The sequence below is a fragment of the Mycobacterium sp. 852002-51163_SCH5372311 genome, from assembly GCF_001667115.1.
Taxonomy (GTDB): domain Bacteria; phylum Actinomycetota; class Actinomycetes; order Mycobacteriales; family Mycobacteriaceae; genus Mycobacterium.
On record NZ_LZIJ01000027.1, the window covers coordinates 1 to 57671 of the forward strand.

A 57671-nucleotide genomic window follows, 5' to 3' on the forward strand; every position below is an offset into this window, starting at 1 on the left:
CCATTAGGGGGCACGCGGTCGGCGCATCGCCTGCCCTTGAGCGTGAGCTGACGGCGTTGCGCGTGAAGCCAGGGCGTTGCGCGTGAACTGACGGCGTTGCGCGTGAAGTGACGGCGGGAATCGGCGCGGATCTCCGCCCTGGCTTCACACCCAACGCCCTGGCTTCACACCCAACGCCCTGGCTTCACACCCAACGGTGAGACAACGGATGTCGCCGCGGGGACGGAACCGCCAATTCCGCAACAGCCCGAGTTCGTACCGAAACTGGGGATTTTGCGTCTTCTCGGCGAACTACATCACGCCGCTGACGAAGTCACCGGCTCGCGCGGCTTCCAGGACACTGCGCATCGCGTCGGCGCTTTGCCGCCAGGAGAATTCGGCGCTGCGCGTCTGCGCCTTGGTGCCGAGCTGGTCTCGCAACACCGGGTCGGACAGCAGTTGTTCGAGCCGGTCCACCAGCTGGGTGCGATCGTCCACCAACACCCCGGTCACGCCGTCGACGATCGAGTCGGACAATCCGCCCGAGGAGCGGTAGCCGATGGTGGGCACGCGGTGCTGGCCCGCCTCGACCACCGCGAGAGCCCAGCCCTCCTTGCGCGAGGGCAGCACGTGCACCCATGCGCTTTGCAGCACATGGTGTTTGGTCACATCGTCGACGTGGCCGTGGAATGTCACCGCGTCGCCGATGCCGAGCCGCTGGACGTGGTCGACGAGTCGCTGCCGCCACCAGCCGTCGCCGACGATGTCGAGATGCAGACCCGAAATGCGCGGCCGCAGCTCCGCGACGGCTTCCAGCGCGTCCTCGATCTGCTTGTGCGGCACCAGTCGCGAGAGCACGACCACCCGGGGCGCTGCGGCACGCGGTCCGGACAAGGTTCGCGCCGGTGCCTCGTCAAGGCCGTTGCGTACCACCGCGATCCGCTCGTTGCCCACCCCCAGCGCGACCAGATCGCGCGCCGATGGCAGCGACACCGTCAGGTATTGGTTGTGCCGGTGCAGCCACGGCGACAGCGTCGACTCGACGTACCAGCCGACCCTGGCGATCACCGGGCCGGCTACCGGCCATTGCTCGCGGTGACAGTGGTGCACCAGCACCACCACCCGTCGGCCGTACACCAGCCCGGCAAGGAAGGGCAAGCCGTTCTGGGTATCGACGACCAGATCGGGCCGCACTCGTCGCAGTGGCCCGAGCCGGAATCGGGCGGCCACCATCGCCACCAGCGCCCAGATGTACACCGAGTACCGCCCACCGGCCCGGCTGATGCGCACCCCGTCAACGACTTCACGTCGCGGCGCGCCCGGATAGCGCGCGGTGCGCAAGGTGACCTCGATGCCGGAGGCGGCCAGTTGAGCACCGATGCGCTGTAGGTAGGTCTCGCTGCCGCCGCCCTGTGGATGACCGGTATCGCGCCAGCACAGCAGCAGTACCGAGCGCAGGTCAGACATAAGTCGTCAGCCTAACCGGTAACGGCCGTAGGGTGTGGCGAGTGGCGGCGACCGACATTTTCGCGCGGCGGGCGACGCTGGCCCGCTCGTTGCGACTGCTGTCCGAATTCCGCTATGAACAGCCGGACCCGGCGCGCTTCTACGGCGCACTGGCCGCCGACACCGCGACCATGGTCGGGGATCTCTGGCAGGCCACCCACGGTGAGTCGCCCGTTGGCCGCACGCTGCTCGACGTCGGCGGCGGCCCGGGCTACTTCGGGAGCGCCTTCGCCGACGCCGGCATCCGATACATCGGTGTCGAACCGGACCCGAACGAGATGCATGCGAGCGGACCGGCCAGACCCCGCGGCTCAGGCATGTTCGTCCGGGCATCGGGCGTGGCGCTGCCCTTCGCCGACAGCTCGGTGGACATCTGCTTGTCGTCCAACGTCGCCGAGCACGTGCCGCGGCCCTGGCAGCTGGGCGACGAGATGCTGCGGGTCACCCGGCCGGGCGGGCTGGCGGTGCTGTCGTACACGGTCTGGCTGGGACCCTTCGGTGGGCACGAAATGGGCCTGAGCCACTACCTCGGTGGATACCGCGCCGCCGCCCGCTATGCGCGCAAGCACGGTTATCCAGCAAAGAACAACTACGGGTCGTCGTTATTCGCGGTGTCGGTGGCCGACGGCTTGAACTGGGCCGCCGCCACCGGCGCGGCGATCGCTGCATTTCCGCGCTACCACCCGCGATGGGCATGGTGGCTGACCGCGGTGCCGGTGCTGCGGGAGTTCCTGGTCAGCAATCTCGTGCTGGTGCTCCAGCCGCGATAATGGAACATGTTCTAATTTCGCTTTGCCTTGGGTAGGGTGGCGCCATGACCGCCGGCGACGATGCCGCGCGGAGCAACGAGGAGGAGCCGCGTATATGACCGACAGCCAAACGACGGAATACGACAAACTTTTCATCGGCGGCAAGTGGGCGGAGCCGTCGACGTCCGAGGTCATCGAGGTGCACTGCCCGGCGACCGGCGAGTACGTCGGCAAGGTGCCGCTGGCAGCGGCGGCCGACGTGGACGCCGCGGTTGCCGCGGCCCGCGCCGCCTTCGACACCGGCCCCTGGCCCTCGACGCCGCCGAAGGAACGCGCGGCCGTCATCGCGAATGCCGTCAAGTTGCTGGAGGAGCGCAAGCCGCTGTTCGCCAAGCTGCTCGCCGACGAGACGGGTCAGCCGCCGACCACCATCGAGACGATGCACTGGATGGGTTCGATCGGCGCGATGAACTTCTTCGCCGGGCCCGCGGTCGACCAGGTGAAGTGGCGGGAGATCCGCAACGGCGCCTACGGGCAGACCATCGTCCATCGTGAGCCGATCGGTGTGGTCGGCGCGATCATCGCATGGAACGTGCCGCTGTTCTTGGCGGTCAACAAGCTGGGTCCGGCGTTGCTGGCCGGCTGCACGGTGGTGCTCAAGCCGGCCGCCGAAACACCGCTGACCGCAAATGCTTTGGCTGAGGTGTTCGCCGAAGCGGGCCTGCCCGAGGGCGTGCTGTCCGTGGTGCCCGGCGGGATCGAGACCGGACAGGCACTGACATCGAACCGCGACGTCGACCTGTTCACCTTCACCGGCAGTTCGGGCGTCGGCAAGGAGATCGGCCGCCGTGCCGCCGAAATGCTGAAGCCGTGCACGCTGGAGCTCGGCGGGAAATCGGCCGCGATCGTGCTCGACGACGTCGACCTGGCCGCGGCGGTCCCGATGCTCGTGTTCTCCGGGATCATGAACACCGGTCAGGCCTGCGTCGGCCAGACCCGCATCCTGGCGCCCCGTTCGCGTTACGACGAGATCGTCGATGCGGTAAGCAATTTCGTGCAGGCGCTGCCGGTCGGGCCGCCGTCCGACGCGGCCGCCCAGATCGGTTCGCTGATCTCGGAGAAGCAACGCGCCCGGGTCGAGGGATACATAGCCAAGGGCATCGAGGAGGGCGCCCGGCTGGTGTGCGGCGGCGGCCGTCCCGAGGGGCTGGACAACGGCTTCTTCGTGCAGCCCACCGTCTTCGCCGACGTCGACAACAAGATGACGATCGCCCAGGAGGAGATCTTCGGGCCGGTGCTGAGCATCATCCCGTATGACACCGAGGACGACGCGATCAAGATCGCCAACGATTCGGTGTACGGGCTGGCCGGCAGCGTGTGGACCGCCGATGTGCCGCGCGGCATCGAGATCTCGGAGAAGATTCGCACCGGGACCTACGCCATCAACTGGTATGCGTTCGATCCCTGCTGTCCCTTCGGCGGCTACAAGAATTCCGGCATCGGCCGCGAGAACGGCCCGGAGGGCGTCGAGCACTTCACCCAGCAGAAGAGCGTGCTGATGCCGATGGGTTACACGCTGGACAGCTAGCGACCCTGGAAACGGGCCTGCCGTCGTTCGACGAACGACTGCACGCCCTCGGCGGCGTCCTGACTGCCGAACAGCTCGCTAATGGCCGGGACCAGCCGCTCGATCGCGGCAGCCTCGCCCTGGTCGCGTGCCGTGTGCGCCGACGCCAGCGTGGCCCGAACGCCCAGCGGCGCCGCGCGGTCGGCGATGGTATGCGCTATTTCGCGGGCCCGGGCCAGCGCTGCGGACGCATCGTCGGCCACCTCCTGCACCAGGCCGATGCGGTGTGCCTCGGCGGCGTCGAACTCGTCGCCGGTGAGCAGCCAGCGCATGGCGTTGCCCCAGCCGGCGTCGCGGGGCAGGCGGATCGTCGCGCCGCCGAACGGGTAGATGCCGCGCTGCACTTCGAGTTGCGTGAACCGGGTGCCGGCGGCGGCGACGCGGATATCGGCGGCCAACAGCAGCTCGATGCCCAGCGTCATGCACCAACCGTGCGCGACCGCCACCAGCGGCGTGGTCCACGGCCCGTCCAGTCGCCACGGGTCGCGGCCGTCTTCCGGAACCGGCCGCTCACCAGCCGCGATGGCCGGTGCGACGTCGACGAGATCCAGACCGGCGGTGAAGTGGTCACCGTGCGCGAACAGCACACCGGCGCGCACCGAGTCGTCGGATTCGAGCAACGCGTACGCGCGGGCCAGGTCGGCCAACATCGCCCGGTTGAACGAATTGCGTTTGTGCGCACGGTTGAGTCCGATCAGCAGGACATGCCCGTCCCGCTCGAGGGTCACGGTTTCCAAGGTCATCGGGTCAGTCAAACGCAGCCATAGCCAATATGCAATACCTCATACCGCGGACCGGAATCCGCGGGTGGCCCGGATCTCACGCGCTCGGCCTCGATCCGGTTCTCCGCAGTACACGCACCGTTAATCTGGAATGGACTTGCTTACTAGATGGTTGTCTCATATGCTATCTAGCATAATTATGGGTCGGCGAGAAACTCCGGCGCATAAGAGCAGCACCCGCCGGGAGTAGCTAATGTGGATTCTTGAACTCAACGTCGCCGGCTATCAATTCACGCGCGAGATGCCTGACCTGCGGCGGCGGCCGTCCTGGTTCAACCGCCGCAATGCGCACTGGCCGGCCCTGCGACACTCTCACGCTGCATGAGGCCGCCGAAGAGTGCTGCATCGGCAAGGCGATGCGACACCCGCACGAAGATGCTGATCAGCGCCGCCGAGGTGATGCGGGAACGCGGCGCGGCCGGCGTCACGATCGACGAGGTGCTCGCCCGCAGCGGCGCGCCTCGCGGCTCGGTGTACTACCACTTTCCCGAGGGCCGCATCCAGATCCTTGCCGAAGCGCTGCGGTACTCCGGTGACTCCATCACCGCCACCATCGACGAGGCCGTCGACCGGGGCGCCAAGGTCCTGCTGCGCGAGTACGTCAAGTACTGGGAGCGCCTGCTGATCGACGGCGACTTCAACGCCGGCTGCCCCGTGGTCGCCGCGGCGATCGGCTGCGGCGCCGACGACGAACCGGAGCTGTCCGCCGAGGCGGGCGTCATCCTGGGCCGTTGGTGTACCGCGATGACGCGCGCGTTCGTCGCCGAAGGCTTTAGCGAGGCGGATGCCGCGTCGCTTGCGGTGATGTCGATCTCCGCGATGGAGGGCGCAATAGTGTTGTGCCGCTCGACGCGCAGCGTGATCCCGCTGCGCCAGGTTAGCGAACAGCTCGAATTCCTGATCAAGGCAAGGGAATTCGTCTCACGGCAGGTTCCTGCCGGGACGGCCGCCGGCTAGGCGGGCGATCAGTCGCTGGCCGGCAGCGGCTTGACCTCTTTGAGTTGCAGCGCGGTCTGGCCGACGCTCAGGCTTCCGGCGCCGGGCTTGGTCACCAGCACCTCGGCTCCGGTTTCGTCGACGTAACGCTTCCCCATGATGGTGCCGTCGGCGAAGGCAGGGTCGAGTTCGCCCTTCCGCTCGCCGCCGATCTCGACCATCGGGGCTCCGCCGCAGCGCAGGTCGTCAAGGCTGTCGGCGCTTCTGACCACGATCACCTGCGTGTCGCAGACCTGGCTGGCCAAACGGGTTCCGTTCTTGATCATGCGGTTAGTCCTTCTAGCTCTTCGATGATCTCCCGGCGAAGTACCTTGCCGGTAGCGGTAGTTGGCAGCTCGTGGCGAAACACTACCCGGTCCGGGGTGCGCGATCCGCGCAAGCTCTCGCGGACGTACTCGCGCAGTTCGTCGGCGTCGGGCTCGACACCGTCGGCCGGAACCACCACCGCGACGATCGCCTGTCCCCACTGCGGATCCTCGACACCGACCACGGCGACATCGCGCACCTGCGGGTGCTCGACCAGAACTTCCTCGAGCTCCGCGGGCGCGATGTTCTCGCCGCCGCGGATGATGGTGTCGTCGCTGCGTCCGCCGATGAAAAGGTAGCCGTCGGCATCGAGGACGGCGATGTCTCTCGTTGGGAACCAACCGTTTTCGTCCAGCACCGAACCGATCCCGGTGTAGCGGCCCGACACCTGCTCACCGCGCACGAACAGCTCGCCGCTCTGGCCCGGGCCGAGGATGGTCCCGTCCTCGCCGCGGATTTGCAGCTCGATCCCGGGCACCGGCTGCCCCACCGATCCGAGGCGCTTGGCGACGGCGGAATCCCCCGACGACACCGCGGCCAGGGCGGCGCGGTGGTCGTCGGGGGTGAGCACGGCGATCGTCGAGCTCGTCTCGGTAAGGCCATACGCGTTGACAAAGCCCACGTTTGGCAACAGCTCCAGCGCCCGGCGGACCAGTGGCAGGCCCACCTTCGAGCCGCCGTAGGCCAGGTTGCGCAGCGAGGGCAGTTCATGCCGGCCACTCTCCAGCACGCTCACGATGCGGTCCAGCATGGTGGGCACCACAGTCGCGGTGGTCACGTGCTCGGCGTTGATCAGCGAGACCCATTCCTGCGCATCGAAATTGGGCAGATACACCATCTTTCGGCCGGCGTACAGGTTCGACAGCGCGGCGCCGACGCCGGCGATGTGGTACGGCGGCACGCAGATCAGCGCGGCGTCTGTGGGATCGGCCGACTCGAATTCGACTGTGCCGGTGACATAGCTGGTCAGATTGTTGTGCGAGAGCTCGACGGCCTTGGGTTGCGATGTGGTGCCCGAAGTGAACAGCACAATGGCCACGGCATCGGGGTCGGGGAATTCGGCGACCGGATCGACGCTGCGCGCAGCGGTCAAGAATTCGTCGGAGAGCATCACCCGCCGCGCCGCGCCGCCGAGCATTTCGCGATAACGGCTGTCGACAATCACCAGCGGCTCGGGCAACCGCCGGACCAGGCTCTGGATGCCCTCGGCGGACAGCCGGTAATTGATCGGGGTGAAGGCCAGACCGGCCCGCGCCGCGGCGAATATCAGTACCGGCAACATCGCACCGCCGATGCCGACGTAGGCGACGTGGCGAGCATTGGAACCCGCGATGACACCCGCGCCGCCGTCGGCGAGGTCGCTGAGCTGCTGCGTAGTCAACCGCAAGTCGCCATCGACGACAGCCGTGCGATCGGGGTTGCTCGACGTCGCCATCTCGAGCAGCAACGAAACGCTCATCCTCGATCTTTCTCGGATTCCAGCCTTTACAAATCTAGGCCGTAGTGTAACCCATGATACCGAGGGCCGTTACCGCCGCCGGTCACCGCCAGGGCGACATTCGGGGAATCCAGCGGGGCACGTTGCGCCGGTACTCGACGTATCCGGCTCCGTAGCGCTGCACGAGATGCGGCTCTTCCCAGAACCGGATCACTGTCGCGAGTACGGCGAAAAAGATCGCGAACCAGGCGAGCAGCCAGCCCGACGCGGTGAGCGCCGCCTCCCCCAGCAGGACGCAGAGCACTCCGGTGATCATCGGGTTCCGGACGTGCCGGTATGGGCCGCGAACGACCAGGTGGACCGGCTCTCCGAGCACCGGGCCCACCCCGAGCGTGCCTTTGCCGATCCGGTCGAACAGGACGATTGTCCAGACCATCAGAGCCAGCCCGGCGGCGATCAACAGGGCGCCGACCGTCGCCAGCGCGATCGACGTGGGCGAGCCCAGGTCCGGTAGCCGCACGCCGTCTGGGATCACGATGAGCGCGGGAATGACGAGCGTCATGGTGACTGGAGCTACCAGGATCGAGAGCAGGTGCCGCCACCAAAGTCGTCGTTCATGCGTGTTGGTAACCATTTTCTTCAACCTCCGTTCAAGAATGGAATGTACTCCTGCGTGATGGCAATGGTCAACGGTCGTTGAAGTATGCTTTGGTGCATGTCAGAGGGGCGGCGCAGCGGCCGCTGGCGCACCGGTCAGCAGAGCAGGCAGCGGATCATCGACGCGGCGCGCGAACGCTTCATGCACGACGGGTACGAGCGGGCCACCATCCGCGCCATCGCCGGCGACGCCGGGGTGGACGTCGCGATGGTCTACTACTTCTTCGGCAGCAAGGAAGGGCTGTTCACCGCGTCGGCGCTGACCGGACCCGAGCACCCGCTGCATCATCTGGCCACGCTGCTCGACGACGGCACCGAGGACATCGGCCCGCGGCTGGTGCGCCGCTTCCTCGAGCACTGGGACGAAGGTGCCGCATATGAGCCACTGCTGACGCTATGGCGCTCGGCAGCCATCCACCCACAGGCGCGAAAGGTGTTGCACGACAGCCTCGCCGGCCCGATGGCCGAGCGGGTGGCCACGGAGTTCGGCGTGACGGATGCCGAGCTGCGGGTCGAGCTGGTGGCCAGTCATCTGGCCGGGCTGGCGTTCGCGCGCTACCAGCTGAAGATCGAGCCGATGGCGTCGACCAGCATCGAGGATCTGGTCACCTGGCTGGGCCCGACCGTACAGCGGTACCTGACGGGTTGATCGGGCGGCTTATTGCTCGAAGCGGCTTAGACTTCTGCGAGGCGACTCATCTTCTTCGACCAGCCCGGTACAAGAGCCCCGGATCCTGTCACGCCGGAGGCAATGCCGACCTTGGAGCAATGGGCCGACAGTATCACCGCCGTGTTGGACGATCTCGGGAGCAGTGAAGCGGTCCTCGTCGCGTTCGACGGGGCGTTCGCGCAAGCGGCGCTGTTCGCGGCGACACATCCATCGCGCACCGCAGCGCTTGTCTCCTTGAGGGCTACGTGGATCCGGGGGAGCAGCCAGAACGTATGCGCCCCATGCAGATCCGGGGACGATCCGGCTCAAATGCGTCGACAAACCGGCGACCACCAGCACGGCGGTGGCGAGCACGCTCCAGTGCACACCGACCATCACGCCGGCTACCCGGCCCAGCTTCTACCGTCGGGATCATCGTTACTCCTTTGCTTCTCGTCCCATGTCACAATCGTGGCCCTCTGCATGACCATCGAAGGGCTCCTCTTTCCCTCCGCTGCCGCGTGATTGGAGCGTGGTATCGGTCCTCGCCGCTGTCTGCGCTGAGTCCGAGTAGCTGGTTGGGTGTGCAAACATTGCCGACGGTCGCCGCTCGTGTCATCGCAGTGTTCGCGTCGTCGAAGCTCGTGTATGGGGGCACTACCAGAAGAGCAAGTCTTCCGAACTGCTTACCGAAGACTGTGATGACGCTTGGCGCGTCTTGGCTGGCGTCGAGGATCACCTCGCCGCCTTCGTGTTTCAGGCTCGACGGCGTCGGTGACCAATCGTCTTGGTGATAGCGCACCCGATCAACCGGTCCAAACCGCAACGACAAGGCGCCAAGGAGTGATGGAAGTTCGGCGGCCAGCCTCGCTGACCATGGCCACCAGGCTCCTTGGACGAAGCCACACGTCCGGTGTGCGGATTTCAATCGCAGCCGTAAGGATGCGATTGTCGATCGCTGTACTCGTGGGACACTAACGTGCTCAGCGGTTGTTAACATGCTTGTTTCTGCCTTCCTGGCGTTGAGCCGAGTTCGCACACGGTTCATTACCCCCTCGGGGTAAGAACCCCGCTTACAATTCCATTCTGGTGTGAATCCCGGTGGCTGCGTTCGCCGTAACGCGACTACCCGACCACGAGCCGTTGTAGTCACACGACAGCGTTTATGTCCGCAAGGTAAGTGACATCGGCAGTGCGGCGACTATGGCGGGTGAGTCCCCCCGCGGCTTGGGCGTATACAGCGCGCCGCCCTCCCCTTCCCAACGGTTGATCTGCTTATCCGGGACGTTCGACGGGACATGTTGCGTCAGTATCGACTTCAGTCGATCGGTGAGCTTGTCCATGCCAAGGACTTTGCGCGACCATGCCTGGCTATCGGGTCTGAGTTGCTGTCGGGCCTCCTCCAGCGAAGCCGCGACGGGGAACCCGTGGTCACCATCGTCGGTATGTAGCAGCCGATCCACAGCACGGCTAGCCACCAACGCCCACCGTACGCCCTCACGTTGACAGGTCTCGGCGATCTTGACTAGCCCTCGAAAGCCGTCGCTGCCAAAGAAGTCCACACCGCGAAGGTCAACGATTAGCGGTCGGTGACGAGTGGCCAAGTCATCGATCCGGTCACTTAGCCGCTCGGCGTTGTAGGCGTCGACCGCGCCCCGCACCTCGACGATGGTGATCTCCGGCTGGAAATGGGTGTGCAGCGACATGCCGGCGTGATCGACTGGCACCGAACCATTGGGTGCAAGCTGTCGCGTGTAGGTGTCGGTGCCGCGGCAGTTGTTAATCGTTGACATCATGGGCGAAATCTTTCTAATTGTTTTGTTCTGTGGCTGTCCGGGTTTCTGCGGGTCGCCGTTACTGCACTGCGGCTGTGTGAACGCCGTAGGGCACGGCTTTCAGGAGTGTGACGGTGAGGGCGACGCCGCTGGGCAGGGTGTAGGTGCGCCGCTCACCGGGGCGGGCGCCTTCGATGGCGGCGCCTAGCGGGGATTGGTTGGAGTAGACCTCAATATCGCCGTATTCGGCGCCGCGCACACCCAGGAGGAAGGTCTCGATGTCGCCGGTGTCGTCGTAACGGATCGTCAAAACCATGCCCGGTTCGGCGACCCCGTCGTCGGGCGGATCCTCGCCGGCGACGGCATTGACCAACAGATTATGAATCTGTTGGATCCTTGCCTGCCACGCGCGGTGGACAGCGGTGGCGTTGTCGTCGGAGTTGCCATCAGCGGTTGCACTGGTATGCAACACCCGAAGGGTGGCCAGTTCCCTTTGTAAGCGCTCGTAGGCTTGCGGCGAGACCCACACGCGCTGTGTGCTGGTCATCACTATTCCTTTCATGAACGTGGTAAGTGAGCTGACGTCGCGAGTTCCGGCATGACGCGATGTTGTCGGCGCGGTTCGTTTCGGGACGCTGTCTGTTGGTAATGCTCTGCGGTCCTGGCGATTACAGTCGGGCCGCGACACCATGCTGCGACCTGGGGCTTTTCGCCACATGCATCGCGTAGGGGACGGCCTCGAGCAGCGTCACCAGCCGTCCGCTCTCGTTGGGAAGTGAGTAGATACGCTGCTCGCCAGGACGTGCGCCGGCAATCGCGTGGCCCAGCGGTGACAGCGTCGAGTAGACCGGGACGTCGGCGCCCACGCCGAAACGCCTTCCGAGCAAGAAGGTTTCAGTCTGACCGGAGTCGTCGTAGCGGATGGTGAGAACCATGCCCGGTTCGGCGATGCGGCGGACAGCGGGACTCTCACCGACGACAGCATTGGTCAGCAGATCCTGAATCTCGCGGATGCGTGCTCGTCGCGCTGGATACCCTGCGGTGAGATTCGCGTCGTAATCCATGAAGTCGTCGGGAACTTCAATACTGCGCCGCGAGCGCAGCGCGGCAAGCTCACTGTGCAGCCGCGTGTAGTCCTGTCGCGACATCCAGATGCGTTCGGTGGTAGTCATTTTGAGTATGTCCTTTCGTTTGTCGAGTGAGAGTCGTCAGGGGCAGGCCAACGCAGGCAGCCGCTGACGACTCGGGGACACGTTGTGGGCCAATGTTCGCCGCGGTGCATGCCCGCGGGGATCGGGAGTGCCGGTGGCCGATCTTGCGCAGCGGATCGAACTTGGCTGGGAGGCTATTTTCCGGTGGTGATCTGTTCGGCCGATAGCCGACCGGAGTACTTGCCAGGTGCGCCAACCCTTCTAAATCCATTGTGGCATTCGCGGGCGCCACGGCGTTTGCCGAAAACCGACAACGGCGCTGTGGAGCATTGTCGCGCCCCGACAACGCGCTGTTGCCGCGAAGCCACGACGGCGTGACCGGCGAGAGCGCGCTTCATATCTGTCGGAAACCCAATCCCAGGGGCAATTCGGTTGGGAGAGTAGATATGAGTGGGCGGCGCTGTCTTATCGCTCGACAAGGCGGTTGAAGCTCTGTTGCCATTGGTCGTAGCGGAGTCGGTCAAGGGTGATACGTGCACGCGCGAATAAGCCCAAGGCCAAGACGGTTATGGCCCACCAGGTCGCTATTCCGAAGGTCACTGCCGCGTCGCGGGCGGTGTTTACCGGTGCGGGTACCGAGACACCTTCGTCATCTACCCAAATCTGAATGTCGTCACCAATCTTGGCTGTCAGCGGCGCAGTGACGTCGCCGGTGCGCTCGGCCCCGGCGGCAAACCATCGGGCAGGAATCGTCACTGTTGGGCTTTCAACGTCCCGACGAGGGTGACTATCCCCAGTGACTGTCGCGGTCACCGGGTGGCGAGTTTGGACCTGCTCGGCATAGATGCGGGTTCGAGAATCATAGACAGCGGTGCCCACGGCGGCACCGATAGGCACAGCAATCAGGAGCACCGCAACGCATAACACGAAAACCAGTGCCTCCACCCGGTCTGTGGCGCGTACCAGCGGGTTACGACCAAACAGCCGCACGAACAGCTTCCTCGGCAAGGACGCGGTGGAGGTCGTCTCCATCACGGTGTCATCATCTGGCCGACGGTCGGCGGTCCGTTGATGCTCGGAGTCTGAGGTGGACATCGCACGTTTCCCTCGGGAGCGTTGGTGTGTATTTGAGCTATTGCAAGATCGGCCGGAAACCGGCCGTAACGGAAACCTGGCCCTGACTCGGCAATCTCCATGATGGTCTGAGCGGCCGCCACAAGCTTTACCGCAGCCAGACAACCACGCTGCCGCGCTTTGTCGAGCTACGACAGCGCCCCTGGTAAATCGGCGTCGGTGGCTGCGAGTTCTATCATCATCGCCAGCCGTTTCTTGGCGTCGTCCAGGGGCAGGTTGGTTATCTCGGCCATCTTGCGCAGGCTGGTAACGCACGGTGTTCTCGTGCACCCCCAACCGCTCACCGGCGCGCGCCGGGTCGCCCTGCTCCTCCAGCCGGGCCCGCAGCGTGGCCACATAGTCCGTCGCGTTGTCGCGGTCGTGGCGGCGCAACTCGGCCACCGGTCCGCGGTCAGGAGTCCGGCCGGACCACGCCGCCCTACGCAATCGCTGCAGCAGTGGATGCATCAGCGCCCTTGCGCACACCGAACAGTTCGGCGCCAGGATCTGCGCCTGCGTCCGATCCGTGATCCTTCGAACATGCGTTCGAGTATGCCACAGGCCCCCGACACGATGCGGGATCGGACGGTTTGGAAGGAACCTTCCGGCCTACGTCCCTGTCCAGCGCGGCGGACGCTTCTCGGCGAACGCGATCGCGCCCTCCTTGGCGTCGTTGGACATGAAGATCGGGGCCAGGATCTTGATCTGCTCCGCGAACCTGGTCTCCGGGCTCCAGCCGCGGGATTCGACGATGATCCGCTTGGTGGCCGCCACCGCCAGCGGCCCGTTTGCGGTGATCTTTTCCGCCAGCGCGATCGCCGCGTCCAGCGCCGACCCGGGCTCGGCCAGGACGTTGACCAAGCCCAGCTCGTGGGCGCGCTCGGCAGACAGATTGTCACCGGTCAGCGCCAATTCCATGGCAATGGCGTAGGGGATCCGCTCCGGCAGCCGCAGCAGTCCCCCACCGCCGGCCACCAGGCCACGCTTCACCTCCGGAATGCCGAACGCGGAGTCCTTGGCCGCCACGATGAGGTCGGTGGCCAGCGCCAGCTCGGTCCCGCCGGCCAGCGCGTACCCCTCCACCGCCGCGATCAGCGGCTTGGCGGGTGGACGTTCTGTGAAGCCCATGCCGCGGCCCTCGACGACGACGTTCTCGCCGCGGGCGAACGCCTTGAGATCCATACCCGCGCAGAACGAGCCGCCCGCACCGGTCAGGATTCCCACCGAAAGGCCGTTGTCGCCGTCGAGGCGGTCCATCGCGTCGGCCAAGGCGCGGCTCACCGCCGCGTTGACCGCGTTCTTGGCTTTGGGCCGGTTGATGGTGATGATCAGGATCCGGTCCCGCTGCTCGACCAGGACCTCGGAATCAGTGTTCGCTTCGTCGCTCACAGTGCAGATGGTAACGGTCTGCTTGCGTGACGAACCGGCCGGTCAATGTAAACCGGCATCAAGCTTGAGCCATGGCGGCCTCGACGACCGTCAGTTCTTCGGAAAGCCCAGCAGCCCTGCGTATTTCGACAAAGTCTGCGACCATGGCATCGGTCACCTCATGCGGGTCCTTGACGGTGCAACCGTCAGACAGCACCGAGATGTTGAGCTGGTCGACGTAACTCCACACTGTGATATTCAGGCCGCTGCCGGCGGTCAACGGGCCCACCGAATAGATCTCGGTGACCAGCGCACCGCCCACTCTCCCGCGTTCACGGGGACCGGGGACGTTCGAGATATTCAGGTTCAGCACCTTGTTCTGCCCATCGCGGCTCGACATCCACCGGAACATGGCTTCCGTCGTCACCGGAGGCCAATAGGCCGCCCAGCGGCTGATCAGCTCCGGCCCCAACAACTGATGGCTTTCCTTGGCGAACACCGCGTTCTCGTGGGCGTAACGCACTCGTTCCAGCGGGTCGTCGCAATCGGTCGGCAACGCCACCATCATTCCGCTGAACCGGTTTCCGGAGATCCGCTCAGGCGAGAAGTCGTAGGCCACCGGGACCGACGCCAGCAGCGGTTCGGCCTTGCCGTCGTACCGCAACAGCAGGGTGCGCAGCGCGCCGCTCGACATGGCCAGCACCATGTCGTTGATGGTCGCGCCGAGCTTCTTGCCGGTCGCCTTGACATCGGCGAAAGCCAGTGTGGCGGTAGCGAATCGGCGTTCCGGGGTGAGCATGTGGTTCATGAAGGTCGGCGGCGGGGTGAATGGCCGGGTCAGCTCCGGCGAAAACTTGCGCGAGCTGCGCCGCACTCGGCCAACGCCTTCCGCGGTGTAGCGGATCGTGGCGGGGAGGCGCCCGATGTGCCGCAGATGGTCCACGAACGCCGAAGTCATCAACTCCCGCTTACTGGGCGCTGGATCGGGCGTGTACGAGCCACTCTGAGGTGTGGGCATCAGGTCCATGCCGTGCGCCATCAGGTTCGCCGACGCCACGCCGTCGGCAAGCGCGTGGTGGATCTTAACCACCACGGCGATCCGGTGGTTGGCCAGACCCTCCACGAAGTACATCTCCCACAACGGGTAGGCACGGTCCAGCGGCGTGCTGGCGATCTGTCCGATCGCCTCGTCGAGTTCCCGACGGCCACCGGGCGCGGCCAGCCGCCAGGGCCGGATGTGGTATTCGAAATCGACTTCGCAGTTCTCCCGCCACATCGGGTGGTGGAACTTCAGCGGCACGTCGACCAGCTGATAGCCCAACGGCACCAGCTTGTCCATCCGGCTGGCGATGACCTGACGGAACGCGTCGATGCCGAAGCCGCGATGGTCCTCGTCGAGTTCGATCACGGCCACTTTGATGGTGTGCATGTGCACATTGGGCGTCTCGCTGTACAGCAGTACCGCGTCCCACCCGCTGAGCCGTTTCACCGCAGGCCCCTACTCATACGGCGACCTTACAATCGGCTGGCGCTCAGATAACCCGTTTCGCGAACTGCGTGCGGTTGCGATACACCTGATTGAGGAACAGAGCCGTCGTGTGTGCCATCGCACCCGCACGGGAACCGTCGAGCAGGTCGAAGCCGTGACCGGCCCCCGGCAGCTCGACATAGCTGACCAGCGAGCTGGAAACCGAACGCAGCCGGTCGACGAAGCTGCGGGCCTGCTCCACCGGGATCACGGTGTCCTTGCTTCCGTGAATCACCAAGAACGGCGGTGCATTTCGGTGCACGCGGGCGATCGGCGACGCGGCGCGGAACACTTCCGGGTGTCGGGCGATCGACCGCCTCACCACCACCCGCTCCAGGAAGTCGACGAACCTGACGCGCTCCGGTGTGGAGCGGTCTTCCCAGTCGTAGCGGCCGTAGATGCCCACCACCGCGTCCACTGAGCTGTCCGCACCTTCGGGCAGCGCGGCCTGGAAAGCGGGGTCGTTACCGGTGAGCCCGGCCAGCGCAGACAGGTGGCCTCCGGCCGAACAACCTGCCACCGCAATGAAATTGCGGTCACCGCCGAACTTGTCGACGTTGGCGCGTGCCCACGCGATCGCGGTCTTGACGTCTGCGATGTGGCGCGGCCAGCGGTGGTGCGGCGAGACGCGGTAGTCGATCGCCAGGCAGACCCAACCCTGCTCCGCCAGTCGCGATATCAATGCGGACCCCTGCAGGGTGCGGCTGCCGTGTACCCAGGCACCGCCCGGGACGAAGATCAGCACCGGTGCGGGTTCGGTGGGCAGATCCTGGCGGCGCCAGACGTCGAGCATCTGGGCCGGGCTGTCGCCGTAGTGGACGCCGCGACGGTAGAGGTGCCGACGCTGCCGTAGCGCCTCCCAGATCGGCGGCGTGCGTTCCGCAGTGGGCCATTCGGCGTCCAGGTCCGCCGACGAGACGACACCACGCAACGCCGTGACGGAGACCTCGTGGGTGCTTTCGCGGTCGCGGCGGCGGTCTTCCTTGACGTCCTTGACGCCCGGAGTCAGCCAGCCACGCGCCGCCGCAGCCGCGAATTCGGGCGCGTGCCGGGCTCCCCAGACGCTGATTGCGGTGATTGTGCCAAGCGGTTCAAGGCGCTTGCCCACGACCGGCAGCGAAGCCCCCGCAACGCTTAGGGCCAGCATATAGTCGGCAGGCCGGGCCCGCAGCAACCATCTCACACAGGGTTTCATGCGCGGTCCCGTCGCCGTCATGGTTGGGAGCGTACCCCTACGCGGATGGCGGCAACCGCGTTTGTGGGCACCAAATCTGCGTCGACGAAAATTTGGTCGCCTATGCGGTTTGCCATGGAAGCATTTGTCGAGCTTTACGCTATTGGCCTATTCGCTCTTGGGCGCTCGGATCGCGGCCTGGACACTCCCGGCGCCCTTCCGGCGCGCCACGGCAAGCCGCGCCGCGTAGGCGATCGCGCTGGTGGCGAACATGAGTGCGGTGAGCAGGAGCCACCTGCCGAGAAACGGCTGCTGGGTCTCTCCGGTAGCGGCCAGATAGGTGGGAGCGCCCTGCTGGATGATCCCGGGCAGAAAGATCAGCAACGTCAGTCCGGCCGCCAGGGCGGGAATCCGAATGTGGTTGCGGGCGAGCACTTTCGGGTGGCGATGTGGCGGGAGCCGACGCAGCCGCGATTCCATTATCCGGTCGGCCAGCGCATAGAGCGGGAACAGCAGCAGATCGTGGACGATGACCGCGGCGGCGAACCATACGATGATCGACTGCCACCAGCTGCCCGGATTCCACAGCGTGCCGGGCTTGAAGGTGACCAACACATAGCCAAACAGGGCGAACCCAGCAACCATGGTCAGCAGATGCAACGGATGGGATCCGTAGTGACGAGCAAAATGCTTTCGCAGCCTTGGCATTTCACGCCTCGAACGCGATCGATGCGACCCACTTGGTGTTGTGTACACCGGGCAGCGCGGGAACGATCACCCGGGCCGGATAGCCATGGTCGATCGGCAGGTCGGCGCCGTTCACACGCAAGGCCAGCAGCGCATCGGGGTCACCGATCTGGTTGGCTTGCAGCATCGCTCGGCCGAAGGCGCCACCTCTTTGCAGCGACGTCACCCGGGCCGATCGCGGTGACCGCACACCGGCCACGCGGGCCAGCTCGACCAGCGGAACCCCGGTCCAGCTCTGAACCGTCGACCACCCTTCCACGCAGGCGATCGGCAGCCTCACGGTGCGTTGCGGAAGCGCGCACAGCATCCCGCGATCGAGTACCACCTCCGACGGCCCGCCGCGCAGCGTCAACCTCCAGTCCGCGCCGACGTTCTCCGGCGCGATGCCGGCGGCCACAGCCGTCTTGTTGACCGGGAAATCGCGGCCCCGCCCCCGCGGCAGCAACAGGGCGGTGCTGCGGGCGGCACCACCGAGCGTCTGCCCGACGGTGAGTAACCCGATCAGCAGCACCCCGGAGCCGACCAGTGCCAGTGCACCGCGCCTGCTCATCGTCGGTTCGGCCGGCTCGGCGGCCACCAGACCGGCGGGGTCCAGCGGCTGTGGACGGGTGTCGGCGACGTTGGTACGCAACACTTCTCGGAATGGCAGCGATCGCAACCCGGTGATCATGTGCGGAATCTTGAGCGCGATGTGCATCAGGAACCCGGCGATGCAAACCCAAGCCCCGAAGTAGTGGCCGTCGTAGAAGCTGAATCCGAAGATGTAGTCGTACTGAATGTTGAGCACACCGGTGACGATCTGAAACAGCACTCCACCGACCAGCATCGCCAACGACAGCCGCTCCAGCAGCTGGGCGACCGAGCGCGCCGGCGGCCACACGAACAGCCGCGGGATCACCGACCACAGTTTGGCCAGGACCACCGGGATGATCACCAGACCCAGCCCGACATGCAGTCCCTGAGTCAGCCGGTACAGCCACGACGGATGGGTGGGCCAGGTGAACGCGGGCAGGCGCAGCCAGCCGACGTCGGCGGGGATGGCCTGACCGAATTGGGGCGAATATGCCGAATAGGACAGCAGGCCAGTGACGAAGATGATGGGCAACGCCACCAACAACACCAGTCCGAACACCGACGTCAGCCAGGGTCCACGCAGCGGACTGCGCCACCGCGGCATCCGTTGCCGATCAACCCGATCCTTGGCCACCTGAACCAGGGTCCCACGCTTGGTCTGCCCGCCCGCATACTGGACCGGTGTCGACCACTTCCAACATGGATGTTCACCCTGACCTGCGTCGCATCGCACGCATCGCCCCACGCCAACTGGTCGGTCCGCGGACATTGCCGCTGATTCGGGTCTTGAGCGAGCGGATCCGCGGTCGCGGACCATCCGACGATGTCGAGGTACTCACCCTGGAATCCGGGGCCGGCGTGCGGCTGTTCCGGCCGGTCGGAGTCGACGGGCCGGCGCCCGCCCTGCTGTGGATTCACGGCGGCGGATTCGTGATGGGGACCGCACGGCAGGACGACCGGGTATGCCGCGGCTTCAGCAAGAGGCTGGGCATCACCGTCGCGTCGGTCGAATACCGTCTGGCACCGGAACATCCGTATCCGGCGGCGCTGGAGGACTGCTACGCGGTGCTGACCTGGCTGGCCGCGCTGCCCGCGGTTGACCCCGGGCGAGTGGCGATCGGCGGCGCCAGTGCCGGCGGCGGTTTGGCGGCAGCCCTGGCGCTGCTGGCCCGCGACCGCGGCGAGGTGACGCCGGCATTCCAGCTACTGGTGTATCCCATGCTGGACGATCGCAGTGGTGACGCTGCCGACAAGCCGAACTACCGGCTGTGGAACGCGCGCGCCAACCGGTTCGGCTGGACGGCGTATCTCGGCACTGCCGACCCGGTGGTCGCCGTCCCCGCCAGGCGCGAAGACCTGAGGGGGCTGCCACCCACCTGGATCGGCGTGGGCGACAACGATCTTTTCCATGACGAGGACCTCGCTTATGCCGAACGTCTGAAGAGCGCCGACGTACCGTGCGAGGTCGAAGTGGTGCCGGGCGTCTTCCACGGGTTCGACCTGGTGGCGCCGAAAGCCCAAGTGTCACAGGGGTTCTTTGCGAGCCAATGCGATGCCCTGCGGTCCGGGCTCGCGCTTACGGTTTGATCGCCGGTCACATGGCGAAGTAAATGAGCTGGCCGCCGATGACCGTGGCGGCCACCATGCCGGCGTCCAGCTCGGCCAGCACCGTCGCCGGTGGTTCGTTCAGCACACACAGGTCGCCCGGCTGCCCGGGTGCGACGGTCCGAGCGCGGCCCGGCTGATCGGGCCGGCCCAGAAACATCTCCAAAGCCGTTCGCGCCGATACGCATTCGTCGGCACTGAGCACTGCGCCACTGAGCGTGGTGCGATAAACCGCGGCACGCATCGCGGTCCACGGGTCGCCGTGGCCGAACGGCCTGTCGGTGGACAGCGCGACCGGCACCGACGCGTTGAGCAACGACGCCACCCGCCAGAGCTGACCGTGCTCGGCGGCGGGGACGTCGGCAAGATACTGGTCGCCGCGCTCGGCGACGAAGTTCGGCTGGGTGACCACCGTAACCTGCAGGTCGGCGAGGTCGCTGAGGTTGTCGTCCGGCACAACCGACGCGTGCTCGATGCGATCGAGCGGATGGCTTCCGGCCTCGCGCAGGGCGGCGATGGTTACTACCAGTTGTGCCGCGGTGACGCAGTGCACGGCAACCGGCCGGCCGGCACGGTGTTGCTCGGCAATCCAATTCGTCAAGGAGTCCAGGTCCAGACGGTCGTCCTGCAGGATCTTCTTGCCCGGTGACAGGAAATGCAGCCGCGGCCGGAACTCGCCGCGACGGTGCGCCACCATCAGCGAGACCATGTCGTCGGCGCCGAGGTCGGGGGTGGCGTCGGTGACGCCGGTGACGCCGGCCGCGGTGATCCGCCGGCTGAGTTCCGCCAGGTTGGTTTCGCGCCGCTCCACCGCGTCTGACCAGCCAGGGTCGGCACTGCGGAGACGTCCATCGGAATGCTCGGTCATGCCGATTCGGCCCAGGGCAGCGGAATTGAGCATCCAGAGCGCGCCGCTGCGGTGCTGAATGCGCACCGGGATGTTGGGTACCACCGCGTCAAGAGCGTTGCGGTCCAACTCTCCGGCAACCGACTCGTGATACCCGACCGCGCGGATCCACCCGTCGGGGCCGGGTGTGGCGTTCGACAATAGTTGTGCCAATTGGTCTTTGGTGCTTACGCCGGGTGGTCCGACGAAAAACGAATCCAACGCGGAAGCAGCGGACCGCACGTGCACATGATGATCGTGCAGCCCGGGTAGCACGGTACCGCCGCCGGCGTAGAGCACACCCTCTCCGGGCGCGGCACTGAGCCCGCTGCCGACCTCCTCGATCTGCGCGCCCACCCGGATGTCGACCATTCTGCCGTCGAGCAGTGCAGCTCCTTGAATCAGCATGATAGACAGCGTCTTTCGGCAACCAGGCGGCGAACCGTGTCGTCGTCGGCGCCGAGCTCGGGCGCTGACCTGCGCACTGCCGGTGGCCGCGGTGGTGGGGCCGGATACGCCGAGACGGACGACACCGCCGGCAACTCCGCATAGCGGGCGGCCACCGCCGCCATGGCCAGCTGAACCAATTCGCCGCCACCCCTGCGCAGCGATTCGGTCACCGCCAACATGGCCTCCAGCCCCGTCAGCGGGTCGGCGACGGCGTCGCCGCAGAACACGGGCCCGTCGACGCTGGTGCCTACCAAGCCGCCCGCTACCGCGGCGTCATCGCCGAAGGCCGGCCGTCCCGACTCGCTGTCATATCCGGTTACCCGCAGCCAGATTCGTCCCGCCCGCGGCATCAGGTGGTCGGGACCGAGCCGGCGTCTGGCGAGCGCCGCCGCCCGCGAACCTTCGATCACGATGTCGGCGACGGTGAGCAACTGCTGCAGCTCGTCAACCTGTGCGTCGAAATCCAGGCAATAGGACAGTTTTTCGCCGTTGATCCAGTCGAAGAAGGCACGATTTCCGGCGCGGGTGCCGTCCGGACGGCGACGGCTTTCGACTTTGACGACGGTGGCTCCGGCGCGGGCCAGGAGTTTCCCGCACAACGGGCCGGCCCACATCGAGGACAGGTCGGCCACCAGCAGACCCGCCAGCCCACGCCCGCGAACCGGGTCGCCCATGCGGCGAATCCGCGGCGACGTGGGTGCAGCCTCACCCAATGCAGCAGCCGGGATGTCGAGCAGAGCCGCACGCCCTACGATATCCGACACGAAACGCGTTGCGGCCCAGGCGGCAAGCGCTGGCCACGGATCGTCGGGTACGTCGTCCACTTGCAGCAACGCGGGCACGGCGGCGATGTCGTCAGGACGGGACAGGGTGATCGCGCACCAGCCGTCCCGGGTCTGCAGCAGCCGGCTGGCGCCACCGGCCGACACCCGCCCGCCGCGGGTCAGTCCGAGCAACCCGGCCCGCCCGGCGAGCAGGCTCGCCGCATCCGCGGTGATCCGTTCGGCGTGACTCAGCATGTTGGCCCGGGAGAAGTCGGGTGGACCGTCGGGCAGACCGGTCAGATAGGCCAGCCCGCTGCTACCCCAGCTTGCCAGCGCACAACTCACGACGCCCATTGTGCTCGCTGTGCTCGTGCGGGGGAGCGTTTAGAACTGCAGCGCGCTAAAGCGCCAGTCCAGCACCTGCCGGTCGGACTGATCTGCCGAACCGCTGACCGCGTAGACCACCGATCGCAGTCCGAGTACCCCGCCGGCGGCCGTCTCCTCGACGGACTCGACGTGCAACTCGCTGTACAGCGTGTCGCCCTCGTACACCGGGCCGGTGTGGTCGCAGGACTGCCAGCCCAGGACCGTCACCAGATTCGGCAATAGCCGGTTGGCCTGAGCCAGAGCCAGCCCGATGGTGTGCCCGCCGTAGACCAACCGCTGGCCGCCGACACGCGAATCGTGGTGTGTCGCAGCGATGTTCAGGGTGAGACGGGCCAACTCTGGCGCGCCGCTGACCACGTCGGCCGTGCTGTGCAGCACCGCGCCCGCCAGCCCGGTGTCGAAGTGCGGTCCCGGCACCCGGTTTCGGAACACCTCGCCGTCCCATTGCGCGGTCGGATCAGAAGCCGGCATCACCGGGTCTGATCCGATGGCGGACAGATCGTCGGCGGGAGCACCGGACGGATCGAACTCCGGGCCGGCGGGCAGCATCGCGCAGCGGTAGAAGTCGAGCACCAACCGGTCGGCCTGGTCGATGGTGATCATGCGCAGCGCCGCCAGGCCCGTGGGCGCCCGTCCCGGCTTGGGCGAATTCGCCCGTAGCCCAACCACTTCGGTGCGGGTATAGATGGTGTCTCCGATGACGGGGAACCGGTGAAACGTGAGCCCGCGGTAGAACAGGTTGGCTTTGACCCGCTGGGTGACCAGCGTCGACTGTCCGATCGCGACGTCGCACACCAGTCCCGGATGCGCCAGCGGACCCGGCGCACCGGTCACGGCGGCGCACAGCTGAGCATCGAGTGCCAGCCGCATCCGATCGCCCACGATGGCCTGGTGTGCGGCCGCCAATCCCGACGACAGCGTGGCCGCAGGGGCCCAGTCGAACACCTGGCCAATCGACAGGTCGTCGAAGAAGGGCCCACCCTCGCGCACGCCCCCGTACCCATTCGCAGTCACAACGCCACATGCTGGCAGGCTGTCGAAGCGAGGGTCAACGCGGGAGGGCGGTCTCAGGTGAACGACGAAGAAGACATGCTGATTGCCACCGTGCGCGCATTCGTCGATCGCGACGTGAAACCGACCGTGCGCGACGTCGAGCACGCCAACACCTACCCCGAGGCGTGGATCGAGCAGATGAAGCGGATCGGCATCTACGGCCTGGCCATTCCCGAGGAGTACGGCGGATCGCCGGTGTCCATGCCGTGTTATGTCCGGGTCACCGAACAGCTGGCCCGCGGCTGGATGAGCCTGGCCGGCGCGATGGGCGGACACACCGTCGTGGCCAAACTGCTGACGCTGTTCGGCACCGAGGAACAGCGACGGACGTATCTGCCGCCGATGGCAACCGGCGAACTGCGGGCCACCATGGCCCTGACCGAGCCAGGCGGTGGTTCCGACTTGCAGAACATGACCACTACTGCGCTACCCGACGGTTCCGGGGGATTGACGATCAACGGTGCCAAGACCTGGATCAGCAATGCGCGCCATTCCGGCCTGATCGCCGTGCTGTGCAAGACCGATCCGAATGCCACGCCGCGTCATCGGGGTATCTCGATCGCGTTGGTCGGGCACGGACCCGGACTGACGGTGTCGCGGGATTTGCCCAAGCTTGGCTACAAGGGCGTCGAATCCTGTGAGCTTTCCTTCGACGACTACCGCATTCCCGAGTCGGCGATTCTGGGTGGCGTGATGGGACAGGGCTTTTCGCAGATGATGAAGGGCCTCGAGACCGGCCGCATCCAGGTTGCTGCGCGCTCGCTCGGCGTTGCCTCGGCAGCCTTGGAGGACGCGTTGGCCTATGCCCAGCAACGGGAAAGCTTCGGCCGCCCGATTTGGCAGCATCAGGCCGTCGGCAATTACCTGGCCGACATGGCGACCAAGCTCACTGCCGCCCGTCAGCTGACCCGTTATGCCGCCGAGCGTTACGACGGCGGCGAACGCTGCGACATGGAGGCCGGGATGGCCAAGCTGTTCGCCTCGGAGGTGGCAATGGAAATCGCCCTGAACGCGGTGCGAATCCATGGCGGTTACGGTTATTCGACCGAATACGATGTCGAACGCTACTTCCGCGATGCTCCGTTGATGATCGTCGGCGAAGGCACCAACGAGATCCAGCGCAACGTGATCGCCGGGCAATTGGTGGCCCGGGGCGGAATCTGAGCATCGTCTACGTCCCAGTTACCCCGGCGGCTCAGCCGGCGGGTGCTGTATATTTGCCTGACCTTGGCGCCAGGGAGGCGGCCGGAATCTGTCGAGCCGAAGGAAGGCAGTGGCCATGAGTTACCCGCCAGACCCCTACGGCGGTTCGCCGGGTTGGCAAGGCCAGCAACCGGGTTGGCCGGGGCAGCAACCCGGTTGGCAGGGCCAGCAACCGGGGTGGCCGGCTCAACAACCTGGTTGGCCGAGTGGACCACCGCCGGACAACTACCTGGTCTGGGCGATATTGACGACGATCTTCTGCTGTCTGCCCGCAGGAGTCGTGTCGATCGTCTACTCCTCCAAGGTCTCCGGGCTGTGGATGCAGGGGCAGTACGCCGAAGCTCAGGCGGCGGCCAACAACGCGAAGAGGTGGGCGATCATCAGCGCCATCGTCGCCGCGGTACTGATTGTCGGCTACCTGGTGTTCATGCTCGTGATGTTCATGGTTGGTGTCAGCACCTACAGCCATATCCCCTCTACAACGACGACGCACTACTACCGTCGGTACTGATACCGTCGTTACTGATAGCGCCGTTACTGAGTCAAGCGTCCACCAGGCCCCAGGCGAGCGCGGTCTGTTTGTCGATGGTGTGACCCGACAACACCAGATAAGCTGTGCGCCAACGACCGATCCGGCGGGTAACGCTGACGGTGCCGCCGGCTCCGGGAATCAGCCCCAGACCCAGTTCCGGCAGTCCGAACACCGAATCGCTCTGTGCGTCAATCCATCCGCAGAACGCGGCCATCTCCAGCCCGCTGCCCAGAACACGGCCGTGCACCTCGGCGCGGCATGCCCGCCCGAGCCGGGCGGTGAGGGCGTCCAGCGCCAGCGCGGGGCTGTGACGGGTACGGGCCAGGTGCGCGCTCGCCGGGTCGGCGAAGGTGCCGAATTCCGCGAGGTCGCCGCCGCTGCAAAACGACGGACCGTTGCCGCTCAATACGATTTCGGTCACCGACGAGTCCAGCTGCGCGACTATGAGCGCGTCCAGCAGCGCGGCGCGGGCGTCGGTGGAAAATGCGTTGTGACGCTGTGGCCGGTTGAATCGGATTCGCAAGGTATTGCCCTCACGCTCGGCTTGCACGGGTTCGGCGATGTCGGGCATACGGGCCGGACCGCGTTCGTCGAGCCAGCGCGTGAACTCCGGCCCCGCCTGCAGGGTCGAGTAGGCGAGGGACTCGGCGACGACTCCGGCCAGCGTTGCGGCTTTCGCGTCGACGGTACGCAATACGTCGTCGCACACACTGCTGGCATGCGGCCAGCGCTCACAGCGCTGCGTCAGCTCCGCCAGTGCGTCGGGCAACGAGTCGACCGTGACCACTCTGCGATCGGCGCAGGGCTCCTCGGTCAGCGTGAAAGACGCTGCTTCCAAGCAGGATTCGGCGTCCGCGAAGTCAGCCACCGAGCCGACGGCAACAACGACGCCGGGCGGTGACTCGGCGCGGACCTCGAAGCCGGGATCCGGCGAACTCGACAGATCGACCACCCGCAGCATCGGTCACGCCGAATATTTCTCGACCAGCTCGTTCTTGTAGAGCTTCCCGATGTCGGTGCGCGGCAGTTGCGCCTCGAAGGCGATCGAGCGCGGACACTTGAAGTGCGCCAAGCGGTCTCGCAGCCAGCTCAGCAGTTCGTCGGCGAACTCATCGGTGGCATCGGCTGGGTCGACCGTTTGCACCGCAGCCATGACCCGTTGCCCCATCTCGGCGTCGGGAACGCCGAACACCGCCGCGTCCAACACCTTTGGGTGGGTAACCAGAAGGTTCTCGGTTTCCTGCGGGTAAATGTTCACCCCGCCGGAGATGATCATGTGGTGGCGCCGATCGGTCAGGAACAGATACCCATCGTCGTCGAGATAGCCGACGTCGCCGACCGTCACCCAGCCGTGCTTGTCCTTCGACGCCGCGGTTTGCGCTGTGTCGTTGAGATATTCGAACGCATATCCGCCGTCGAAGTAGATCTCGCCGGGCTGCCCAGGCGGCAACTCGTTGCCTTGCTCGTCGAGAATGTGTATCTCGCACAGCATCGGCTTGCCGACCGATCCCGGATGCGCCAGCCACTCCTCGGCAGTGATCAACGTCGATCCGATTGCCTCCGAGGACGCGTAATACTCGTCGACGATCGGGCCCCACCAGTCCATCATCTGTTTCTTGATCTCGACCGGACACGGCGCGGCGGCGTGCATAACCCGCTGCAGACTGGACAGGTCATATGAGTTACGCACTGCCTCAGGGAGTTTCAGCATGCGGGTGAACATCGCCGGCACGAACTGGCCGTGGGTGACCCGGTAGCGCTGTATCGCATCGAGGCAGCCTTCGGGGTCGAATTTCTCCAATACAACTGTCGTTATGCCGCCGGCCTGCGCGCTCATCGACCACACCGACGGTGCCGTGTGGTACAGCGGCGCTGGACTCAGGTAGATCGACTCGGGCGTCATCCAGAACCCGACCAAGGCCGACATCATCCCGGGTACCTCAGCCGGCGGCAGGTGCGGCAGTTCGCGCTTGATCCCCTTAGGCCGGCCGGTGGTGCCTGACGAGTACTGCAGCAGGTCTCCCTCGATTTCGTCGTCTATCGGTGTATCTGGTTGGTTCGCAACACATTCCGGGTAGCGCTCCCAGCCCGCCAAGTCGTCGTCGGCGATGAGCAGCAGATCGGGCAGTCCGCCCGTAAGGTGCTCCGCCAGGTTTTCGCAAGTCTTGCGCAGCACGGCCGAGCCGATGATCGCCTTGGCGCCGCTGTTGTCCACGATGTAGGCCGCCTCGGGCGCGGTCAGGTGGGTGTTGATCGGCACGTAGTACAGGCCGCTGCGGCGAGCGGCCCACATCACGGCGTGGATGTGCTCGTTGTTCTCCATCAGGATCGCCACCGCGTCGCCTTCGCGGAGGCCGGCGCGCCGGAAATAGTGCGCCAGCCGATTCGCGCGAGCCTCCAGCTCGTCGAACGTGACCACCGTGCCGGACGGGTGCAGGATGACCGCCGCTTTACCGGTGCCGACATGCTGACGGATTTGCATGCGCCGACTGTACGACGCTGCCGAACAGACGCAAAAAGCTCCAGCCGTGCCGTGCACGGCGGGGCTCGCACTACCTCTCCGGGAGCAGCAGGGCGCTGTCGCCGAATTCATGCCAGAGATAGCCGTTTTCCACGGCCTCCCGGTACGCCTGGGCGACCAGGTCCGGGCCCGCCACGGCCTCGAGCAGCAGCAGATGCGAGGCGCCGGCGTCATGCCAGCCGGTGATGAGCCCGTCGACCACACGGCTCGGGCGGTCGGCGCCGAGCACCAGATCCGTCCAGCCGACGGCCTGATGTACGTCGCCGTCGGGGTTGGCGGCCGACTCGAGAGCCCGGGTCACCGTAGTTCCGACCGCGATCACCCGTCCGCCGGTGGCATGCGTGAGGTTCGCCAGCCGCGCGGTGGCGGCCGGTACCTGGAACAGCTCCGGGGCCGGTGGCTCGCCCGCCTCCGCCGAGGAGACCCCCGCGTGCAACGTGATGGGCGCGATCGCAATGCCCCGGGCCACCAAACTGGTAACCAACTCGGTGCTGAACGGCCTTGCTGCGCTGGCCATTTCAGCACTGCCAGGGTGCTGGGCGAACACCGTCTGGTAGTAGCGCAGCGGCCATTGTCGCGGCACGTACGAGTAGCGGATCGGCCGGCCGTAGCGGGTCAGGTACGACACCGCGTCACCCTCGAGCACCGCCCGCGCCGTCCACAACCGCCCGCCGTCGACTCCGGTTTCCGGGTAGGACGAAGTGGTCACGATCGCGCCACCGCCCGGCATCTCGATGCGTTCACCCGGGCGGACGTCGCTCAGGTGTCCCGTGGCATTCCCGGCCGGCCTCAGTTCCACCACCCACAGCTTTTCGGCGCGCTCGGTGGAGAAGTGAACGGCGACCGGCTCGTCGCCGCGGCGTCCGTCGACCGCGGCGGGCAGGGTGGCGGAGTTGTTCACCACCAACAGGTCGCCCGGGTGCAAGTAGTCGCCAAGATCGGCGAAACGCGCGTGGCTGACCCCGCCCGGCCGGCCGACCAGCAGCTTCACCCCGTCGCGGGCGACGCCGCGGGCTTCGGGCGGTTCGCTGGCGTCCGACGCCGTCGGCCGGACGAAGTGGGTATGCGGCCTCGCCAGGGTCACGGCAGTCATCGGCCGGCTCCGGCCATCAGCTCCGCTGCCCGGTAACGACCGGACGCCGGTCGCCTGTCGAGCAATCGCAGCAACGCCGGCACAACCGACTCCGGCTCGGCTCGATCGGAGATGTCCTCGCCGGGGAACGCGGCCTGATGCATCTCGGTGCGCATGTCGCCGGGGTCGAATGCGTAAACGGCCAGAGCGGGAGCCTCGGCCGCCAGGACGGCTGACAGCTGGTCGAGCGCGGACTTTGACGAGCCGTAGCCGCCCCAACCCGGATACGGCTCGACGGCCGCATCGGACGTCAGGTTGACGATGGTCCCGGCGTTCTCGATGAGCGCCGGCAGGGTCGCCTGGATCAGGGCAAGAGGCGCGAACAGGTTGGTCTGGTAGACGGCCCATAGCTCTGTTTCCGGGTAGTCGGCGAGAAGCGGTTGTGGGCTTGGTCCCAGCCGGCTCGCGTTGTTCACCAAGAGGCGAAGCTGGCCCGCGCCGGTTGCCGCGGTGACCAGTGCGGCACGATGCGGCGGGTCGGTGACATCGCCGGGTAGGGCGATCAGACGTGCTGAATTCAGTTCTCTGGCAGTCGTTTCCAGCTCGTCGGCGCGGCGGGCATCGCCGACGACGGTCCAGCCGAGGTCGAGCAGAGCAGCGGTCACCGCTCGGCCGAACCCGCGTGAAGCGCCGGTGACGATAGCAACAGAATTGGTCGTGGATTGCGTCATACGGCCATACTGGTAGTTAAAGTTAACTTTAAGTCAAGTGCCAGGGGGGGCGAAATGGACAAGCGCGACATGTTCACCGTGAGCGAGATAGCGAATCGCAGCGGGTTCGCGCCGTCGGCTATCCGGTTCTACGAGAGCCAGGGTCTGATCAGCGCGACCCGGACATCCGGCGGTCAGCGCCGGTTCGAACGCCAGATGTTGCGGCGGCTGGCGTTTATCCGGGCCGCCCGTAACGTCGGGTTGAGCCTGGACGAGGTGGCTGCGGCGCTGGCCAAACTGCCCGACGGGCGCAACCCGACGCGCGCCGACTGGAGTCGATTGTCCAAAGACTGGCGCGCACGCCTGGACGATCAGATCGCCGGGTTGATGGCTCTTCGCGACAACTTGGATTCGTGTATCGGCTGTGGCTGCCTGTCGTTGAAGCGGTGCGCGATCTCCAATCCGGCCGACTGGGCAGCCGCCGCCGGACCGGGAGCGGTGTACCTGCCGAAGTCACTCCGGGCCGGCGGCCTGCGCTGACGGCATCCAGTGTGAACTGACGGCTTTCGGTGTCAATGTAGGGCGGGAATTTGCGCCAAATTTCCGCCCAGGCCTCACCGCCAACGCCCAGGTTTCACACCCGAGGCCATTGACGGCGAGCGAGCGCTAACCGGCCCTAGTCGGCCTCGGCCAATCGCTGCTTGAGCGCGTCGAACTCGTCCTTGACGCCGGTTGGCAGCTTCTCGCCGACGAACTCGAACCACTCCTCGATCAGCGGCAGTTCCTTGCGCCACTCGTCGGGGTTGACCGCCAGTGCTTTGGCAACGTCGTCGGGTTCGACGTCGAGCCCGTCCAGGTCCAGGTCCTCGACGGCGGGAACGACGCCGATCGGCGTGTCCTGTCCACCGGCCCGGTGCTCGATGCGGTCAACGATCCACTTGAGCACCCGGCTGTTCTCGCCGAAGCCGGGCCACAGAAACTTGCCGTCCTCGCCGCGGCGGAACCAGTTGACGAAGAACACCTTCGGCAATTTGGACTCGTCGGAGTTCTTGCCCAGATCCAGCCAGTGCTGGAAGTAGTCGCCGACGTGGTAGCCGAGGAACGGCAACATGGCCATCGGGTCACGGCGCACGGTCCCGACTTTGCCCTCGGCGGCCGCGGTCTGCTCGCTGCCCATGGTGGCGCCCATGAACACGCCGTGCTGCCAGTCGCGCGCCTCGGTCACCAGCGGCACCGTCGTCTTGCGGCGAGCGCCGAAAAGAATGCCCGAGATCGGGACGCCCTGCGGGTCGTCCCACTCCGGCGCCAGGATGGGGCACTGCGACATCGGCGTGCAGTATCGCGAATTCGGGTGCGCGGCTTTGGTTTCCGTCTCGCGGATGACCCAGTCGTTACCCTTCCAGTCGATCAGGTGATCCGGCTCCCCCTCCAGGCCTTCCCACCACACGTCGTTGTCGTCGGTGAGCGCGACGTTGGTGAACACCGTGTTGCCGCCCGCGATGGTGCGCATGGCGTTGGGGTTGGATTTCCAGTTGGTGCCGGGTGCGACCCCGAAGAAGCCGAACTCCGGGTTGACCGCGTAGAGCCGGCCGTCCTTGCCGAACCGCATCCAGGCGATGTCGTCGCCCAGGGTCTCGGCGCGCCAGCCGGGGATGGTCGGCTGCAGCATCGCGAGGTTGGTCTTGCCGCATGCCGACGGGAACGCGGCCGCAAAGTAGTACGCCTTGTTCTCCGGGGAGATCAGCTTGAGGATCAGCATGTGCTCGGCGAGCCAGCCCTCGTCGTGCGCCATCGCCGAGGCGATGCGCAACGAGTAGCACTTCTTGCCCAGCAGCGCGTTGCCGCCGTAGCCGGAGCCGTAGCTCCAGATCTCGCGGGTCTCCGGGAAGTGGGTGATGTACTTCGTCTCGTTGCAGGGCCAGGGCACGTCTTCCTGGCCCGGCTCCAGCGGGGCGCCGACGGAGTGCAACGCCTTGACGAAGAACCCGTCGTCGCCGATCTTGTCCAGGGCGGCCTTGCCCATCCGGGTCATGGTGCGCATGGAGACGACGACGTATTCCGAGTCGGTGATCTCGACGCCGAGCTTGGGGTCGTCGGCACCGAGCGGGCCCATGCAGAACGGCACCACCCACATCGTGCGTCCGCGCATGCAGCCGCGGTACAACTCGGTCATGGTGGCCCGCATCTCGGCCGGGTCCATCCAGTTGTTGGTCGGGCCGGCGTCGATCTCGCGCTCGGAACAGATGAACGTCCGGGACTCCACGCGAGCCACGTCGGACGGGTCGGACAACGCCAGGTAAGAGTTCGGGTGCTTCTTCTCGTTCAGCTTCTTGAACGTGCCCACCTCAACCAAGTGATTGGCGAGCCGCTGGAACTCCTCGTCGGAGCCGTCGGCAAAGACCACCCGGTCGGGCTGCGTCAACTCGGCAACCTCTTCTACCCAGGACAGCAGCCCCTGGTGTTTAGTAGGCGCGGTATCAAGCCCGGGGATGGTCGCTGAGGTCATCGAACTCTCCTGAATTCTTCTGGGTCCTTCGGGGGACTGCGGGGCAATCAGCGGTGCGTAGCGATCGCCCACACAACTGGTTCACACGGTGAAGCTTTACATACAGGTTATCGCGAGCGACTTGTCGAGACAGGCACAGGCGGGTATAAGCCTTCTCACAACAACGATTCAGAAGCGTCATGGTCGTCCGCAATCGTCCGCAAATCCGTGCCTTTTGCCCTATCCGAGGCCCAGCTAATCAGCCATCTCAGCGGGACCCTTGGATTTGGATATACCCGCTTCGCCGAGTTCTGCACGTACCGCGTCGAGCGCCGCTTGCACCGTGGGCATCTCCCGGTCACGCACCGCGGCGGCCCGGGCGGCAGCGATGGCGTATTCGCGCAGCTCGGTGTCTATGGCGCTGACCTGATCGGCCACCTGCGCATTCTCGGCCTCATCGCGCGCACTCAGCGCGGTGTTCAGCAACGTCTCGGCGATCAGCACCCGCGTGGCAACCAGCTCCTCCACCACCGACCGCAGCGACTCCGTCGCCTCGCCGGCCCAGCGGTCCAGTACGGCGCGGTCGCGCAGCAGGCCGCGGATGTTCACCACCAGGAGGGTGGCCAGCAGGCCGATTGCCACACACAGCGCGAACCCGGCAGGCGCCAGCCAGGGGGAGAGCCTGGGCGCCACGCTGGCCAGCAAGCGATTGAGCGTCAGCGCCACTCCGAGGCCGAAGCCGACGCCCAGCAGCACCATCAGCCACGTTTCCTGACGCCGCGACTTCAGCGGTGGGGCCGGAACCTCGACGTCGGGCAGCTTCTCCTGCGGCGGCAGCTCCACCGGCACCCGCATCACCTGCGCGACGTCGGCGAGGTGCGCGGCGGTGCCGTCGCTGACCTCGGCGACGACGTCGTTGATCCGGCCGCGGGCATACGTCTCGAAGGCGGGCATGTTGCGCCGGGACAGACCGGCCGCGTCCTCCTGCAGCTCCCCCCGTACCGAGGAACACCGGTTGCGGGCAAAGTGGGACAACTGGACCCGGGCCTGCTGGATCTGGCCGCGCAGCATGATGATGTGTTCAGTTTTCGACTGACGCCGCTGCCGCAGGGCGGAGCTGCGTTGCTCGCGCAGCGCGTCAACCCTGGCCTGCCGCCCGGCACCCTCGGCATCCCGGTCGAAGCGCTTCGCCACCGTCTGCAACCGGGATTCCCACGCCCGCAACCTGTTTCGGCGCGCGACGTCCGATTCCGCGAGCTGCCGTTCAACCGCGCCGACCAGCTCGTCCACACGAGGCGCACCGACATCGGGCAACGCGGCCACCCCGGCCCAGGGCACCCGGGCATAGCGCGGCGCGTGCGCGGCAAGCTTGTCGCGGTCGGCGTTCAACACGTCGCGCCAGGTGCGGTGGACGTCGATCTTGGAGACCACCCCGATCACCACGTCGGTGTACTCGGCAGCGGCGTCCAGCAGCGCACAATCGGATTCCGTCAGCTCGGCAGCCGCGGAAACCACGAACACCACCGCGATCGGAGCGTCACCGGGACCCAGGTCCGTCGACTCGACGAACTTGTGCCGCGGCAACCGTTCCCGCAGCGCGGCGGCGACACCACTCACCCCAGCCATCCACGGGCCGGTCACCAGCACCACGTCGCGGCGGTTGATGGCGGGCGCATCCAACCGGGGGCCGATCGCCGCCACCAGCGCGTCCACCTGGCCGGCCGGATCGTCGTGAGCCGCCTCGGTCACCGCGACGCCCCAAGCACGCCGGCGCGCGACCACAACCGAAGGGATCCCCTGGCGATATCCGCGGCGCAGACGCGCTGCACGTCGCCGACAGAACTGTCGACGCTGTACCGCTGCCACCGCACTGCCCGCGAAAGGTGCTCATCCGGGCCGTCTGCGACCAGGCCGGATCGTGGGCCGTCGGGCAATCCGGCAGCGTGCACCAGGTCAGTGGCGTCGGCCATCCTGGCCACCACCGTGTCGTCGTGGGCCAGGAACCGAGTGATCCGCTCAGCCAATCGGTCCCCGGAGCACGACTCGCAGACGGCCAGAGCCTCCAAAGCCGCGACGGCGTCGAGCACCCGCCGGTAGCGCAGCTCGGCGCAGAGGGCATGGATTTTGGCGACGACGGCGTCGACGCAGCTCGCCTGGCGCAGCAGGGCCCGCAGCTGAGCCGCCGAGTAACCCTTACCGACCGCGGCGACCGCAAGCGCAGTGCCGAACAGGTCCAGGGAGTTCAGCAGTCGCCGCCGGCGCTCGACCGGCACCGGATTTGCCGCGGCCAGCAAGGCGACCAGCTCGCGCACGTCGCCCCACGCGTCGTCCAGGTCATCAAGGGCGGCCAGCAATCCGATCATCGGCTGCACCGGTACCCCAAGCAGGCCCGCAAACTCGGCGCACCGGGCGCGCGCCGCGGCAATCGGCCCCTCGCCGGCGAAGCCGGCCAAATCGGCCTTGTTCAGCACCACCAACACCGGGAGCCGGGCGGAGATAGCTCCGACGGCCTCGGAGTCCTCCGGTTTGACCACTTCCGCGATCACGTACACCACGACGTCGGCGTCGGGGTGGAATCGGCTCCGCACTTCGGCGGCGCGGATGCCATCGGCGCGGTCCAAGGCACGCGCGACGGTGCTGCAGCCCACTCCCCGACGACCGCAAACCTCCACCCGCAACGGCGCGGCGACAGTCTCGGCGATCGTCGTCACCCGCGCGTCAGCGACGCCGGCAGCAAATCGCGCCAGCTCATCGACGAAAATCTGTTGCCCCCTGTCCGTTGCGTCCCGTCTGCTCGATCCGACCCGACCCGGCTCGCTTTCGCAAGCGCATCCTGGCACTTGCTGCCCGCAGATGCGAGTCGACCGCCAATCTGTTACCAGCTGTAGGCAACTGTTGGGTATCAATCTGGACCAGGTGCGGCTACATCGCCCGTTCATGGGCCACGATGGACAAATGCATACGCGACCCGGCGTGGGGGCCTCCGATCAAGGAGTCGCCGGGCGTTATGTCTCATCCGGGGAAGTCCTGCCCGGCGGACCGGTCACCGCCTTCCGCGCACGGCGCGCCGCGCTGTCCTCTGCACAGCGCGAGACGTGGGAGCGGCTGTGGCCCCGGCTGGGCATGTCGGTGGGTGCGGGCCCGCACCCGGACACCGGCCCGTTGGACACCCGCGCCTGGTTTGGCCGTGACGCGCCGCTCGTGCTCGAAATCGGCTGCGGGAACGGTACTTCGACGCTGGCCATGGCGCGTGAAGAACCGGACATCGACGTCATCGCGGTGGAGGTCTACCGGCGGGGGCTGGCGCAATTGTTGGGCGCGATCGACCGCGAGCAGGCAACCAATATCCGGTTGATCCGCGGCGAAGCGGTATACGTTCTGCAGCGGCTGATGACGCCCGCTGCGCTGAGTGGCGTTCGGGTGTTCTTTCCCGATCCGTGGCCGAAGGCGCGCCATCACAAACGCCGGTTGCTTCAGCCGGCGACGATCGGTCTGATCACCGATCGGCTGCGCCCCGGTGGTGTCCTGCACGTCGCGACGGACCACGCCGGCTACGCCGAGCAGATCGCCGAGGCCGGCGACGCCGAACCCCGGCTGCGCCGCGTCGATCCCGGGCAGCCGGACACCCAGCTGCCGATCTCCGTCGTTCGCCCCACCACCAAATATGAGACGAAGGCCCAGGATGCCGGCAGTGCCGTCGTCGAGTTGATCTGGAAGAAGCCCGAGAACTAGATGACCATGAGCGTGACAGAAGAAGCAGCCGCACCGGCAGCGCCGGAGCCGCCAGAGGTGCTCGCCTCCCCGACATCGCGCGATAACGACCTGACCGGTTACGCCGCACCGATCGGTCGGGTGCTGCTGGTATGGGACGCTCCCAACCTGGACATGGGGCTGGGCTCCATCCTGGGCCGGCGTCCGACCGGCGTCGAGCGTCCGCGTTTCGACGCGCTGGGGCGCTGGCTGCTGGCCCGTACCGCCGAGGTCGCTGCGGGCCGCCCTGGCGAAGCCATTGAGCCCGAGGCCACCGTCTTCACCAACATCGCGCCGGGCAGCGCCGAAGTCGTCCGGCCATGGGTGGATGCGTTGCGCAACGTGGGCTTTGCGGTCTTTGCCAAACCGAAGATCGACGAGGACAGCGACGTCGACCGGGACATGCTGCAACACATCGCCCAGCGGCACCGCGAGGGCCTTGCGGCGCTGGTCGTGGCGTCCGCCGACGGTCAGGCATTCCGACAGCCGCTGGAAGAGATCGCACGCTCCGGCGTCGCGGTGCAGGTGATCGGATTTCGTGAACACGCCAGTTGGGCGTTAGCGTCGGATACCTTGGAGTTCGTCGACCTGGAAGATATCGCAGGTGTTTTCCGGGAGCCGTTGCCGCGAATCGGCCTGGATTCGCTGCCTGACCAGGGCGCTTGGCTGCAGCCGTTCCGGCCGCTTGCTTCGCTGCTGACCTCGCGTGTGTGAGAACCGACGTGTGGTGGAAAACCGAAAAAGCCTGAAGGCAAGCCGCGGGTCGCTAAGGATCCAGTAAGGAGTTCACGTGTTCGCCTGGTGGGGTCGAACTGTGTACCGCTACCGGTTCATCGTAATCGGGGTCATGGTCGTTCTGTGCCTTGGCGGCGGCATCTTCGGCATGAGCCTGGGCAAGCACGTCACACAGAGCGGCTTCTACGACGAGGGCAGTCAATCCGTGAAGGCCTCGGTCCTGGGCGACCAGACCTACGGCCGAGACCGCACCAGCCATATCGTCGCCACCTTCACCGCCCCGGATGGAAAGACCGTCGACGACCCGGCATGGCGGAAGAAGATCATCGACGAACTCAACAAGCTCAAGAACGACCACTCCAACGAGGTTCTCGGATGGGCCGGCTACCTGGCGCTGTCCAACCCCGCCGATGCGCCCCCGCTGATCAAGGGAATGGCGACCGAGGACAAGAAGCACACCTTCGTCAGCATCCCGTTGAAGGGCAATGACGACGACACCATCCTCAACAACTACAAGTCCGTCGAGCCTGCCCTGCAAAAGCTCGACGGCGGCACGGTCGAGCTCGCCGGCCTCGAGCCGATAGCCAATGCATTGACCGGCACCATCGCCACGGACCAACGCCGCATGGAAGTGCTGGCGCTGCCGTTGGTGACCGTGGTGCTGTTCCTGGTGTTCGGCGGCGCGGTCGCGGCGGGCCTGCCGGTCATCGTGGGCGGATTGAGCATTGCGGGTGCGTTGGGCATCCTCCGGCTCATCTCGCTCTTCGGTCCGGTGCACTTTTTCGCCCAGCCCGTCGTCTCACTGATCGGTCTGGGTATCGCGATCGACTACGGGTTGTTCATCGTGAGCCGGTTCCGGGAAGAGATCGCGGAAGGGTACGACACCGAGGCCGCGGTACGCCGGACGGTGATGACGGCCGGGCGCACCGTGGTGTTCTCGGCGGTCCTGATCATCGCCTCGAGTGCCAGCCTGCTGGTGTTGCCGCAGGGCTTCGTGCATTCGCTGACGTACGCGATATTCGCGGCGGTCGGACTTGCGGCGCTGCTGTCCATCACGCTGCTGCCCGCGTCCCTCGGAATTCTCGGTCGCCACGTCGACGCGCTCGGCGTGCGGACGGCGTTCCGGGTGCCCTTCCTGCGGAACTGGAAGGTATCCCGGGCCTACCTCAACTGGCTCGCCGACCGGCTGCAGAAGACAAAGACCCGCGAAGAGGTCGAGGCGGGCTTCTGGGGCAAACTGGTCAACTTCGTGATGAAGCGGCCGCTGGCATTCGCCATCCCGATCGCGGTCGGCATGATTCTGCTAGTCATCCCGCTGGGGAACCTTCATTTCGGCGGCATGAGTGAGAAGTATCTTCCGCCGAACAATGCGGTGCGCCTCTCGCAGGAGCACTTTGACAAGCTGTTCCCCGGTTACCGCACCGAGCAGCTGACCGTGGTGATGCAGAGCAACAACCACAGCCCGGTCACCGACCAGCAGGTTGCCGACGTCCGCAGCAAGGTCGCGGGTATCACCGGGTTCACCAATCAACAGTGGGACGAACGACCGTGCCCGGTCGTCGCCGGCAACCCGTGCGCCGCGGGACCCAACGGCACCAGTCATCCGGAGGACAAGACGGTTCGGGTGATCCAGAACGGCCTGGTCAACCGGAACGAGGCCGCCAAGAAGATCGACGAGCTGCGGGCGATCACGCCGCCCAAGGGCGTGTCCGTCCTGGTCGGCGGTACCCCCGCGCTCGAACAGGATTCGATTCACAGCCTGTTCGACAAGGCGCCGTTGATGCTGGTGATCCTGCTCACCGCCACCCTGCTGTTGATGTTCCTGGCGTTCGGCTCGGTGGTGTTGCCGATCAAGGCGGCGGTGATGAGCGCGCTGACGCTGGGGTCCACGATGGGCATCCTCACCTGGATCTTCGTCGACGGGCACTTTGCCACGTTGCTGAATTTCACGCCGACACCGTTGATGGTGGTGCTGATCGCGCTGGTGGTCGCGGTGGGTTTCGGCTTGGCCACCGACTACGAGGTATTCCTGGTGTCCCGGATGGTCGAGGCCCGCGAACGCGGTTATTCCACCGCCGAGGCCATCCGGATCGGCACCGCGACCACCGGGCGCCTCATCACGGCCGCGGCGCTGGTGCTTGCCGTGGTCGCCGGGTCGTTCGTGTTCTCCGAACTGGTGCTGATGAAATATCTGGCCTTCGGCCTGATGGCGGCCTTGCTGCTGGACGCGACCGTGGTCCGGATGTTCCTGGTGCCCTCGGTGATGAAGTTGCTCGGCGACGACTGCTGGTGGGCTCCGCGCTGGGCCAGGCGCCTGCAGAACCGCATCGGCCTGGGCGAGATCGACCTGCCCGACGAGCACAAGCGACCCACCCTGGACGGCCGCGCCGTGCGACCTCCGGTCACCGCATCCGCCGTCGCTGCGCAGGTGCAGCGGCCGCACCACGACCCCACTCACCCCAGTGCGCCGGAACCACCGCGACCGACGCGCGCGGCCCCGGTCCGGTCCGAGCCCCGAACTGCCCAGGAGTCGCCGGCGTCGACTGCCACGGAGGTGCCCTCCGGCGCCGCGACGGGACGGATGCCGACGGCGCCCCAGGCGAGCGCGCCGTCGCCGGGCTCGTCGCGCCCTGGGTCTCCAACGCCGTCCGCGGATCGAACTCAGCGCATACCGGTGCCGCCCAGCCCCTCGGGCGACAGCAACGGCGACCCGGCCGAGCCCACCGCCGCCCTGCCGGTCATGCGGTCAGAAACCGACGACTCCGAGGCCGCCACCGAGAAGCTGAACGCCCGGGGCGAGGGCGACAAGGCGCGCCCGCGTCGCCGGGTCGGCGGTGGCGTGTCAGCGCAGGAATTGCTGCGGCGCGAGGGACGGTTGTAAGCGCTTCCAGTCGCGGCGGCCGACTCACTCGGCGCTGGTCTCGGCCTCTTCTTTGGCGTCTTTGGCGTCGTTCTCGGCGTCGTCCTTTTGAGTGTCCTCAGGGTGATCCGGCTTAGCCTGGACGATCGCAGACACCTCTTCATCTTCGGTCTGCTTTTCCACCTCGGCTTCTGGATCCTTGGCCATCAGCACCTGCATCGCATTATTGAGGAATGCCACCGTCGGAACAGCCAGCAGAGCGCCGACGATCCCCGCAAGCACACCTCCGGTGGAAATGGCCAACACCACGGCCAATGGATGAATGGAGACCGCGCGACCCATCACCAGCGGCTGCAGGACATGGGCTTCTAGCTGGTTCACCAAGATGAGCAGACCGAGCGTCAGCAACGCATAGACGACTCCCTTGGCGAGCAGCGCGACCACCACGGCCAGCAAGCCCGAGACCAAGGCCCCGATCAGCGGGATGAAGGCACCGAGAAACACGAGCGAGGACAGCGGCAGGGCAAGCGGCACGCCCATGATCGCCAGTCCGGCGCCGACGCCGGCGGCATCGGTCAGGGCGACGAAGAACGTGGCCCGCACATATCCCGTCAGCGCGCCATATCCGGCCCGGCCCGCCTCGTGTACGCGGTCGCGGACGTCGGCCGGAATGATCTTTGCGACGTACTGCCAGATGTTTCGTCCGCCGTACAGGAAGAAGATCAGTGTGAACAGGACCAGCACGGCCGCGGTGACCAGCTCGGTGATGGTGGCGGCGGTGGACAGAGCGCCGCTGGTCAGCTTCGCCTGGTTGTTGTGCAGCGCCTGGATGGCGGCGTTGCCCGCATTGTCGATCTGCTCGACCTTCAGATGAAGCGGACCTTCGATCAGCCATTTGCGCGTCGAGTCGATGCTGCGGCTGATCTGTTCGGTCAGGTCGGGCAGACCGACGATGAACTGGCTGACGACGAACGTCAGGATGCCGCCCAGGACCGCAAATCCCGCCAGCAAAACCAGCGCTACCGCGGCGCCGCGCGGCAGCCCTTTGCGGTCCATCCAGTCGACTGCCGGAACCAGCAAGGCACTCATCATCAACGCCAGCAACACCGGGACGACGATGATTTCCAGCTTTGCCACAACCCACAACAGGACGATCACTGCGGCCACGATGACCAGCAGACGCCAGGCCCAGGCCGCGGCCTTGCGGACGACGGGTTCTACCGAGGCGTCGTCGAGATGTGTCGACATCGGGCAAGCCTAGCTGTCGTGCCAGCCGCGCCGAGGCCTTCTTGGCCAGCACGATCCGGTCACGACCACGACACGGTCGGAAGTGGACCCCGATCATGCCGCCACCAGCGCGGTTACCCTAATTCACGTGTCCCACGACGCCCCGGCCCGCAGCCTGCGGCCCCAGCACGCCGACGCACCGCGCAGCAAATACTGGTGGGTGCGTTGGGTGGTCCTGGGCATCGTCGCGATCGTGCTCGCCGTCGAGGTGGCTCTGGGCTGGGACCAATTGGCCAAGGCCTGGATGAGCTTGTATGAAGCGAACTGGTGGTGGCTGATCGCTGCGGTGGTGGCCGCGGCCGCGTCCATGCACAGCTTTGCGCAGATACAACGCACCCTGCTGAGATCCGCGGGCGTGCACGTCAAGCAATGGCGGTCCGAAGCCGCCTTCTACGCCGCCAACTCGCTGAGTACCACGCTGCCGGGCGGGCCCGTCCTCTCGGCAACGTTTCTCTTTCGCCAGCAACGCATTTGGGGTGCGTCGACCGTGGTGGCGTCCTGGCAGCTGGTGATGTCCGGAGTGCTCCAGGCGGTGGGATTGGCGCTGCTCGGACTCGGCGGCGCCTTCTTCCTGGGCGCGAGGAACAACCCGTTCTCGTTGCTGTTCACACTGGGCGGTTTCGTCGCACTGTTGCTGCTGGCCCAGGCGGTGGCGTCGCGGCCGGAGCTGATCGACGGGATCGGCAGCCGGGTGTTGGCGTGGGCCAACTCGGTTCGCGGCAAACCGGCCGACACCGGCCTGGAGAAGTGGCGCGAGACGCTCATGCAGCTGGAGTCGGTCAGCCTGGGCCGGCGCGACTTGGCGGTGGCGTTCAGCTGGTCGCTGTTCAACTGGGTCGCCGATGTCGCCTGCCTGGCCTTCGCCGCCTACGCGGCCGGTGACCACGCGTCGGTCGCCGGGTTGACGGTGGCGTATGCCGCCGCCCGCGCGGTGGGCACCATACCGCTGATGCCTGGCGGCCTGCTGGTGGTGGAGGCAGTGCTGGTGCCCGGCTTGGTGTCGAGCGGAATGGCGCTGCCCAGCGCCATCTCGGCGATGCTGCTGTACCGGCTGATCAGTTGGTTGCTGATCGCCGCCGTCGGCTGGGTGGTGTTCTTCTTCATGTTCCGCACGGAGAACGTCGGCGATCCCGATGACGACCCGATCACCGGTCCCCTGCCGATCGTGCAGCAGGAAAGCGATCCGTTCGCCGACCCGGCGCAGACCGCGTTGCAAGGGCCGCTACCGCCGCCCGATCGGTCCGTCGACGGCTAGCACCCTTCGACGTCCTGAGCCCGTCGAGCCTGCACTCACGTCTCCGAGGCTGCAGCCAGGGCTACAGTTTCGCGAATTCAGCCGCCCTGACCGCAGTCTCGGCGTGACGGCGGCTAGCGTGCGAACGAATTCGGGCTGCTATCGATTTCACAACGGTTGTGCAACTTCCCCGTCGTTTCGCCGTCGTCGCAGCTCAGATACGCCGGAACCGGCTTGTTCCACAGGGCGCTCCGGTAGGCTCGCCTGCACGCGCACCCGAGAAATATGGGGAGACCGAAATCCAGCAGTTCATGATGCGCCTAAGCCGCAGCCTGCGCAGATTCCGCTGGTTGGTCTTCACAGGCTGGCTGCTTGCATTGGTGCCGTCGGTCTACCTGGCGCTGACAGAGTCGGGGCATCTCACCGGCGGCGGTTTCGAGGTAGCCGGATCGCAGTCGATCACGGTCCACGATCAACTCGAAGAGCATTACCACGAGCAGGGGGCGTCCTCGCTGGCGCTGGTCGCGGCCCCCCGCGCCGACGCCGGCTACCAGGACATCAACGACGCGGTCGCGTTGCTGCGGCAGATCGCAGGCGAATTCCCCGGCGTCACCGAGGTGCCCAATCCGACCCAGCGGTCGCCGCAGCCCGACCGGCCATATGTGGTGTCACTACGCCTGGACGCCCGCAACACCAGCGACGTTGCCAAGAAGCTACGCACCCGGGTGGGCATCAAGGGTGACCAGTCCGGACAAACGCCGAACGGCCGGGTACGGCTCTACGTCATCGGACAGGGCGCGCTCAGCGCTGCCGCAGCGGCCAACACGAAACACGACATCGCCGAGGCGGAACGCTGGAACCTGCCGATCATCCTGATCGTCCTGCTCGCGGTGTTCGGTTCGCTGGCTGCCGCCGCAATCCCGCTGGCCCTGGGCGTGTGCACGGTCGTGGTCACCATGGGCTTGGTCTATCTGCTGTCGATGCATACCACCATGTCGGTGTTCGTCACTTCGACGGTGTCCATGTTCGGCATCGCGCTCGCCGTGGACTACTCCCTTTTCATCCTGATGCGTTTCCGCGAGGAACTGCGTGCCGGCCGTCAGCCGAACGAAGCCGTCGACGCAGCGATGGCCACCTCCGGGCTCGCGGTGGTGTTGTCCGGCATGACGGTCGTCGCCTCGCTTACCGGGATCTACCTGATCAACACCCCGGCGCTGAAGTCGATGGCGACCGGAGCGATTCTTGCCGTCGCAGTGGCGATGCTGACGTCGGCCACGTTGACGCCGGCCGTATTGGCGACGTTCGGGCGGTCGGCAGCCAAGAGGTCGGCGCTGCTGCACTGGTCGCGCCGGCCGGAGAGCAGCCAATCCCGGTTCTGGACCCGCTGGGTCGGCTGGGTGATGCGCCGGCCGTGGATCTCGGCGCTGGCGGCGTCGCTGGTGCTGATGGCGATGGCCGCGCCGGCGCTGTCGATGGTCTTGGGCAACAGTCTGTTGCGTCAGTTCGACTCCTCGCACGAGATTCGTGGCGGCGTGGCCGCGGCGTCCCAAGCACTCGGACCCGGGGCGCTGGGCCCGGTCCAGGTGTTGGTCAGCTACCCCGACTACACCGCGTCCTCCCCCGAACACAGCGCGACCATCGGCGCCATCCGGCAGCGGATGACACAGGCACCCAACGTGGTCTCGGTGGCACCGCCGGTATTCGCCGACGACGACAGCAGCGCTCTGCTGTCCGCGGTGCTGGCGGTCGATCCCGAAGACCTCGGTGCGCGCGAATCCGTGACTTGGATGCGAACGCAGCTCCCCAAAGTCCCCGGGGCCGACTCGGCACCCGTGAGCGTCGGCGGCCAGACCGCACTGATCAAGGATTTCGACGACCGGGTGTCCAAGACCGAGCCGCTGGTGCTGCTCTTCGTCGCACTGATCGCCTTCCTGATGCTGCTGCTCTCCATCCACTCGGTGTTCTTGGCGCTCAAGGGCGTCCTGATGACGTTGCTGTCGGTGGCCGCCGCCTACGGCAGCCTGGTGATGGTGTTCCAGTGGGGCTGGCTGGAGAAGCTCGGGTTCGCACATATCACGTCGATCGACAGCACCGTGCCGCCGCTGGTACTGGCGATGACGTTCGGGTTGTCGATGGACTACGAGATCTTCTTGCTGGCCCGGATCCGCGAGCGCTTCCTGTTATCCGGGAACACGCGCGATGCGGTTGCCTACGGGGTGAGCACCAGCGCTCGCACCATTACCAGCGCGGCGCTGATCATGATCGCGGTGTTCGTGGGCTTCGCGTTCGCCGGCATGCCGCTGGTGGCCGAGATCGGCGTCGCGTGCGCCGTGGCGATCGCGGTGGACGCCACCGTGGTGCGGCTGGTGCTGGTGCCCGCGCTGATGGCGATGTTCACCCAGTGGAACTGGTGGATGCCCCGCTGGATGCTGCGGGTGTTGCCGTCGGTCGACTTCGACCGGCCGCTGCCCGAAGTCGATCTGGCTGACGTCGTTGTGATCCCGGAAGACATCTCGGCACTGGCACCCAGCGCGGATCTGCGAATGGTGCTCAAATCCGCGGCCAAACTCAAGCAGCTGGCCCCCGATGCCATCTGCGTTGCCGATCCGCTGGCGTTCTCCGGCTGCGAGCGATTCGGCGGCAAGGAGCCGCCAGAAGGATTGCGCGGCGTGCGGCAAGTCCAGGCGCAGGGATCCGAGCAGACCGACGCCGACGAGGACACCGGGGGGCTGCGCGTGGTCTCGGTGGACACCAAGACCGGCAATAAATCGGCGGCCCGAAAGCTCGTCGGCGGCCTGGCGCCCCGCAACGGCATCACCTGGGCGCTTCCCTGGGCCGCCCGACCGGTGCATCCGGTCACCCTGTGGCGTGGCCGGCTTTCGGTCGCCATCGATGCGCTCGAGGCCGAGCCCGGCACCGACGAACGGCAGAAATACGAGCGGCGCAGCCCGGTGGAAACCACCCACGTCCAGTTGCCCACCGGCGACCGTCTGCTGGTGCCGACCGGCGCCGAGGCCCTGCGCCTCAAGGGGTACCTGATCATGTGCCGTAACAGTCGGCGCGACTATGCCGAATTTGCCGACATGGTGGGAACGATGGAACCCGAGACCGCCGCTGTGGTACTTGCCGGAATGGACAGGTATTACTGTTGTCAACCACCCGGCTCGTTCTCGAGGCGGCAATGGATGGCCAGCCAGCTGGTTCGTCGGCTTTCGGATCCACGTCCGTCCGACCTAGATGATGACCAGCTGTCCGAACCGGACGCCCAGGCTGACTGGGAAGAGGTCAGGCAACGCTGCCTATCGGTGGCCGTGGCGATGTTGGAGGAGGCGAGGTGACGTTGGCAGCCGACCGACGGCCCGGGCCTTCAGCAGGGCGCGCACAGCGGCCCCCGGCCGGCGGCGCCCATGTGGACCAGGCGGTAGAGCTCTGGCCTACCTCCGCCATCCGCTCGGCGATGCAGAGCGGCGATATCGACACCTGGAAGCGAATCGCCGCCGCGCTGAAACGCGACCCCTACGGACGCACTGCCCGCCAGGTCGAAGAGGTGCTCTCGGGCACCAGGCCCTATGGCATCTCCAAGGCGTTGGCGGAGGTGCTGGAACGCGCGCGCATGCACCTGGAGACCAACGAGCGCGCCGAGGTGGCCCGTCACGTCCGCCTGCTCATGGATCGCTCCGGGTTGGCCGAACACGAATTCGCGTCCCGGATCGGAGTAGAACCCGACGATCTGGCCGCCTACCTGGACGGCAGCGTCAGCCCGTCGGCGTCGTTGATGGTGCGCATGCGGCGGCTGTCCGACCGCTTCGTGAAAGTGAAGTCCACCGATACAGCCGAGGCGAACTGATCAACGCGGGCTGATCGGCGATACGTTCAAGACCAGCCAGTTGTCGCCGTGCTTGGTCAACGTCACCCGCAGCGCGGGCGCGGCGTGACTCGGCGGCTGACCGGGAATGTTCTGCGTCACCCGCAGTATGACCGCCACGCTGGCCGCCGTCGGCCCCATCGCCTCGACCCCCGCCGCCAGGGTGGCGGCCGTCGCGGTGACGTTGCGCTTGGCCAGATCGACCGTGGACTTGCGGTATTCCTCCTTGAACGGGCCCGCCTGCTCTGGGACCATCATCGCCGCCGCGCGGTCGACGGTGGCCGTCGGATCACTCGGGCTGAACGACGCCTCGGCCTCGGCCATCCCGCTGGCGATCTGGACCACCGTTCGAGAATCTTCCTTGAAACCACGGTCCGGCGTCGTCCAGTGCCGGTAGCCGGTGATCACGGCCGCGGACAGCGCCGCCGTACACAGGAAGACGACGCCCAGTCGCAGCCTGGCGGCGTCGTCGTCGGTTCCGACGGTGACCGAGTCGCGGCGCAGGAGCCAGACGTTGACCCCAATCGCCTCGACGATCAACAGCAGCAACACCGAGCACACGGAGACCCACCACAGCGGCCAGGCCAGGACGACGCCGATGGCCAGCAATCCGACGATCGCGCCCAGCGGCGCCAGGATGTCGAAGGCCAGCAGCCGCCAACGGTTTCTCATCGGATCGACTCCAACCGCGAGATCATCAGCTTCCCGTCGACGTTGGAGACGTCGAGCCGCAAGCTCCAATGCACCGTCAGCGGCTTGCCGCCGACGTTCTCGCTGACCGACGTCGCGACGACCATCACCGAGTCGGTTCGGCTGGCGAACGCCGGCAACTTGGTGGTCAGAACCGGCCGCGGCTTACCGGGCTGGGTATCGAGGTCGCGGTGCACCGTTTCGATCGCCACCGATTCGATCCGCCCGGCGCTCTGCGACTGCAACTTCTGCACCACTTGCCGGTACGGCTGGACGGCGGCTTCGAAGTCGGTGTTGAGCTCGCCGACCGTGCCGTCATGCAGCTTCTGCAGGCTGGTGTCGAGGTTGCCGGTGTTCATATTGATGAGCACCCCCGTCCACTCGGCGGCCGTCTGCATGACCCGGCTCAGATAGGTGCGCTCGTGGGTTTCTTCGCGGTGTGCGTGCCAAATCAGCGCGCCGAGCACGACCGCGGCGACCGACAGCACGGCCAGGAAGGTTGACCCGATGCCATAGCCGGAGAAGACCCGCCCCTCGTCATAGTCCTCGTCGTAGTCCTCGTCCGAGTCCTCGTCGTAGGCCTCGCCGGAGTCCTCGTCGTAGGCCTCGGTATCGGGGCCGGCGCCCTCATCGGGATCCTCATCCACCGAGATCTCGGTCTGCTCGCCGTCAGGCATGGCCCGATCGTTGCACCTGAAAAGAGATGGAAGGATGGCGGGGTGACTGTGCAGACCATCCGCTCGGGGATCGACCTGAGCTACGTCGACGCCGATGCCCGCCCGCAAGACGATCTTTTCGGCCACGTCAACGGCCGCTGGCTGGCCGAATACGAGATGCCCGCGGACCGGGCCACCGACGGCGCGTTTCGCGCCTTGTACGACCGGGCCGAAGAGCAGGTGCGCGACCTGATCGTCGACGCCAGCCAGTCCAGCAGCGAGCCTGGCACCGATCAGCAGCGCATCGGCGACCTCTACGGCAGCTTTCTCGACGAGGAAGCCGTCGAACGCAGAGGTTTGCAACCCCTGCTCGGCGAGTTGGCCACGATCGATGAAGCCGCTGACCGCGACGCGCTGGCCGCTCTTCTCGGCGCGTTCGACCGTACCGGGGTGGGCGGCGGTGTCGGGTTGTATGTCGATACCGATTCCAAGGACTCGACTCGTTACCTGATGCACTTCACCCAGTCCGGCATCGGGTTGCCCGACGAGTCCTACTACCGCGATCCGCAACACGCCGAGGTGCTGGCCGCCTACCCGCGTCACATCGCGAGGATGTTCGGCCTGGTCTATCCCGCCTCAGCCCCCGAAGCTCACGCCGACACCGCGGCGCGCATCGTGGCACTGGAGACCAAACTGGCAGCGGCCCATTGGGACGTGGTCAAGCGTCGCGACGCCGACCTGACGTACAACCTGCGCACGTTCGCCCAGCTGCAGGACGAAGCGGTGGGTTTCGACTGGTCCGCCTGGGTTGGCGCGCTGGGCGCCAAACCGGCGGTTGTCACGGAATTTGTTGTGCGCCAGCCTGATTACCTCACCGCGTTCGCGACGTTGTGGGCCGGCGAGGACTTGCAAGACTGGAAGCGCTGGGCCCGTTGGCGATTGATCAGCGCGCGCGCCGGTCTGTTGACGGACGAACTCGTCGCCGCCGACTTCGACTTCTACGGCCGCCTGCTGACCGGTGCCGAGCAGATCCGCGACCGTTGGAAGCGGGCGGTTTCGCTGGTGCAAGGCCTGATGGGCGATGCCGTCGGAAAGCTTTATGTGCAGCGCCATTTCCCGCCCGGCGCCAAAGAGCGCATCGACACACTGGTGGCCAACCTGCAAGAGGCGTACCGGATCAGCATCAGCAACCTGGACTGGATGACGCCGGAAACCAGGCAGCGCGCGCTGACCAAGCTGGGCAAGTTCACTCCGAAGGTGGGCTATCCCAAGAAGTGGCGCGACTACTCCAAGCTCGTGATCGACCGTAACGACCTCTACGGAAACTACCTGCGCGGGTCTGCGGTCAACCACGACCGTGAGATGGCCAAGCTCGGCGGACCCGTCGACCGCGACGAGTGGTTCATGACGCCGCAGACCGTCAACGCCTACTACAACCCCGGGATGAACGAAATCGTCTTTCCCGCAGCCATCTTGCAGCCGCCGTTCTTCGACCCCGAGGCCGACGACGCGGCGAACTATGGTGGCATCGGGGCGGTGATCGGACACGAGATCGGGCACGGCTTCGACGACCAGGGTGCCAAATATGACGGCGACGGGAACCTGGTCGACTGGTGGACCGATGCGGACCGGACCGAGTTCGGCGCCCGCACGAAAGCGCTTATCGAGCAGTACGACGCGTACACGCCGCGAGCGCTGAACGGCGACCATCACGTGAACGGTGCGTTCACCGTCGGTGAGAATATCGGCGACCTGGGCGGGCTGTCCATTGCCCTACTGGCCTACCAGCTTTCGCTGAACGGCGAACCCGCTCCGGTTATCGACGGCCTCACCGGCGTACAGCGCGTGTTCTTCGGCTGGGCGCAGGTATGGCGGACCAAATCGCGTGAGGCCGAGTCGATTCGGCGATTGGCTACCGATCCGCACTCCCCGCCGGAGTTCCGCTGCAACGGCGTCGTCCGCAACATCGACGCGTTCTACGAAGCCTTCGACGTCGGCAATGACGACGCGCTATTCCTCGATTCCGAGCATCGCGTCCGGATCTGGAACTAGAGCACCGCCTTCTTCCGCGAGCAGACGCAGAATCGCACTAATCAGCGGCTAATCGTGCGAGTTTGCGTCTGCTCGGCGAGCGGACGGCGCCTCCACTCCGCGGATGTCGGCGGGGACGTGCTTGTGCCAAGGGGTGCCCGCATAGGGATCGCGCCATTCGGTGGACGTCAGTGTGTTCGGCGCGACTCCCGGAACCACCGTGCGACCGTCCTCATCGACGTAGTCAAGCCCAAAACCGTTGGGCAAGGCCGCATGTCCGGCCAGCATCGTCTCGGCGATCTCGACCGTCGCCTCGGCGCTACCGGCTGCGGTGGTGATCAGCGCGCGGCATCCGTCAACCAACCCGAGTGCCTGGGCGTCCTCAACACTGACCCGCAGCGCGCCGTCGGCGTCACGCTTGCGCCATGACGGGTCGCGGAAGATGTCGTTTGCGGTGTAAGCGCGGCGCTCGCCCACCGACAACACGATCGGAAACTCCGGACTGGTCAACTGGGCACGTGCCGCGGTCAATGACCTTATCTCATACAGCATTTCGGGAATTTCCAGAGCGATCTTGTGATCGGCGTGGCTGATCAGCTCGAAGTCGTCCGCGTACTCGTGGACAGTGAAGGTGACTCCGGACGGGCTGTCCAGGATCGCGTCGAACAACGCATTGCCGTCGGCGTGGCCGGCGCGCCGCACGGCGTCGGGATACTGCATCGCCGTCTTCTGGGCGAGCCCCCACAGGGCGGCGGCCCCGGCTAACCCGTCCGGAAGCGTCGGCCCGAGGGTCTCGTAAAGCACGTACGGAACCAGTTTCGCCACCGTCGGGTTTCCGCCCACAGCGCCGAGAAATGCTTCGGTGTAGGCTTGGCGGCCCTGCTGAGCGGCCTCGCGCAACGGTCGCAGATCTTCCTCTTCGACGATCCCGAGGGCCCGCACCAGCCGGGCCCAGATCTCCGGCTCGGGCAATGTGCCCGGCAACGGCTCGAGCAGCGGTCGTCGCAATTGCATTGCGTTGCGAGGAAATTCCAGATTGAAGAAGGTAGCTTCCGGTTTCTCGAACTGAGATGCCGCCGGCAGCACGTAGTGGGCAAGCCGGGCGGTTTCGGTCATCGCGATGTCGATGACGACCAGCAACTCCAGTTGCTGGAACGCCTCCCGACATGCGGCCGAATTGGCAAGGGAATGAGCGGGATTGCTGCTTTCGACGATCATGGCGCGGAACCGGTCCGGATGGTCGGTCAGGATCTCCTCGGGGATGACATTGCTCGGTACCAGCCCCGCGATGATCGGTGCGCCGGTGACCGGCGTCCGGCCGGAGAACTGGCCGAACAGCGGTGCGAACGACGAATGCAGATGCTGGCCGCCCTTTTTCGCGAAGTTGCCGGTGAGGATCCACAGCAATTTGTTCAGGTAGGAGCACACCGTGCTGTTGGGTGCCTGCTGGACTCCGAGGTCCTCGAAAACTGATACGCTCGACGCGGTACCGATGCGTCGTGCCGCCGCACGCAACAACTCTTCGTCCACCCCACACCGTTGCGCGTAGTCCGCAACCGGCACCTCGCGCAATACTGCGCGCACGGCGTCGACGCCCTGCACGTGCTCGGCGAGAAATGCCTCGTTGCAAAGGTTTTCCTGCACCAGGACACCGGCCAGCGCCGCAAGGCACCAGGCGTCGGTGCCGGGCTGCACCCGCAGATGGAAGTCTGACATCTTCGCGGTGTCGGTGAGAACGGGATCGATCACGATCATCGACCGGGCCGGATCTTTGGCGATCTCGTTGAGCACCACGCGGGCTCGCGGAAAGCTCTGTGACATCCACGGATTCTTCCCGACGAAAACAGAGACCTCGGCGTGTTCGAACTCGCCCCGCGTATGACCGCCGTACAGGTGCGCATCGACCCACGCCTCGCCGGTCTTCTCCTGCGCCAGTGCGTTTGACCGGTACTTCGAGCCGAGCGCCTTCAGGAATGCGTTGCTGTAGGACCCGCCGAGATGGTTGCCCTGCCCGCCGCCGCCGTAATAGAAGATCTTGTCTCCGCCATAGCTGTCACGGATCTGCTTGAATCCCTCGGCGATCTCGACAATCGCGGTGTCCCAGTCGATTTCCTCGTACGTGCCGTCGGGGCGGCGGCGCAGCGGAGAGGTCAGGCGACCGCGGCCGTTCTGGTAGTGATCGAGGCGCAGCGCCTTGTTGCAGGTGTAGCCCTGGGACGCGGGATGCGCCTTGTCCCCGCGGATTCGTGCCAGCTTGCGATCTTCGACCTGGACGACGATGCCGCAATTGCACTCGCAGAGGATGCATGCCGTCGGCTGCCAATCGGTAGTCATCGGGAGGTCGCCTTTCCTTCGGGCAGCTCGGCCAGCAACAGATCGCGCAGCTGACCGTGAACAAGGTCGAGGGGCTTCACGTCGCGGCGCACCCGGGCCAGCAGCAGTGCGCCTTCCAGCGCCGAGATCGTCAGGACCGCCAATTCGCCTGCCCGCTGTGCCGAGATGCCGTCGGCAGTCAATCGCTGCTCGATCAGGTCTGTCCAGCGGTCGAATACCGTGGCCGCCCTCTCCACGACCGGGGCCATCCGCTCCCGGCCGGCCGCTTCTCCGTCTCCGAAGCCCGCCTCGACGGAAACCGCGGCGATTGGACAACCGGCCCGAAAATCGCTGTCGAGCAATTGCTTTCGGTACTTGTCGACCAATGTGTCCAAGAGGGCGACGGCCTCACCGGCCCGGCCGATGACGGCGGCGACGTAGTCGCCCGCGTAATCGACCGCTTCGCAGAGCAGTTGGGTACGTCCGCCCGGGAAGTAGTGATATGCAGACCCGCGCGGCGCGCCGCTGTGCTCGAGAACGTCGGAGATCGCGGTGGCGTGCGCCCCGCGTTCCCTGATCAAGAGGGCCGCAGACACCACCATGCGCTCGCGCGGAGTTGCCATATGTATGACGATATACATAATCGGGCGTGCTGGCCAGACGCAACAGCCCCCGATTTAGGAACGGGGGCTGTTGCGTCTACTCGGCGACGGAGTTAACTCATCCAGTCGTTGGATCCGTCGTTCCTGGTGTAGGTGCCGACGGAATTTTTGACGATGATCGGATCGCCGGGACCGAAGTTGTTGAAGAACCACTTGGCATTGGTGGGGCTGAGGTTGATGCAGCCGTGGCTGACGTCGCGCTTGCCCTGGTCGTCCACCGACCACGGCGCACTGTGCACGAAGTTGCCGCTGTTGTCGAACCGCACAGCATCGGTCACCGTCACCCGGTAGCCATTCGCCGAGGTGGACGGAACCCCGTACGTCGAGGAATCCATCACCACTGACGGCATCTTCTCTTGGACGTAGTAGGTGCCGTTTGCCGTCTGATGGCCGCCGGCTGCCATACCCATCGACATCGGGAAGGTCTGCACCACCGTGCCGTTGCGGGTGACGGTCAGTTGGTGCGTGGCGTCGTCGGCGGTTGCCACCAGCGTGTCCCCGGTCTGGAAGCTGGACACGGTGCCGCCCGCGTCGACGGTAACCGCGGTGTGAGCGGGCCAGAAGCTCAACGGCCGCCAGCGCAGCTGGGTCGGTGTCTGCCAATAGACCTTGCCCTCGACCGGCGGAGTCGACGTGACGTGAACCGCGCTTTCCGCGGCGCCCGCGTCGTCGACCCGCCCGGGAAGGTCGATGATGATCGGCTGGGCCACCCCCACCGTCGAGCCGTTGGAGGGGCTGATCTTCGGCGGCCCGAATGGCGCCGTACCGGTGGAGGGTGCCGGCGGCGCCGCGACTACCGGTGGCGGGGCAACCCCTGGATCGTCAGGGGTGGGGTCAGGATCTGCCAGCGCGGAACCCGCACCCAGCACCAGCACCCAGCCCAATACCGAAGCTGTTCCGACCGCTTTCAGAGCGCCGGAGATACTTCCCCGCGTCCAGCCCGACATATATGCGTCCCTCCGGTCGCTTTTCGAAACTAGATTCCTACATCTGCCAGTCGTTGGAGCCGTCGTTCTTGGGGGTGCCGACAGAGTTCTTCACGATGATGGGATCACCGCTGCCGAAGTTGTCGAAGAACCACTTCGCGTTGGTGGGGCTCAGGTTGATGCAGCCGTGGCTGACGTCGCGCTTGCCCTGGTCGCCCACGGACCACGGCGCGCTGTGCACGAAGTTGCCGCTGTTGTCGAATCGGACGGCGTCGGCCACCGTCACCTTGTAGCCGTTGGCCGAGTCGACCGGGACCCCGTACGTCGACGAGTCCATGACCACCGAGTGCATCTTCTCGAGCACGTAGTACGTGCCGTTCGCGGTTTGGTGGCCGCCTGCCGCCATGCCCATCGACATCGGGAAGGTCTGTACCACCGTGCCGTTGCGGGTGATCGTCATCTGATGTGTCGCATCGTCGGCGGTCGCGATCAGCGAGTCACCGGTGGTGAAGCTCGACACGGTGCCGGCCGCATCGACGGTAACCGTGGCGTGCGCCGGCCAGAACGCAAGCGGGCGCCAGCGCACCTGGGTGGGGGTCAACCAGTAGAACTTGCCCGGCACCGGCGGAACCGACGAGACGTGGATGGCACTTTCAGCCATCGGCCGGTCTGCGATCGGAACCGCGAAATTGATGATGATCGGCTTGGCCACGCCGACCATCGACCCGTTGACCGGGTTGAAGGTAGGCGGACGGAACGGAGGGTTTCCGGTGAACGGCGTCGGATTCTGTCCGGCAACCTGCCCAGCGGCCGCCGGCTCGCCGGGCAGCGGCGCCCCGGGCGGCGGCACAGCCCCTTCGCCAGGTACCGCGGGCGGCTGCGCCAACCACGGCAGCGCCGGCGGCGCCCCCGGGTCGGCTGGTGCGGCGACCGGCCCAGGACCGGGTGGATCGGGTTCCGGGTCTGCCAGGGCGGCGCCCGGACTGAGCACCAACACCAGCACGCTCAGAGCGGCGAGGAGGCCTCCCCTCGTCCAGCGCCACATACACATCCCTCCCGTCTCGTTTGGCCCAGTGTGGCATAGCGCGGCCACCAGTTACCTAATTCCAAAGCCGATGGACTGCCACCTCGTGGCCCCGTTAATGCCGCTGACCTGCGACGTTCACGCGTCCTGTGAAGTTGGCTCGGCCGAAGCAGGCGGGTGGTCCAACAACTGCCGGTTGGCGGCCATGCCGACCAGGGCGATAGCCATCAGGCCCGCCGACGCGCTCAGCATCACTGCCACGCTGCCCTCGTACAACAGCCCCGCGACCCCGACCAGCGAGCCGGCCGCGATACCAAACTGGAAGGCCGTCACGTACAGGCCCGACGCTCCATCGGGGTCATCGGCACCGCTGCGCATCGCCGCGGATTGCAGTATCGGTGAAACACCGGTCGCCATCGCGCCCCACAACACAATCGCCCCGGTTCCGATCAGGGCGGTCGCCAGGGTGCGGTTGCCGCCGAACGCCAGCGCGGTCAGCACGACGAACGCCGCCGTCAGGGCACCCATGCAGACCAGGACCGCACCCCGGGGCCGATGGTCCAGCGGCCGCGCCACCAGCGGCACCGCCACCACGCCTGCGATCCCGTACGCGGCGAGCAACCAGACCAGGTTCGGCACGCCCACCCCGACGACATCGCGGATGATCACCACGATGAAGGAGTAGGAGACGAAGTGGGCGGTGACGGCCACCATGGTGAGCAGGCTTACCGTGATCAACCCGCGATTACGGTGATGCCGTGACCGCGCGCCCACATGCGCGAGCTGATCTTCGGTGAGCACCATCGGCGGCAGCACCAACGCTGCGACGATCGTGACGACGGCGGCCGCGACGGTGACGCACACCACCGCCAGCCGCCAGCCCCACATCCCGCTCATGGCCGCCACCAGCGGGCTGCCGACCGCCAGCGCCAGGCTGGTTCCGGCATAGATCGACGTCGTCGCACGTCCGCCATGGCTGGGCGGTACCAGCCGGGTGGCGATCGGCGCGATGACCGACCACAGCAGGCCGTGGGTGACGGCGCACAGCACGCGTCCGGCGGCCAGGACCGCGAAGCTGGGCGCCAGCGCGGTCAGCAGTTGCGAGACGGTCAGGCAAGTCAGGCTCAGCAGGAACGCCCGTCGCCGCGGCCAATGCGCCGTCCACCGCACCAACGGCACCGTCGTCAGCGCCGCCACCAGCGCATACAACGCCAGCAGCAATCCCGCCTCGACGGGACTTGCCTTCGGGTCCGCCAACGCGCCCACCGGCAGAAGTTCGGCTGTCACATAGATGAAGGCAGCGGCGGCCAGCACGGATAGTTGCACCGCGATCCGTGGCGTCCACGTTCGTGCGGGTGCGGGGGCGGTTTCGGTTTCGATCATCGGCTTTTCAAGGTGTGGGATCCCCGGACAACTTTTGTACCGGCCGGATCACGCTGACCCATACCGTACGCACTGCGACGACGTGTTTTAACCACCTGGGCGGTTCAACACGCCCGCGTGATCAGGAACGAACCAGCCGTGCGATGGCCGCGGACGCTTCGGCAAGCTTGTGGTCGGCCTCGCTGCCACCCTCTGCTACCGCACGGGTGACGCAGTGGTTCAGGTGCTCGTCGAGCAGGTTGAGGGCCACCGACCGCAGCGCACTGTTGACGGCGCTGATCTGGGTGAGGACGTCGATGCAGTACTTGTCGTCTTCGATCATCCGCGCGATCCCACGCACTTGACCCTCGATGCGTCGCAGTCGCTTGGCGTAGTCGTCCTTCTGCTGCGAATATCCGTGTGCCGTAGAAGTCACATCGACGACTATACCTTTTATACCCTGGCGGGGTATGACCCGCGGGATTTTGCGCTGGTGAGACCTCGCATACTTGGACGATGACCCCTGACATCAAGCCCCGCAGTCGCGACGTCACCGACGGCCTGGAGAAGGCCGCCGCCCGTGGCATGCTGCGGGCGGTAGGCATGGGGGACGAAGACTTCGCCAAGGCCCAGATCGGCGTCGCCTCCTCCTGGAACGAGATCACGCCGTGCAATCTCTCCCTGGACCGGCTGGCCAAGGCGGTCAAGGAGGGCGTGTTCGCGGCGGGCGGGTACCCGCTCGAGTTCGGCACGATCTCGGTTTCCGACGGAATATCGATGGGCCACGAGGGCATGCACTTCTCGCTGGTGTCCCGCGAGGTGATCGCCGACAGCGTGGAAACGGTGATGCAGGCCGAGCGGCTCGACGGGTCGGTGCTGCTGGCCGGCTGCGACAAGTCCCTGCCCGGGATGCTGATGGCCGCCGCGCGGCTGGACCTGGCCTCAGTGTTCCTCTACGCCGGCTCGATTCTGCCCGGGGTGGCCAAGCTCTCCGACGGCAGCGAGCGTGAGGTCACCATCATCGACGCGTTCGAGGCGGTCGGCGCGTGCTCGCGCGGCTTGATGAGCCGCGAGGACGTCGACGCCATCGAGCGGGCGATCTGCCCCGGCGAGGGCGCGTGTGGCGGCATGTACACCGCCAACACCATGGCCAGCGCCGCCGAAGCGCTGGGCATGTCGCTGCCGGGCAGCGCGGCACCACCGGCGACCGACCGCCGCCGCGACGGGTTCGCCCGCCGCAGCGGTCAGGCCGTCATCGAACTGCTGCGCCGCGGCATCACCGCCCGCGACATCCTCACCCGGGAGGCGTTCGAGAACGCGATCGCCGTGGTGATGGCGTTCGGCGGCTCTACCAACGCGGTGCTGCACCTGCTGGCCATCGCACAAGAAGCCGGTGTCGCGCTGTCCCTCGACGACTTCAGCCGGATCGGGTCGAAAGTGCCGCACCTGGCCAACGTCAAGCCGTTCGGTCAGCACGTGATGGTCGACGTCGACCACATCGGCGGCGTCCCGGTGGTAATGAAAACACTGTTAGACGCCGGCCTGCTGCACGGCGATTGCCTGACGGTGACCGGCAAGACGGTGGCCGAGAACCTGGCCGCCATCGCCCCACCCGACCCGGACGGCAAGGTGCTGCGCGCGCTCAACAACCCCATCCACCCGACCGGCGGCATCACCATCCTGCGCGGATCGCTGGCGCCGGAGGGCGCGGTGGTCAAGTCGGCCGGTTTCGATTCCGATGTGTTCGAGGGCACCGCAAGGGTTTTCGACGGCGAGCGGGCCGCGCTCGATGCCCTCGAGGACGGCACCATCACCGCGGGCGACGCGGTGGTGATCCGCTACGAGGGCCCCAAGGGTGGCCCCGGGATGCGCGAGATGCTCGCCATCACCGGCGCCATCAAGGGCGCCGGGCTCGGCAAGGACGTGCTGCTACTGACCGACGGCCGGTTCTCCGGCGGAACGACCGGCCTGTGCGTGGGTCACATCGCACCGGAAGCCGTCGACGCCGGACCCATCGCCTTCCTGCGTGACGGCGACCGGATCCGTCTCGACGTCGCCAGCCAAACGCTCGACGTGCTGGCCGACCCGGCCGAATTTTCCTCTAGACAAAAGGATTTCAATCCTCCGCCACCCCGCTACACCACCGGTGTGCTGGCCAAGTACGTCAAGCTCGTCGGGTCGGCCGCGGTCGGCGCGGTCTGCGGCTAGTGGATACCGGTGCGAGAGTGCGCGTTTGTACACGACACACCGGCAGACATTGGCATTTTGTGCACCCTCGCCACGAGGAGTCTCATGGACATCATTGACCGGCTGCGCCTGGACGTTCCGGTGGGACAGGCGGGCATGGGCGGCGGTCTGGCCGGTGCGACGCTGGCCGCCGCCGTCGCCAAGGCCGGCGGTCTGGGCACGCTGGGCCTGACCACGCCGTGGCAACTGCGAAGCTGGATCGATCGGGTGCGCGCCGCGGCACCTGGTCGCGCGGTCGCGGTA

51 protein-coding genes and 1 pseudogene (1 of these 52 running past the window's edge) are annotated in these 57671 nt (G+C 66.4%); 17 read left to right on the forward strand and 35 right to left on the reverse strand.

All coding sequences use genetic code 11. The features are described 5' to 3' along the window. Positions 1–291: 291 nt before the first annotated feature. A complete protein-coding gene (locus A5791_RS03690; RefSeq protein WP_067231253.1) occupies positions 292–1446 on the reverse strand; it encodes a glycosyltransferase family 4 protein in 1155 nt (384 codons plus the stop codon). Between the two features lie 41 nt (positions 1447–1487). Between A5791_RS03690 and A5791_RS03695 the strand changes: the two genes are divergently transcribed. Both A5791_RS03695 and A5791_RS03700 read left to right on the forward strand, forming a co-directional pair. Further along, positions 1488–2255 (forward strand): class I SAM-dependent methyltransferase, encoded by a 768-nt coding sequence (locus A5791_RS03695; RefSeq protein ID WP_067231256.1) that lies wholly within the window; start codon positions 1488–1490, stop codon positions 2253–2255. A 94-nt stretch (positions 2256–2349) separates the two neighbouring features. Beyond that, on the forward strand, positions 2350–3822 hold the full coding sequence (locus A5791_RS03700) for an aldehyde dehydrogenase (RefSeq protein ID WP_067231260.1): 1473 nt from the start codon (positions 2350–2352) through the stop codon (positions 3820–3822). Here the strand turns inward: A5791_RS03700 and A5791_RS03705 are convergent. Beyond that, a complete protein-coding gene (locus A5791_RS03705; RefSeq protein WP_156660977.1) occupies positions 3819–4604 on the reverse strand; it encodes a crotonase/enoyl-CoA hydratase family protein in 786 nt (261 codons plus the stop codon). The genes A5791_RS03700 and A5791_RS03705 overlap by 4 nt on opposite strands. Positions 4605–4964: 360 nt before the next feature. Between A5791_RS03705 and A5791_RS03710 the strand changes: the two genes are divergently transcribed. Then, positions 4965–5600, forward strand: a complete 636-nt coding sequence (locus tag A5791_RS03710) for a TetR/AcrR family transcriptional regulator (protein ID WP_067231267.1) — start codon at positions 4965–4967, stop codon at positions 5598–5600. A gap of 8 nt (positions 5601–5608) precedes the next feature. Here the strand turns inward: A5791_RS03710 and A5791_RS03715 are convergent, their stop codons facing one another. From A5791_RS03715 to A5791_RS03725, 3 genes are all read right to left on the reverse strand, one after another. Then, on the reverse strand, positions 5609–5905 hold the full coding sequence (locus A5791_RS03715; RefSeq protein ID WP_067231271.1) for a hypothetical protein: 297 nt from the start codon (positions 5903–5905) through the stop codon (positions 5609–5611). Further along, positions 5902–7404: a class I adenylate-forming enzyme family protein gene (locus A5791_RS03720; protein WP_067231274.1), complete on the reverse strand. Its 1503-nt coding sequence runs from the start codon at positions 7402–7404 to the stop codon at positions 5902–5904. Before A5791_RS03720 ends, A5791_RS03715 begins: the two co-directional genes overlap by 4 nt. A gap of 82 nt (positions 7405–7486) precedes the next feature. Continuing rightward, positions 7487–8017 (reverse strand): isoprenylcysteine carboxylmethyltransferase family protein, encoded by a 531-nt coding sequence (locus A5791_RS03725; protein ID WP_067231278.1) that lies wholly within the window; start codon positions 8015–8017, stop codon positions 7487–7489. 81 nt (positions 8018–8098) lie between these two features. Here A5791_RS03725 and A5791_RS03730 point away from each other — a divergent pair, with 81 nt between their 5' ends. Beyond that, positions 8099–8689, forward strand: coding sequence for a TetR family transcriptional regulator (locus tag A5791_RS03730; protein ID WP_067231282.1), 591 nt, complete (start codon positions 8099–8101; stop codon positions 8687–8689). Positions 8690–9152: 463 nt separating this feature from the next. Here the strand turns inward: A5791_RS03730 and A5791_RS27015 are convergent, their stop codons facing one another. From A5791_RS27015 to A5791_RS03780, 11 genes and pseudogenes are all read right to left on the reverse strand, one after another. After that, positions 9153–9737 carry a DUF5994 family protein gene (locus A5791_RS27015; RefSeq protein ID WP_369828012.1) on the reverse strand — a complete coding sequence of 195 codons (585 nt, stop codon included), beginning with the start codon at positions 9735–9737 and terminating at the stop codon, positions 9153–9155. A 115-nt stretch (positions 9738–9852) separates the two neighbouring features. Further along, a complete protein-coding gene (locus tag A5791_RS03740; protein WP_067231289.1) occupies positions 9853–10485 on the reverse strand; it encodes an STAS domain-containing protein in 633 nt (210 codons plus the stop codon). 58 nt (positions 10486–10543) lie between these two features. Continuing rightward, the gene (locus tag A5791_RS03745) at positions 10544–11011 is read right to left on the reverse strand and encodes a GreA/GreB family elongation factor (RefSeq protein ID WP_067231293.1); all 468 of its coding nucleotides are present in this window, start codon (positions 11009–11011) and stop codon (positions 10544–10546) included. Between the two features lie 121 nt (positions 11012–11132). After that, positions 11133–11636 (reverse strand): GreA/GreB family elongation factor, encoded by a 504-nt coding sequence (locus A5791_RS03750; protein WP_067231298.1) that lies wholly within the window; start codon positions 11634–11636, stop codon positions 11133–11135. Between the two features lie 444 nt (positions 11637–12080). Further along, positions 12081–12647: a hypothetical protein gene (locus A5791_RS03755; RefSeq protein ID WP_067231495.1), complete on the reverse strand. Its 567-nt coding sequence runs from the start codon at positions 12645–12647 to the stop codon at positions 12081–12083. A gap of 230 nt (positions 12648–12877) precedes the next feature. Then, a pseudogene (locus A5791_RS25775) lies at positions 12878–13187 on the reverse strand (helix-turn-helix domain-containing protein); the annotation flags it as partial. Between the two features lie 150 nt (positions 13188–13337). Next, positions 13338–14117: a crotonase/enoyl-CoA hydratase family protein gene (locus A5791_RS03760; RefSeq protein WP_067231301.1), complete on the reverse strand. Its 780-nt coding sequence runs from the start codon at positions 14115–14117 to the stop codon at positions 13338–13340. A gap of 58 nt (positions 14118–14175) precedes the next feature. Then, on the reverse strand, positions 14176–15585 hold the full coding sequence (locus tag A5791_RS03765) for a wax ester/triacylglycerol synthase family O-acyltransferase (RefSeq protein WP_067231304.1): 1410 nt from the start codon (positions 15583–15585) through the stop codon (positions 14176–14178). 43 nt (positions 15586–15628) lie between these two features. After that, positions 15629–16840, reverse strand: coding sequence for an alpha/beta hydrolase (locus A5791_RS03770; RefSeq protein ID WP_067231309.1), 1212 nt, complete (start codon positions 16838–16840; stop codon positions 15629–15631). 126 nt (positions 16841–16966) lie between these two features. Next, a complete protein-coding gene (locus tag A5791_RS03775) occupies positions 16967–17506 on the reverse strand; it encodes a hypothetical protein (RefSeq protein ID WP_067231312.1) in 540 nt (179 codons plus the stop codon). 1 nt (position 17507) lies between these two features. Next, positions 17508–18722 carry a molybdopterin-dependent oxidoreductase gene (locus tag A5791_RS03780; RefSeq protein WP_067231315.1) on the reverse strand — a complete coding sequence of 405 codons (1215 nt, stop codon included), beginning with the start codon at positions 18720–18722 and terminating at the stop codon, positions 17508–17510. Positions 18723–18817: 95 nt separating this feature from the next. Here A5791_RS03780 and A5791_RS03785 point away from each other — a divergent pair, with 95 nt between their 5' ends. Next, positions 18818–19705, forward strand: a complete 888-nt coding sequence (locus A5791_RS03785) for an alpha/beta hydrolase (protein WP_067231319.1) — start codon at positions 18818–18820, stop codon at positions 19703–19705. A gap of 7 nt (positions 19706–19712) precedes the next feature. Here A5791_RS03785 and A5791_RS03790 read toward each other — a convergent pair whose 3' ends face one another. From A5791_RS03790 to A5791_RS03800, 3 genes are read right to left on the reverse strand one after another with little or no spacing between them, the layout of a single operon-like run. Next, a complete protein-coding gene (locus A5791_RS03790; RefSeq protein ID WP_067231322.1) occupies positions 19713–21017 on the reverse strand; it encodes an amidohydrolase family protein in 1305 nt (434 codons plus the stop codon). Then, the gene (locus tag A5791_RS03795) at positions 21011–22177 is read right to left on the reverse strand and encodes a CoA transferase (RefSeq protein WP_067231326.1); all 1167 of its coding nucleotides are present in this window, start codon (positions 22175–22177) and stop codon (positions 21011–21013) included. The genes A5791_RS03790 and A5791_RS03795 overlap by 7 nt, the downstream gene beginning before the upstream one ends. Positions 22178–22207: 30 nt before the next feature. Further along, positions 22208–23224, reverse strand: coding sequence for a MaoC family dehydratase (locus A5791_RS03800; protein ID WP_067231329.1), 1017 nt, complete (start codon positions 23222–23224; stop codon positions 22208–22210). A 57-nt stretch (positions 23225–23281) separates the two neighbouring features. Here A5791_RS03800 and A5791_RS03805 point away from each other — a divergent pair, with 57 nt between their 5' ends. Both A5791_RS03805 and A5791_RS03810 read left to right on the forward strand, forming a co-directional pair. Further along, positions 23282–24427, forward strand: a complete 1146-nt coding sequence (locus A5791_RS03805; RefSeq protein WP_067231333.1) for an acyl-CoA dehydrogenase family protein — start codon at positions 23282–23284, stop codon at positions 24425–24427. Positions 24428–24542: 115 nt separating this feature from the next. Further along, positions 24543–24977, forward strand: coding sequence for a CD225/dispanin family protein (locus A5791_RS03810; RefSeq protein ID WP_067231338.1), 435 nt, complete (start codon positions 24543–24545; stop codon positions 24975–24977). 31 nt (positions 24978–25008) lie between these two features. Here the strand turns inward: A5791_RS03810 and A5791_RS03815 are convergent, their stop codons facing one another. From A5791_RS03815 to A5791_RS03830, 4 genes are all read right to left on the reverse strand, one after another. Beyond that, complete coding sequence (locus A5791_RS03815) at positions 25009–25959, reverse strand: enoyl-CoA hydratase/isomerase family protein (RefSeq protein ID WP_067231341.1); 951 nt, start codon at positions 25957–25959, stop codon at positions 25009–25011. A 3-nt stretch (positions 25960–25962) separates the two neighbouring features. Continuing rightward, a complete protein-coding gene (fadD4, locus tag A5791_RS03820) occupies positions 25963–27480 on the reverse strand; it encodes a fatty-acid--CoA ligase FadD4 (RefSeq protein ID WP_067231346.1) in 1518 nt (505 codons plus the stop codon). 70 nt (positions 27481–27550) lie between these two features. Continuing rightward, positions 27551–28612 (reverse strand): S-adenosylmethionine:tRNA ribosyltransferase-isomerase, encoded by a 1062-nt coding sequence (locus tag A5791_RS03825; RefSeq protein ID WP_067231350.1) that lies wholly within the window; start codon positions 28610–28612, stop codon positions 27551–27553. After that, positions 28609–29322: an SDR family oxidoreductase gene (locus A5791_RS03830; RefSeq protein ID WP_067231355.1), complete on the reverse strand. Its 714-nt coding sequence runs from the start codon at positions 29320–29322 to the stop codon at positions 28609–28611. Before A5791_RS03830 ends, A5791_RS03825 begins: the two co-directional genes overlap by 4 nt. 54 nt (positions 29323–29376) lie before the next feature. Here A5791_RS03830 and soxR point away from each other — a divergent pair, with 54 nt between their 5' ends. Continuing rightward, positions 29377–29841 carry a redox-sensitive transcriptional activator SoxR gene (gene soxR / locus A5791_RS03835; protein ID WP_067231358.1) on the forward strand — a complete coding sequence of 155 codons (465 nt, stop codon included), beginning with the start codon at positions 29377–29379 and terminating at the stop codon, positions 29839–29841. 136 nt (positions 29842–29977) lie between these two features. On the opposite strand, the gene A5791_RS03840 is transcribed toward soxR, so the two are convergent. The 3 genes from A5791_RS03840 to A5791_RS03850 all read right to left on the reverse strand — a co-directional run bounded on the left by A5791_RS03840 (position 29978) and on the right by A5791_RS03850 (position 34548). Then, positions 29978–31807: a phosphoenolpyruvate carboxykinase (GTP) gene (locus tag A5791_RS03840; RefSeq protein ID WP_067231361.1), complete on the reverse strand. Its 1830-nt coding sequence runs from the start codon at positions 31805–31807 to the stop codon at positions 29978–29980. Between the two features lie 234 nt (positions 31808–32041). Next, on the reverse strand, positions 32042–33535 hold the full coding sequence (locus tag A5791_RS03845) for a hypothetical protein (protein WP_067231502.1): 1494 nt from the start codon (positions 33533–33535) through the stop codon (positions 32042–32044). Beyond that, positions 33532–34548: a hypothetical protein gene (locus A5791_RS03850; protein ID WP_067231498.1), complete on the reverse strand. Its 1017-nt coding sequence runs from the start codon at positions 34546–34548 to the stop codon at positions 33532–33534. The genes A5791_RS03845 and A5791_RS03850 overlap by 4 nt, the downstream gene beginning before the upstream one ends. A gap of 175 nt (positions 34549–34723) precedes the next feature. Between A5791_RS03850 and trmB the strand changes: the two genes are divergently transcribed. From trmB to A5791_RS03865, 3 genes are all read left to right on the forward strand, one after another. Next, entirely contained in the window at positions 34724–35518 is a 795-nt protein-coding gene (gene trmB, locus A5791_RS03855) for a tRNA (guanosine(46)-N7)-methyltransferase TrmB (protein WP_067231505.1), read from the forward strand. Between the two features lie 6 nt (positions 35519–35524). Then, positions 35525–36250 (forward strand): NYN domain-containing protein, encoded by a 726-nt coding sequence (locus A5791_RS03860; RefSeq protein ID WP_067231508.1) that lies wholly within the window; start codon positions 35525–35527, stop codon positions 36248–36250. Between the two features lie 76 nt (positions 36251–36326). Continuing rightward, on the forward strand, positions 36327–39152 hold the full coding sequence (locus A5791_RS03865; protein WP_067231366.1) for an MMPL family transporter: 2826 nt from the start codon (positions 36327–36329) through the stop codon (positions 39150–39152). A 24-nt stretch (positions 39153–39176) separates the two neighbouring features. On the opposite strand, the gene A5791_RS03870 is transcribed toward A5791_RS03865, so the two are convergent. Continuing rightward, entirely contained in the window at positions 39177–40379 is a 1203-nt protein-coding gene (locus A5791_RS03870) for an AI-2E family transporter (protein WP_067231370.1), read from the reverse strand. Between the two features lie 127 nt (positions 40380–40506). On the opposite strand from A5791_RS03870, the gene A5791_RS03875 reads away from it, so the two are divergent. From A5791_RS03875 to A5791_RS03885, 3 genes are all read left to right on the forward strand, one after another. Next, positions 40507–41673, forward strand: a complete 1167-nt coding sequence (locus A5791_RS03875) for a TIGR00374 family protein (RefSeq protein WP_067231511.1) — start codon at positions 40507–40509, stop codon at positions 41671–41673. A 290-nt stretch (positions 41674–41963) separates the two neighbouring features. After that, the gene (locus A5791_RS03880; protein ID WP_067231514.1) at positions 41964–44990 is read left to right on the forward strand and encodes an efflux RND transporter permease subunit; all 3027 of its coding nucleotides are present in this window, start codon (positions 41964–41966) and stop codon (positions 44988–44990) included. Next, entirely contained in the window at positions 44987–45499 is a 513-nt protein-coding gene (locus A5791_RS03885) for a hypothetical protein (RefSeq protein ID WP_067231374.1), read from the forward strand. Before A5791_RS03880 ends, A5791_RS03885 begins: the two co-directional genes overlap by 4 nt. Here A5791_RS03885 and A5791_RS03890 read toward each other — a convergent pair whose 3' ends face one another. Then, a complete protein-coding gene (locus A5791_RS03890) occupies positions 45500–46189 on the reverse strand; it encodes a hypothetical protein (RefSeq protein WP_067231378.1) in 690 nt (229 codons plus the stop codon). Continuing rightward, positions 46186–46884: a hypothetical protein gene (locus tag A5791_RS03895; RefSeq protein WP_067231381.1), complete on the reverse strand. Its 699-nt coding sequence runs from the start codon at positions 46882–46884 to the stop codon at positions 46186–46188. Before A5791_RS03895 ends, A5791_RS03890 begins: the two co-directional genes overlap by 4 nt. 42 nt (positions 46885–46926) lie before the next feature. Between A5791_RS03895 and A5791_RS03900 the strand changes: the two genes are divergently transcribed. Then, a complete protein-coding gene (locus A5791_RS03900; RefSeq protein WP_067231385.1) occupies positions 46927–48915 on the forward strand; it encodes a M13 family metallopeptidase in 1989 nt (662 codons plus the stop codon). A gap of 48 nt (positions 48916–48963) precedes the next feature. Here the strand turns inward: A5791_RS03900 and A5791_RS03905 are convergent, their stop codons facing one another. The 6 genes from A5791_RS03905 to A5791_RS03930 all read right to left on the reverse strand — a co-directional run bounded on the left by A5791_RS03905 (position 48964) and on the right by A5791_RS03930 (position 55617). After that, positions 48964–51228: a molybdopterin-dependent oxidoreductase gene (locus A5791_RS03905; RefSeq protein WP_067231389.1), complete on the reverse strand. Its 2265-nt coding sequence runs from the start codon at positions 51226–51228 to the stop codon at positions 48964–48966. Further along, a complete protein-coding gene (locus A5791_RS03910) occupies positions 51225–51830 on the reverse strand; it encodes a TetR/AcrR family transcriptional regulator (RefSeq protein ID WP_067231392.1) in 606 nt (201 codons plus the stop codon). The genes A5791_RS03905 and A5791_RS03910 overlap by 4 nt, the downstream gene beginning before the upstream one ends. Positions 51831–51922: 92 nt before the next feature. After that, on the reverse strand, positions 51923–52816 hold the full coding sequence (locus tag A5791_RS03915; protein WP_067231395.1) for a L,D-transpeptidase family protein: 894 nt from the start codon (positions 52814–52816) through the stop codon (positions 51923–51925). Between the two features lie 37 nt (positions 52817–52853). Next, on the reverse strand, positions 52854–53840 hold the full coding sequence (locus A5791_RS03920; RefSeq protein WP_067231399.1) for a L,D-transpeptidase family protein: 987 nt from the start codon (positions 53838–53840) through the stop codon (positions 52854–52856). A 117-nt stretch (positions 53841–53957) separates the two neighbouring features. Then, the gene (locus A5791_RS03925) at positions 53958–55202 is read right to left on the reverse strand and encodes an MFS transporter (RefSeq protein WP_067231402.1); all 1245 of its coding nucleotides are present in this window, start codon (positions 55200–55202) and stop codon (positions 53958–53960) included. A 121-nt stretch (positions 55203–55323) separates the two neighbouring features. Then, on the reverse strand, positions 55324–55617 hold the full coding sequence (locus A5791_RS03930; protein ID WP_067231405.1) for a metal-sensitive transcriptional regulator: 294 nt from the start codon (positions 55615–55617) through the stop codon (positions 55324–55326). Between the two features lie 80 nt (positions 55618–55697). On the opposite strand from A5791_RS03930, the gene ilvD reads away from it, so the two are divergent. Together ilvD and A5791_RS03940 are read left to right on the forward strand one after the other, a co-directional pair. Continuing rightward, positions 55698–57389, forward strand: a complete 1692-nt coding sequence (gene ilvD, locus A5791_RS03935) for a dihydroxy-acid dehydratase (RefSeq protein ID WP_067231409.1) — start codon at positions 55698–55700, stop codon at positions 57387–57389. Positions 57390–57473: 84 nt separating this feature from the next. Then, positions 57474–57671 carry the beginning of a nitronate monooxygenase family protein gene (locus A5791_RS03940; protein ID WP_067231412.1) on the forward strand. It continues 786 nt past the right edge of the window, so only the first 198 of its 984 coding nucleotides appear in the window; it begins with the start codon at positions 57474–57476; its stop codon lies off the right edge, out of view.

Coding starts and splice junctions, on each gene's coding strand:
- A5791_RS03715 (WP_067231271.1), bottom strand. CDS start 5,905: ATGATCAAGAACGGAACCCGTTTGGCCAGCCAGGTCTGCGACACGCAG.
- A5791_RS03730 (WP_067231282.1), top strand. CDS start 8,099: ATGTCAGAGGGGCGGCGCAGCGGCCGCTGGCGCACCGGTCAGCAGAGC.
- A5791_RS03790 (WP_067231322.1), bottom strand. CDS start 21,017: ATGCTGATTCAAGGAGCTGCACTGCTCGACGGCAGAATGGTCGACATC.
- A5791_RS03705 (WP_156660977.1), bottom strand. CDS start 4,604: ATGACCTTGGAAACCGTGACCCTCGAGCGGGACGGGCATGTCCTGCTG.
- A5791_RS03755 (WP_067231495.1), bottom strand. CDS start 12,647: ATGGAGACGACCTCCACCGCGTCCTTGCCGAGGAAGCTGTTCGTGCGG.
- A5791_RS03690 (WP_067231253.1), bottom strand. CDS start 1,446: ATGTCTGACCTGCGCTCGGTACTGCTGCTGTGCTGGCGCGATACCGGT.
- A5791_RS03710 (WP_067231267.1), top strand. CDS start 4,965: ATGAGGCCGCCGAAGAGTGCTGCATCGGCAAGGCGATGCGACACCCGC.
- A5791_RS03905 (WP_067231389.1), bottom strand. CDS start 51,228: ATGACTACCGATTGGCAGCCGACGGCATGCATCCTCTGCGAGTGCAAT.
- A5791_RS27015 (WP_369828012.1), bottom strand. CDS start 9,737: ATGAACCGTGTGCGAACTCGGCTCAACGCCAGGAAGGCAGAAACAAGC.
- A5791_RS03880 (WP_067231514.1), top strand. CDS start 41,964: ATGATGCGCCTAAGCCGCAGCCTGCGCAGATTCCGCTGGTTGGTCTTC.
- A5791_RS03745 (WP_067231293.1), bottom strand. CDS start 11,011: ATGACCAGCACACAGCGCGTGTGGGTCTCGCCGCAAGCCTACGAGCGC.
- A5791_RS03830 (WP_067231355.1), bottom strand. CDS start 29,322: ATGACGCAATCCACGACCAATTCTGTTGCTATCGTCACCGGCGCTTCA.
- A5791_RS03840 (WP_067231361.1), bottom strand. CDS start 31,807: ATGACCTCAGCGACCATCCCCGGGCTTGATACCGCGCCTACTAAACAC.
- A5791_RS03925 (WP_067231402.1), bottom strand. CDS start 55,202: ATGATCGAAACCGAAACCGCCCCCGCACCCGCACGAACGTGGACGCCA.
- A5791_RS03795 (WP_067231326.1), bottom strand. CDS start 22,177: ATGGGCGTCGTGAGTTGTGCGCTGGCAAGCTGGGGTAGCAGCGGGCTG.
- A5791_RS03870 (WP_067231370.1), bottom strand. CDS start 40,379: ATGTCGACACATCTCGACGACGCCTCGGTAGAACCCGTCGTCCGCAAG.
- A5791_RS03890 (WP_067231378.1), bottom strand. CDS start 46,189: ATGAGAAACCGTTGGCGGCTGCTGGCCTTCGACATCCTGGCGCCGCTG.
- A5791_RS03780 (WP_067231315.1), bottom strand. CDS start 18,722: ATGCCGCGGTGGCGCAGTCCGCTGCGTGGACCCTGGCTGACGTCGGTG.
- A5791_RS03895 (WP_067231381.1), bottom strand. CDS start 46,884: ATGCCTGACGGCGAGCAGACCGAGATCTCGGTGGATGAGGATCCCGAT.
- A5791_RS03775 (WP_067231312.1), bottom strand. CDS start 17,506: ATGCCAAGGCTGCGAAAGCATTTTGCTCGTCACTACGGATCCCATCCG.
- A5791_RS03810 (WP_067231338.1), top strand. CDS start 24,543: ATGAGTTACCCGCCAGACCCCTACGGCGGTTCGCCGGGTTGGCAAGGC.
- A5791_RS03825 (WP_067231350.1), bottom strand. CDS start 28,612: ATGACTGCCGTGACCCTGGCGAGGCCGCATACCCACTTCGTCCGGCCG.
- A5791_RS03725 (WP_067231278.1), bottom strand. CDS start 8,017: ATGGTTACCAACACGCATGAACGACGACTTTGGTGGCGGCACCTGCTC.
- A5791_RS03915 (WP_067231395.1), bottom strand. CDS start 52,816: ATGTCGGGCTGGACGCGGGGAAGTATCTCCGGCGCTCTGAAAGCGGTC.
- A5791_RS03785 (WP_067231319.1), top strand. CDS start 18,818: ATGGATGTTCACCCTGACCTGCGTCGCATCGCACGCATCGCCCCACGC.
- A5791_RS03770 (WP_067231309.1), bottom strand. CDS start 16,840: ATGACGGCGACGGGACCGCGCATGAAACCCTGTGTGAGATGGTTGCTG.
- ilvD (WP_067231409.1), top strand. CDS start 55,698: ATGACCCCTGACATCAAGCCCCGCAGTCGCGACGTCACCGACGGCCTG.
- A5791_RS03920 (WP_067231399.1), bottom strand. CDS start 53,840: ATGTGGCGCTGGACGAGGGGAGGCCTCCTCGCCGCTCTGAGCGTGCTG.
- A5791_RS03910 (WP_067231392.1), bottom strand. CDS start 51,830: ATGGCAACTCCGCGCGAGCGCATGGTGGTGTCTGCGGCCCTCTTGATC.
- trmB (WP_067231505.1), top strand. CDS start 34,724: ATGGGCCACGATGGACAAATGCATACGCGACCCGGCGTGGGGGCCTCC.
- fadD4 (WP_067231346.1), bottom strand. CDS start 27,480: ATGCAAATCCGTCAGCATGTCGGCACCGGTAAAGCGGCGGTCATCCTG.
- A5791_RS03700 (WP_067231260.1), top strand. CDS start 2,350: ATGACCGACAGCCAAACGACGGAATACGACAAACTTTTCATCGGCGGC.
- A5791_RS03740 (WP_067231289.1), bottom strand. CDS start 10,485: ATGATGTCAACGATTAACAACTGCCGCGGCACCGACACCTACACGCGA.
- soxR (WP_067231358.1), top strand. CDS start 29,377: ATGGACAAGCGCGACATGTTCACCGTGAGCGAGATAGCGAATCGCAGC.
- A5791_RS03815 (WP_067231341.1), bottom strand. CDS start 25,959: ATGCTGCGGGTGGTCGATCTGTCGAGTTCGCCGGATCCCGGCTTCGAG.
- A5791_RS03860 (WP_067231508.1), top strand. CDS start 35,525: ATGAGCGTGACAGAAGAAGCAGCCGCACCGGCAGCGCCGGAGCCGCCA.
- A5791_RS03750 (WP_067231298.1), bottom strand. CDS start 11,636: ATGACTACCACCGAACGCATCTGGATGTCGCGACAGGACTACACGCGG.
- A5791_RS03720 (WP_067231274.1), bottom strand. CDS start 7,404: ATGAGCGTTTCGTTGCTGCTCGAGATGGCGACGTCGAGCAACCCCGAT.